Source organism: Serinicoccus marinus DSM 15273, from assembly GCF_008386315.1.
GTDB classification, from domain to species: Bacteria; Actinomycetota; Actinomycetes; order Actinomycetales; family Dermatophilaceae; genus Ornithinicoccus; species Ornithinicoccus marinus.
Map to the genome: position 1 here is coordinate 2,786,345 of NZ_CP043808.1, position 56,150 is coordinate 2,842,494.

A 56,150-nucleotide genomic window follows, 5' to 3' on the forward strand; every position below is an offset into this window, starting at 1 on the left:
AGTGCCGGCGTCCCTGCTCCTCGCTCATCGGGTCGTCACCACCACGCTGTCCGGGCCCAGCCGCAGCACACCGCCGTCGCCGGGGTCCCCGGGCGGGAAGGTGGCGAGCACCTCACCGGCCGGGACGTCGCGCTCCACGGTGCCCTCGCCCCCGAGCCGCGCCACGACCACGACACCCGGCCGCTCGACCGTGAGGATCTCGCCGCCCCGGCCGTCATCCTCACGGACGACGCTCGCGGTGGTGCCCCGGGCGGCGGCGGGCGTCGCGGCCCGCCACCGCAGCAGGGTGCGGTAGAGGTCGAGCATCCGGGCGTGCTCGTCGTCCCCGACCTCGGACCAGTCGAGGGTGGAGGCGGCCACCGTGCCGGCGTCCTGCGGGTCCGGCACCTGACCGGCCCAGCCGTGCTCGGCGAACTCCGCCTGCCGGCCCTCCCGGATGGACTGCGCCAGCCACTCCTCCTCGTGGTCGGTGAAGTACTGCCACGGGGTGCTCGCCGCCCACTCCTCGCCCATGAAGAGCATCGGGGTCCACGGTGCGGTGAGCAGCAGCGCCGCCCCCACGGCGTGCCGTCCCGCAGGGAGGCCGTGGTGGATGCGGTCGCCGACCGCCCGGTTGCCGATCTGGTCGTGCGTCTGCAGCGAGGCGACGAAGCGCCACGGCTCGGTCACCTCCAGGTCGACCGGGCGGCCGTGCGCCCGCTCGCGGAAGCTGGAGAACGTGCCGTCGTGGAAGAACGGCGTGCGGCCCAGCACCGCGGGGATCGCTCCCGGGTCGGCGAAGTCGGCGTAGTAGCCCTGCGCCTCGCCGGTGAGCAGCACGTGCAGCGCGTGGTGCACGTCGTCGGCCCACTGGCCGTGCAGCCCGAGCCCGCCGGCACCCCCGGGACCGCGGCGGGAGACGGTGGCCGGGTCGTTGCGATCGGACTCGGCGACCAGGCTGCGGGGTATGCCGGTGCGCGCCGCGATCTCGTCCGCGAGCGCGGCCAGCTCCTCCAGGAGGTGCACGGCGCGCTCGTCGTGCAGGGCGTGCACGGCATCCAGCCGGAGCCCGTCGAGGTGGTAGTCCTGCAGCCACATCGCGGTGTTGTCGAGCAGGTAGGCCCGCACCTCGTCGCTGCCCGGCCCGTCGAGGTTGACCGCGTCGCCCCACGGCGTGTGGTGCCGGTCGGTGAAGTAGGGCCCGGCCTGCGAGAGGTAGTTGCCGCTCGGGCCGAGGTGGTTGTAGACGACGTCGAGCCACACCGCGAGGCCCGCGGCGTGGGCGGCGTCGACGAAGGCGGCGAGGCCCGTCGGCCCGCCGTAGGCGTCGTGCACGGCATACGGCGCGACCCCGTCGTAGCCCCACCCGTGGCGGCCGGGGAAGGCGGCCACGGGCATGAGCTCGACCACGGTGATCCCGAGGTCCACGAGGTGGTCCAGGCGCTCGGCGGCGGCCGCGAAGGTGCCCTCCGGGGTGAAGGTCCCGACGTGCAGCTCGTAGACCGCGGCGCGCTCCATCGGCACCCCGGTCCAGGCGTCGTCGGACCAGGCGAAGGCGTCGGGGTCCACCAGCCTGCTGGGCGCGTGCACCCCGTCCGGCTGGTGCCGCGACCGCGGGTCCGGGACGGCGGTCCCGCCGTCCACGGCGAAGGCATACCGGCCGTCGTGCGGCGCCGGGTCCGCGGTGGCGGCCCACCAGCCGCCCTCCCCGCGCTCCATCGGCACCCGAGCGGCGTCCGCCTCCTCGGGTCGGGCGCCGAGCAGCAGGTCGACCCGGTCGGCGTCGGGTGCCCAGAGCGTGAACTCGTGCGTCATCGGGCTCCCTCCCGCAGGTGGTCGGCGCGGACCAGTAGCGCGGCCGGCCCCTGGGCGAAGACCTCGGCGGCGAGCAGGCCCTCCGCGCCGACCTCGTGCTCAGTGCCGGTGAGCGCGTCGACCCACAGGTCCGGCGGCAGGGGTATGCGGGTGTCGCCGAGTCCGCCCTCGGCGCCGAGGCTGCGTGGGGCCCGGATGGTGAGGGTCGCGGCGACGTCGCCGCGCAGGAAGCCCAGGACGTGCGGGCCCGCCTCGACCGGGCGGTAGCCGGCACCGGGACCGTAGGCCTGCGGCAACCAGGCGCGCAGCCGCAGCACCCGTGAGGTGACCCAGAGCACCTCGTCGGAGAGGTCGCCGGTCCAGCCGGTCGCGTCCAGCCGCTCCAGCCGGGCGATCCGCTCGTCGTAGTCGACGGGGCGGCGGTTGTCGGGGTCGACGAGGGACAGGTCGACGACGCCGGAGCCTTGGTAGGTGTCCGGGATGCCGGGGAGGGTGAGCTGCAGGATCTTCTGGGCGAGCGTCAGGGTGCGCGTCGTCAGCACGTTGTCCGCGAGGGTGTCGCCGATGGCCCCGGTGACCTCCCCGCCGTCGAGCATCTCCCGGGCCAGGGCCAGGACCCGGGCCTCGTAGTCCTCGTCCTGGTCGGTCCAGGTGGTGTGCTCCTTGCCCTCGCGCATCGCCTTGGTGAGGTAGGCCTCGAGGCGGTCCGCGTCGACCGGCCCGGCACCGACGAGGGTCTGCCAGATGAGGTGCGCGGTCGGGGCGTCCACGCCGTGCCGGTCGGCGGCCGCCCGGGCGGCGGCCGAGACCCGTGACCATCCCTCGGCGTCGCCGGAGACCGCGAGGATGCGGGCCCGGACGTCCTCGCTGCGCTTGGTGTCGTGCGTGGACAGCGTGGTCATGCCCAGGGGCCAGTGCTCGGCCTGGTGCTCGGCCCACGCGTGCAGCGTCGCGACACCGCGCCCGGCGTCGAGCCCCACGGAGGGGTCGGCGCCGACCTCGTTGAGCGCGACCAGCCGGTGCCAGCGGTAGAAGGCGGTGTCCTCGATCCCCTTGGCCATGACCGGGCCGGTGGTCTGCTGGAAGCGGATGCACAGGTCCGCCGCGGCGGCCGGGTCGGCGGCGCACCCCTGCGGGTCGGCGAGCACGGCGACGAGGGCGTCGATCTCCGGTCGCAGGTCGGGGCGGGTGGCCAGCGCCCGCTCCTGGCCCGTGAACAGCGGCGCGACCATCGCCTCGTCGTGCTCGCCCGGAGGCGCGCCGGGGCGGACGTAGGCGCGGTAGACGTGGACGGACACGAGCAGCTCGAGCAGCGCCTCGCGCAGCCGCTGCGGGTCGTGCCCGGGCAGCGCCTCGGTCGCGCGCCGCAGCAGCCGGGCCATCTCGGGCCGCAGCAGCTCGGTGGCGGCCAGCCGCTTGCACCGCTCGATCTCCACGTGGACGTCGGGCTCACCGCCGGTCGCCTCCCACGCGCGGCTGACGACCTCGGTCGTGGTCGGGTCGACCAGGGCCGCCGACAGTGCGGCGTTGGCGTCGTAGCCGGTGGTCCCGGTGCACTGCCAGCCGGCGGGCAGCCGCTCGTCCCCCTCGAGGATCTTCTCCACCCAGATCGGGGTGCCCGGCCGGACCGCCGCGCTCAGCTGCTCGAGGTAGGCCGTGGGGTCGGCCAGCCCGTCCGGGTGGTCGATGCGGAAGCCGTCGACCACGCCGCCGTGGTGCAGCTCGAGGAGCAGCTCATGCGTCGCCGCGAAGATGTCCGGCTCCTCGACCCGGACCCCGATGAGCCCGTCGACCTCGAAGAACCGGCGGTAGTTGAGGACGTCCGCGGCGTCCCGCCACGAGGCGAGCAGCCAGCGCTGGGCGTCCAGCACGGCGCGCAGCGCCGCCTGCGACGTCGATCCGTGCGGGTGCTCCGCGGCGAGCCGGTCGGTGCCCGGCGCGAGCGGGAGCACCTGCTCGTAGTAGCGGGCCACGGGCATACCCGCCGCCGGTCCCTCGTCGTCACGGCCGGTGCCGAGGGTGATCTCGCCCCGACCGAGCACCGCGTCGAGGTCGTCGCCGAGGACGGGCAGCCCGAGGCGTCCGCCGAGGTGGTCCCAGTCGACGTCGAACCAGGCGGCGCGGGCCGCGGTCGGCCCGTCACGCAGGACCTCCCAGAGCGGGGCGTTGCGCCACAGCGGGGCGACCATCGCCATGTGGTTGGGCACGACGTCGACCACGACGCCCAGGCCGAGGTCGTGACAGGCGCGGGCGAGCGACTCCAGCCCGGCCCGACCGCCGATCTCCGGGTTCACCTCGGTGTGGTCCAGCACGTCGTAGCCGTGCTCGGACCCCGGGACCGCGGTGAGCACCGGGGAGAGGTAGACGTGGCTGACCCCGAGGGCGTGCAGGTAGGGCACGACCTCCTCGGCGTCGGCGCAGGTGAAGCCCGCGTGCAACTGCAGGCGGTAGGTGGCGGTCAGGGGGCGGGTGCTGGTCGCTGTCATGACGCGCCCAGTCTCTCACCGGTATGCCTGCCCCGGTCCCGGTCGACCCGTCCTGTCAGCCGGACCCGTGCCAGCGGGCATACCAGCCGAGCACGGCGAGCACCGCGACCACCGCCACCGCGGTGGCGAGCACGGCGGCGAGCCGCCAGCGGCGGGTCTGCACCCGGTCGTGCACGGCCAGGCTCTGCGCGCCGGGCTCGATCTCGTGACCGGGTGCGCGGAGCACCCGCCGCAGCAGGTCTTCCAGCGCACGCAGCGTGGACTCGCGCATCAGCCGTTCGCCCTCTCGGGGTCGAGCCAGGCGAGGTTGTCGGCCGTCTTCTGCGCGATCTCGGCGGCGGCCTCGACGGCCTCGTCGAGCGTCTGGATCCCACCGTCGCCGGGAGCCGCGGTGACGGTGACGCCGACGAGGTAGTCGCCCTGCCGGACGAGCGCACCGGCCATGTGGTGCGGGGCGCTACCTCCGTACGTCTCCTCGCGCCCGACCAGCAGGTGGTCGGCGTCGTCGTGGCCGGGCCACGGCAGCGGCTCCGGCACGCTTGGCATGTTGTCGTGGTCGACCCAGACGATGCCGAGCCCGGTACCCCCGTCCCGGATGGCCGCCAGCGCGGCGGAGCTGTCGTCCCAGGCCGTGACCTGGATGTCGACCGAGTCCTGGTCGATCTCGTTGCCGCGGGCGAAGTACATCCAGCTCCGGCCGCTGTGCGGCTCGACGCCCCCGGAGCCGCTGCCCGCGGCCATGAACCGCTGGAGCGGCATGAGGAGTGGACTCGACAGTTCGGACTGCGGTGCTCCGAGCCGGTCGAGAAGGCCGATGTCCACCGGCCGCGGGTCGGGGATGTCGACGAGGTTCGGCGTGCCGGCGAAGTCGTCCGGCTCGACCGGCTCCGGCGGTGGCGTCGGCTGCCAGGGCGGGGTGTCGGCCGCCTCGGTCTGCTGCTCGCTGCTGTCCTCGCTGCCCGTCTCCTCCTCGGGGACCTCCGTCGCCGCCGACGAGTCGTCAGGTCCGGGCGCGGGAGTGGCCTCCGCGGTCTGCGTGGCGACGCTGACGTCGACGTGGGCACCGTCGCCGAGCATCCGGTTGCCCAGGACCCACCCGGAGGCCGCCAGCGCGGGCACGACGACCACGGCGGCCACGGTCGCCGTGGCGGCGCGGCGCCGGTAGATGCGCGCGGCACGCTGCTTGACCCCCGCGACGAGCGCGTCGTGGTCGAAGGCCTCGTGCGGGTCGCCGCCGAGGGCGTGGCGCAGCTGCTCGTCCATCGCGCGCGGCTGCCCGTCCCGGTCGTCCTGCGAGGTCATCGCTGGGCCTCCTCGCCGTCGGTCTCCGGCACCAGCTGCCGAAGGTTGTTCAGCGCCGCGTGCGCGGCGCTGCGCACCGCCTGCTCGGAGCACCCGAGCGCCGCGGCGACCTCCCGGTCGGGGAGGTCCTCGTAGTAGCGCAGCGCGATCACCGCGCGCTGCCGGTCCGGGAGCCGGCGGATCAGGCCCAGGACGGCCTCCCGCTCGGCGATCCCGCCGGCCGGCGACGGAGCCGCGGCCACCGACCAGTCGGCGGTCACCGCCTCGTGCGAGACCACCTCGGTGGCGGCCTTGCGCCGCTTGACCGAGCTCAGCCGGTTGACCATCGTGCGGCGCACGTAGGCGTCGACGTTCTGCGCCTCCCGCACCCGCGACCACGTGGTCACGACCAGCGCGAGGGTGTCCTGCACCAGGTCCTCGGCGTCCGCCTTGTGCCCGGTCATGGCATACGCCAGCCCGACCAGGCGCGGCATCGCCTGCTCGACGTAGGCCTCGGCCTCGGCGCGCTGCGCGCTGCCGCCGCCGAAGAGCCTCACGGGCCGGTCCTGACTGTCATACCTCTCCTGACGCGGTGGGGCACCGCTGACGTTGCTCCGCACGGTATGCGGCGCGCGCCGGGCGGACCCGCACGTCCTGCGGAGGTGCGCCCGCGCCCGCCTACCGGCGTTGCATCCTTCGGGCGAATGGGTGAGGCGGCGGTCGCGACCGTAGAATCTTCCGGGTGCCCTCCCCGTCCCGTCCCGACCTGCGCGACCTCGCCCGCGAGCGCATCCTCGTGCTCGACGGCGGCTACGGCACCCTGCTGCAGCAGGAGGGCCTGGTCGAGGAGGACTTCCACGGCGTGGGCGAGCCGTGGGAGTCGCTGCGCGAGGTCACGCTCAAGGGCAACTTCGACCTCCTGGCACTGACCCGCCCGGACGTGCTGGCGCAGGTGCACCGCGCCTACCTCGACGCCGGCGCCGACCTGCTCACGACCAACACCTTCACCTCGACCACCATCGCCCAGGCCGACTACGAGGCCGGCCACCTGGCCCACGCGATGAACGTCGCATCCGCGCAGGTCGCCCGCCAGGTCGCCGACGAGGTCGAGGCCAGCACCGGCCGCCCGCGGTGGGTCGTCGGCACGCTCGGGCCGACCAACCGCACCGCCTCCCTCTCCCCCGACGTCGAGCGCCCGGAGTTCCGCGCGATCACCTACGACCAGCTGCGCGAGGCCTATGCCGAGCAGGCCGGCGGGCTCCTCCAGGGCGGGGCCGACGTGCTCATGGTCGAGACCGTCTTCGACACCCTCAACGCCAAGGCCGCGCTGCATGCGGTCGCCGACGTCCTCGCGGACCGGGCGGGGCGAGGTATGCCGCGGGTCCCGGTCATGCTCTCCGGCACCATCACCGACGCCTCGGGCCGCACCCTCTCCGGCCAGACCCCGGAGGCCTTCGCCGTCTCCACCGAGCACGTCGACCTCATCTCCGTGGGCCTCAACTGCGCGCTCGGGGCCGAGGAGATGCGGCCGCACCTGCGCGAGCTCGGCGGCGCGAGCGTGGCGCTCACCTCGGTGCACCCCAACGCGGGTCTGCCCAACGCCTTCGGTGGCTACGACGACACCCCCGAGGACATGGCGCAGGTGCTCGGGGACATGGCGCGCGACGGGCTCATCAACATCGTCGGCGGCTGCTGCGGCACGACGCCCGAGCACATCCGGGCCATCGCCGAGGCGGTCGACGGGGTGGCGCCGCGCAGCGCGCCCGAGCCGTCGGCATACCTGCGCACCTCCGGGCTCGAGGCGTTCACGCTCACCCCGGACGTCAACTTCGTCAACGTCGGCGAGCGCACCAACATCACCGGCTCCCCTAAGTTCGCGCGACATGTCACGGAGGGCGACTGGGACGCCGCGGTCGCCATCGCGCGGCAGCAGGTCGAGGCCGGGGCCCAGATCGTCGACGTCAACGTCGACGAGGGCATGCTCGAGGGCCCGGAGACGATGACCCACTTCCTCAACCTGCTCGCCGGCGAGCCCGACGTCGCCCGGGTGCCGGTGATGATCGACTCCTCCCGCTGGGAGGTGCTCGAGGCCGGGCTGCGCTGCGTCCAGGGCAAGGGCGTGGTCAACAGCCTCTCGCTCAAGGACGGCGAGGCGGAGTTCCTGCGCCGGGCTGCCGTGGTGCGCCGCTACGGCGCCGCCGTGGTCATCATGGCCTTCGACGAGACCGGGCAGGCCGACACCTACCAGCGCCGCATCCAGGTGTGCGAGCGGGCCTACCGGCTGCTCACCACGCCGAGCGAGGCGCTGCCGGACCCCTTCCCGCCGCACGACGTCATCTTCGACCCCAACATCCTCACCGTCGCGACGGGCATGAGCGAGCACGACCGGTATGCCCTGGACTTCATCGAGGCGACCCGGTGGATCAAGGCCAACCTGCCGGGGGCGCTGGTGTCCGGCGGCGTCTCCAACGTCTCCTTCTCCTTCCGCGGCAACAACACCGTCCGCGAGGCGATGCACGCGGTCTTCCTCTTCCACGCCATCAAGGCCGGCCTGGACATGGGGATCGTCAACGCCGGCATGCTCGGGGTGTATGCCGAGCTCGACCCCGAGTTGCGCGACACCGTCGAGGACGTCGTGCTCGCCCGGCGCGAGGACGCCACCGAGCGGCTCATCGAGCTCGCCGAGCGGATCAAGGCGCAGGGCGAGGGGGCGGCACCCGGCGAGCGCAGCGCCGCGGCGGCCGCCAAGCTGGCCTGGCGCGAGGAGCCGGTCGCCGAGCGGCTGCGGCACGCGCTGGTCCAGGGCATCGACACGTATGCCGTCGAGGACGCCGAGGAGGCCTACCAGGAGCTCGGGTCGCCGCTGGCGGTGATCGAGGGCCCGCTCATGGCGGGCATGGACGTCGTCGGCGACCTCTTCGGCGCCGGCAAGATGTTCCTCCCCCAGGTGGTGAAGTCGGCCCGGGTGATGAAGAAGGCGGTCGCGCACCTCACGCCCTACCTCGAGGCCGCGGCCGCGGAGACCGGCGGCCACAGCAAGGGCAAGGTCGTCATGGCGACGGTCAAGGGCGACGTGCACGACATCGGCAAGAACATCGTCGGCGTCGTCCTCGGCTGCAACGGCTACGACGTCGTCGACCTCGGCGTCATGGTGCCGGCGGAGAAGATTCTGGCCACCGCTGACGAGCTCGGCGCCGAGGTCATCGGCGTCTCCGGCCTCATCACGCCCAGCCTGGACGAGATGGTCTCGCTGGCGACCGAGATGCAGCGCCGCGGTCTCACCACCCCGTTGCTCATCGGCGGCGCCACCACGTCGGCGGCCCACACCGCGGTGAAGATCGACCCGGCCTACGAGGGCACGGTGGTCCACGTCGTAGACGCCTCCCGGGCCGTCGGCGTCGTCGCCGACGCGATCCACCACCCGGACCGCCTCCGCGAGCGGGTCGCCGGGACCTACCAGGAGCTGCGCGAGCGGCACGGCAGCAAGGAGGTCCGCCTGACGCCGCTCGCCGACGCCCGCGCCAGCACCCGCGCGGTGGCCGAGCCGGTGCCGGTGGCGCCGTCGCTGACCGGCACCCGGGTGGTGGAGCCGACGCTGGCCGAGCTGGTGGAGATCGTCGACTGGACCCCCTTCTTCACCGCCTGGGAGCTGCGCGGCTCCTACCCCCGCATCCTGGAGGACCCCAAGGTCGGCGAGCAGGCCCGCGCCACCTGGGAGGACGGGCAGCGGTGGCTGCGCCGCATCCTCGAGGAGGACCTGCTCCGACCCCGGGGGGTCGTCAGCCTCTGGCCGGCCGCGCGCGCCGAGAACGGCGACGACATCGTGCTGGACGTGCCAGGTGACCCGGTCACCCTGCATACCCTCCGGCAGCAGAAGGAGCGGCGCCAGGGCGGGTATGCAGCGCTCGCCGACTTCGTCGCGCCCGAGGGTGACCACGTGGGCGCCTTCGCGGTCTCGATCCACGGTGCCGACACCCTCGCCGCGCGGCTGCGCGACGAGGAGCAGGACGACTACGGCGCGATCATGGTCCAGGTCCTCGCCGACCGGCTCGCCGAGGCCTTCGCCGAGTGGGTGCACCGGGAGGTGCGCACCACGCTGTGGGGCTACGCGCCGGAGGAGGACCTGCCGGTGGACGATCTCCTCAAGGAGCGCTATGACGGGATCCGCCCGGCACCGGGCTATCCGGCGCAGCCGGACCACACCGAGAAGTTCACCCTCTGGGACCTGCTCGACGCCCGGGAGACCGCCGGGATGACGCTCACCGAGCACGGCGCGATGAGCCCCAACAGCGCGGTGTCCGGGCTCATCCTGGGCCACCCCGAGGCGCGCTACTTCGCGGTCGGACGGATCGACGAGGACCAGGTCGCGGACTACGCGGAGCGCAAGGGCTGGGACCTCGAGACCGCGCAGCGGTGGCTCGGGCCGTTGCTGCGCTGAGCGCAGGTCGCTGACCAGCGGCTTCGCCCGCCTGAGGAGCGCGGATTCCCGATCGAGAGATATCGTGACCCAACCGTTGTCTTCGTCACGATCGCGTCACGATGCCCGCTCAGCACCTCTCTGGCGCCACCTGCGACACCCCGTCGTTGCTACGTTCGAAGGGTCATTTGTGCCCTCCGGCACGTCCCGACACCCCTCAGGAGTCCCGTGGCCTCCATCTCCGCCGAGAAGCTCTACAAGGTCTTCGGTCGCCGCCCCCAGCGTGGGGTGGACGCGCTCGAGAACGGCGCGACCCGCGCCGACCTGCGCAAGCAGGGTCTCACCCCGGCAGTCATCGACGCCTCCTTCGACGTGACGGACGGCGAGATCTTCGTCGTCATGGGCCTGTCCGGCTCGGGGAAGTCCACCCTCATCCGCATGGTCAACGGCCTGCTCGAGCCGACCAGCGGGAGCGTCTCCATCGACGGCGACGACGTCACCCGGCTGGGCGGAGAGAAGTTGCGCGCGGTGCGGCGCGACAAGGTCAGCATGGTCTTCCAGCACTTCGCGCTGCTGCCGCACCGCACCGTCGGCGAGAACGCCGCGTATGCCCTCGTGATCAGCGGGGTGAACCGCTCCGAGCGGGAGCAGCGGGCCTCGCGCGCGCTGGAGATGGTCGGCCTGGGCGGCTGGGGCGGGTCCATGCCCGGCGAGCTCTCCGGCGGGATGCGGCAGCGGGTGGGCCTGGCCCGCGCGCTCGCCTCCGGCACCGACATCATGCTCATGGACGAGGCCTTCAGCGCCCTGGACCCGCTCATCCGGCGGGACATGCAGGACCAGCTGATCGAGCTGCAGCAGGAGCTCGGCAAGACCATCCTGTTCATCACCCACGACCTCAACGAGGCGATGCGGCTCGGTGACCGGATCGCGATGATGCGCGACGGCCGGATCGAGCAGATCGGCACCGCCGAGGAGATCCTCAACGACCCGGTCAACAACTACGTCGCCGAGTTCGTGCAGGACGTCGACCGCACCCGTGTGCTCACCGCGGCCAACATCATGGAGCCGCCGGTGGCCGTGCTGGGCGCCGAGCAGGGGCCGCAGACGGCCCACAAGCTCATGCGCGAGCACCAGACGAGCGTGCTCCCGGTCCTGCGGCGCGACCGCACGCTGGCCGGTCTCGTGCACGAGCACGACGTGGCCGGGGCGGTGCGCGACAGCAGCGAGATGAGGGTCCAGCCGGCCGACCAGGTCGGGACGGTGCCGCAGGACGCCCACCTCGTGGACCTCTTCGCCAGCGCGACCGAGCACCCGCTGCTCGTCGTCCTCGACGAGCGCGACCGGGTCGTCGGGGTGATCCCCCGCGTCACCCTGCTGGCCGCGTTGCACACCGGGCCCAGCGAGGTCGGTGGCCCGGGAGCGACGAGCGAGACGACCACGACCGGTGACCTGCAGCCGACCGGAGGTGCGGCATGAACGACAACGACTCCATCGTCCCGCGGATCCCGATCGGTGAGTGGGGCGGCGCGGCCATCGCCTGGATCAACGACAACTTCGAGTGGTTGCTGGACTTCATCTCGCTCGTCCTCGACTGGTCCATCACGACGCTCATCGACGCGCTGCTCGTCGTGCCCGCGCTGGTCATGATCGCGCTCTTCGCGCTCCTGGGGCTGCTGGTGCGCTCCTGGGAGTTCGCGGTGGGGACCGTCCTGACGTTCCTGCTCATCATCGCGATGGACCAGTGGACCTTCGCCATGCAGACCCTGGCACTGGTGCTCATCGCCACCGTCGTGGCCGTCGTCATCGCCGTGCCCATCGGCATCGTGGCCGCCCGCAGCGACCGGGTCAGCGCCGTGGTCCGCCCGGTATTGGACTTCATGCAGACGATGCCCGCCTTCGTCTACCTGCTGCCCGCAGTCGTCTTCTTCGGCATCGGCTTCGTCCCCGGGCTCTTCGCGACCGTGATCTTCGCGCTGCCCCCCGGCGTCCGGCTCACCGAGCTCGGCATCCGCGGCGTCGACGCCGAGACGGTCGAGGCCGGCCAGGCCTTCGGCGCCACCCCCGGCCAGATCCTGCGCGGCATCCAGATCCCGCTCGCCACGCCGACGATCATGGCCGGCGTCAACCAGGTCATCATGCTCGCCCTGTCGATGGCGGTCATCGCCGGCATCGCGGGGGCGGACGGCCTCGGCAAGGAGGTCGTCCAGTCCATCGCGACGCTGGACCGCCCGCAGGGCATCGAGGCCGGGCTGGGCGTCGTCATCATCGCGATCTACCTGGACCGCCTCACGGCGTCGCTGGGACGTCCCGGCGACTACCCGCACTCGCTGCTCGGGCGGCTGCGCAGCCGCTCCGGCAGCGGCCCCGACCAGGACGACGACGCCGGCGCGCAGGACGAGGAGGACAACCTCGTCGCCGCCGGTCACCGCACGCCCATGTGAGCCGCCGACCACCATTCCCGACCACCCACCGATCGGACCGCCCCGTGGCGGTCGCACGAGAAGAAGGGACGAACATGACTGTTCGACGCAACACCACCACCACCAAGGCACTCGCCCTCGCCATGGCGGCCGGCCTGACCCTCGCCGCCTGCGGTGACGGAGGTTCCGAGGACTCCGCCGGCGGGGACTCCGGCGGCTCCGAGACCGGCGGCGCCGAGGGCACCATCACCCTGGGCTTCATCCCGTCGTGGACGGACGGCCTGTCCACCGCCTACCTGCTGGAGGACCAGCTCACCAAGCTCGGCTACACCGTCGAGATGGAGGAGCTGACCGAGGCGGCCCTGCTCTACACCGGGCTGGCCGAGGGCGACGTCGACATGTATCCGTCGGCCTGGCCCGAGGTGACCCACGCGCAGTACATGGAGGAGTACGGCGACCAGATCGAGGACCTGGGTGCCTACTACGACAACGCCAAACTGACCTTCGCGGTCCCGACCTACACCGAGATCGACTCGATCGCCGAGCTCACCGGCAACGCCGACATGTTCGACGGTCAGATCATCGGGATCGAGCCCGGTGCCGGCCTCACCGCCGCCACCCAGGACTCGGTCATGCCGACCTACGAGCTGGACGGCGACTTCGAGCTGGTCACCTCCTCCACCTCGGCGATGCTCACCGAGCTGGAGAGCGCGATCAACGACGAGGAGGACATCGTCGTCACGCTGTGGCAGCCGTTCTGGGCCAACAGCGCCTTCGACGTCAAGACCCTGGAGGACCCGGAGGGTGCGCTCGGCGAGGCCGAGGCGCTGCACTTCCTGGGCACCGAGGGCTTCTCCGAGGAGTTCCCCGAGGCGGCCGAGCTCATCGCCGGCATCCAGCTGGACGACGAGCAGTACGGCGCGCTCGAGGACATGGTCGTCAACGAGTACGGCGAGGGCCAGGAGGCCGAGGCGATCGACGCCTTCCTGGAGGAGTACCCCGACGCCTTCGACACGATCGTCACCGAGGAGGGCTGAGCCCTACCGCACGATCCGACGGCCCTGCGGCACCCTGCCGCAGGGCCGTCGGCGTCCTCGCCACCCGCCAGTGCTTCACTGGAGCGACAAACGCGCTCGCAACTTCTGGCGCCAGTCGGATCGGCACTTTCATGTAACACATGCCTTGCTGTCAACGTGTACAGATACCCTGGCCGGGCGAACCCCTGGTAGTGGAAATGCCAGCAAGGAGGGCAGCATATGGAATTCGTGCTAGCACTGCTGAGCGGGCTTGCTCTGACGCTGATCTTTAGGCACTTGAGTCAGGCCTTGCGCGGAATTCTTCTCCTGATCTTGGGAGCGGCATCGTTCCTGGCGATCGGCGCGGTCTTGTGGTTGGTCGACGTCGATCCCACGGCCTATCTCGGGCTAGCACTCGGCGCCTCGACGGGTTCTATAGCGTTGACGAAGGACAGGAGACCGGGTCGAGGCGGTCCTATGCCCACCACGTAAGCCTTCGACTCCGTTGTCACCGACGAGAGCTGAGCCCCCCGCCACCAGATCTCCACCTCTCGTTCTCTTTGCCATGGCGAAGGAACGAGAGGTCGAATCTCGCTGGCGGCCCGTCAGACACCGTTGACCACAGATCCGTCCTCGACGAGGTGCTGGACCTGCTGCGGACCTGACCCACCTCCGCCGCAGGTGGTGCGGCGGCCGAGGTGATTTCTCGAGCCGGAGGCGCTGCTGGAAGACTGGACGACCATGTCGTCCCGCATCTCGGTCGAGCTGGTCCCCCGCAGCGCGGAGTCGGTGCGCAGCGAGATGGCCCAGGTCGCGGACCGGCTGCGCGGTGTCGACACCGTCAACATCCCCGACCTGCTGAAGTTCGACCTGCGCAGCTGGCAGGCCACCGAGGTCGCGCGCGACGCCGCCCGGCGGGCGGACGGCACGGCATACCGGACGATCCCGCACATCCGTTCCGCCGACGTCGACCCGGACGCACCCCTGCCGATGGCCGACGAGGCCCGCCGCACCGGGGAGCTGCTGGTCGTCTCCGGCGACGACGCCGACTACTTCCACTCGGCCACCTACCCGGTCGACGCGGTCGACGTCATCCGTCGGGTGCGCGCCGAGCTGCCCGAGGTCACCGTCTACGCCGGGCTGGACCCCTACCGGCAGGCGATGACGACCGAGATGCGCTACCTCGACCGCAAGCTCGCGGCCGGGGCGAACGGCATCTTCACCCAGCCCTTCTTCGATACCCATCTCATGGCGGCCTGGGCCTCGGTGCTGCCCGAGGGGATCGACGTGTGGTGGGGGGCGACCTCGGTCACGACGAGCGGGGCGATGGGCTACTGGCGGCGCCGCAACCGGGTCGTCTTCCCGGCCGGCTTCGACTCCTCGATGCCGTGGCAGCGCGACTTCGCCCGCCGGGTGGTGGACTTCGCCCGCGAGCGCGGCCACCACGCCTACCTCATGCCGGTGCGGGCGCCGCTCCTGGACTACCTCGGCGGGGTCCTCGACGGCTGACCGGCGCGCTGTCGGTGCCCGCTGCCAGGATGACGGGTATGACGACCTGGGGGACGACTCCGACGGAGCCGCCGCGGCCGGTCGCCGGTGAGGGCGACGGGCGGGTGCGGCGCGCCGTGGTGCTCATCCACGGGATCGGCGAGCAGGAGCCGACCGGCACGCTGCGGGGCTTCGTCGACGGGCTCGGGCTGGGCGAGGACGCCTGGAGCAAGCCGGACCGGATCAGCGACAACCTCGAGCTGCGCCGGATGTCGGTCTACGGGCGCTCCGGCCGTGGCTCCTCGGTGCCGACCGACCTCTACGAGCTCTACTGGGCGCACCACGCCCCGGAGTCCACGGTGCCGCAGGTGCTGCGGTGGCTGGCCCGGCTGCTGCGCCGCCGCTCGGCCTGGTCCGGCAGCCCGTCCGCGCCGGTGCTCAACGTCCTCACCCTGCTCCTCGTGCTCACCCTCGCCGCCGCGGCGGCCATCGCCGTAGTCATGGTGTGGCGGGAGGGCGTCCGCGCCTGGCTGACCGAGCCGCCCTTCTGGGTGGTCCTGGGGCTGGCCGTGGTGCAGTCGGGCCTGCGCCAGGTGCTGACCCGCCGGCTCGCCGACGCCGAGCGCTACCTCACACCCGACCCGGCGGGGGTCGCGGCCCGCACCGCGATCCGCAACGAGGGCCTGGAGCTCATGCGCCGGCTGCACGCGGCGGAGGTCTACGACGCGGTCGTGGTCGTCGGTCACTCGCTCGGCTCGGTCATCGGCTACGACATCCTGCGGCTCTACTGGGACGAGGCCCGGCACCCGGCCTTCGAGAAGGTGGGGCCGCAGCCCGAGGCGGAGCGGCTGGTCCTCGACTACAGCGACCCTCTCGGGCTGGAACGCGGCGAGGTCGACGTCTTCCAGGACGTGCAGCGCCGGCTCTGGCGGGAGTGCCGCCAGCGGGGCGTCCCGTGGCTGGTCACCGACTTCGTCACCCTGGGCTCGCCGCTCGCGCACGGCCGGCTGCTGCTGGACACGCGGGCCTCCTCGCTGCAGCGTCGCCAGGACGACCTGGAGCTGCCGATGTGCCCACCGATGCCGTCGCTGGCACCCACCGAGGAGGCCGACGACCGCTCCGGCGCGTTCTACCCCACCGTGCTGCGCAAGGGCGAGCTGGAGCGCACCGCGCTGGTCGGCAACCACGGGGCACCCTTCGGGCCGACCCGGTGGACCAACCTCTACTTCACGCGCCGGGCCTGGCTCTACGGCGATCCGGTCGCCGGGCCCCTGCGGCCGACCTTCGGGACCGGCATCCGCGACCTGGCGGTGCACCACTCAGGTCCGCACCGACGCTGGTGGCACCGGCTGCTGCCGATGCACGCGCACCTGCGTTACTGGGCCCCGCTGCAGGGTCCGCCGCGGGAGCGCGCGGGTACGGTGGAGAGCGTGCCGGCGCTGCGGGCCGTCCTCGGTCTGCAGCAGGAGGACCAGCCCGGCGACGAGGAGCAGGACCACCATCGTGCGGGAGGGAGCCCATGACCGAGCCGACCACCTACCCCGGCCCACGGATCGTCGTCGCGCAGGACCTGCCCGTGCCCGCCGATCCCGTCTTCGAGGCGTGGACCGACGAGGCGGTCCTGGCGACGTGGTGGTGGGCCGGTCTGCCTGACACGCAGCACCAGGTGCGCGCCGAGGTCGGCGGCGACTTCGCGGTGAGCTCGCAGGTGGCCGGGCTCGCGGGACGCGGGCGCTTCACCCGGCTCGACCGCCCCTCGCTGCTGCAGATGGCGTGGCGCTGGGAGACCGGTGAGGGTCAGGCGCAGGACGACCTGGTGACCGTCGAGCTGCGGGAGCACTCCCACGGGACCCTCGTGGTCCTCACCCACGAGATCGCCGACGCCGACTCCGACACGTCCATGCGCGACGGCTGGCTCGGCGCGCTCACCGCCCTCGCCGCACACTTCCCGGCCTCGTCCGAGCGCGGCAGCGGCCACTGAGCGCCGGCTCGTCACTCCTGAGCCGGGTCGAGGAGGCTCTCGGCTGACGAACCATCTCCCAGACGCGAGGATGGGAGTCGGGTCCGGCCTCAGAGCCGACGGAAGGCCGTCGCCAGCAGCACCGGCTCCCCCACGGCGTCCGAGGCATCCAGGTCGCACTCGGCCTCGATGACCCAGTCCAGGTCACCCTCGGGGTCGCTCACCGTCTGGCTGACCCGCCAGACCCGCGCGGCCCGCCCGTCGGAGATCTGCGCCTGCCCGGCCGGGGCCGGCTCGACGCGCAGGTGCTGGGGCCCGCGGGCGTCGGCGTCGAGGACGACCTGGTCGTGCTCGTCGTAGAAGGCGCCGACCGCCGCGTCCCAGTCCTCCCGGCCCAGCAACGGCTCGACGGTCTCCTCGGGCAGCGCGGCGACCTGCGCCTCGAGGTCGCCCAGCGCCTCCCAGGCGTCGTCGGCGACCAGCTCCACCCGGCGCCACATGGCGTTGCGCACCATCACCCGGAAGGCCCGCTCGTTGCCGGTGATCGGCCGGGCCGGGACGGCGGGTGCACCCGCGGCCTCCCGGGCCGCGGCCTCCGCCACCCGCTCGGGGTCGGTCAGGGCCTCCCACTCCTCCAGCAGCGAGGAGTCGGTCTGCCGGATCGTCTCGCCGAGCCAGTGCACCAGGTCGTGCAGCCCGTCGGTGTAGGCGGACTCCGGGACGGTCTGCCGCAGCGTGCGGTAGGCGTCGGTGAGGTAGCGCAGCACCACGCCCTCCGACCGCGCCAGCTGGTAGTAGCCGACGAACTCGGTGAAGCTCATCGCCCGCTCCCACATGTCGCGGACGACGGCCTTGGGCGACAGCGCGTCCTCGCGCACCCAGGGGTGGGACTGGCGGTATACCGCAAGGGTCCCCTGCAGCAGCTCGGCGAGCGGCTGCGGCCATGTGACCTCCTCCAGCAGGGCCATCCGCTCGTCGTAGTCGACACCGTCGGCCTTCAGCTGCGCGACCGCCTCCCCGCGAGCGCGGTAGCGCTGTGCCAGCAGGATCGGCATGGGGTCGTCGAGCACGGACTCCACCACCGAGACGACGTCGAGGGCATACGTCGGCGCCTCGGGGTCGAAGAGCTCCAGGGCCGCGAGGGCGAAGGGCGCCAGCGGCTGGTTGAGCGCGAAGTTCTCCGCGACCCCGGGCGCGAGGTCGATGCTGCGGCCCTCCCGCTGCCCCGGGTCGACCCGCACGAGCACGCCGGTGTCCAGCAGCGAGCGGCCCAGGGCGATCGCGCGCCGCGCCAGCCGGTTCTGCGCCGCGGGGGTCTCGTGGTTGTCCCGCAGCAGCGCCGACAGGTGCTCGACCGGGTCCCCACGACGGGCGACGGTGTTGAGGATGACGGCGTGGTCGACCTTCATCTTCGACTGCAGCGGCTCCGGCTCGGCACCGACGAGCTTGGCGTAGGTCTGCTCGCTCCAGGAGACCGAGCCCTCCGGCGGTTTCTTCCGCTGCACCCGCTTCTGCTTCTTGGGGTCGTCCCCCGCCTTGGCCAGGGCGCGCGCGTTCTCGATGGCGTGCTCCGGCGCCTGCACCACGACATACCCAGAGGTGTCGAAGCCGGCCCGGCCGGCCCGACCGGCGATCTGGTGGAACTCGCGGGCGCGCAGGACCCGCTGCCGGGTCCCGTCGAACTTCGCGAGCCCAGTGAAGAGGACGGTGCGGATGGGCACGTTGATGCCGACCCCGAGGGTGTCGGTGCCGCAGATGACCTTGAGCAGACCGTCCTGCGCGAGCTGCTCGACGAGCCGGCGGTAGCGCGGGAGCATGCCGGCGTGGTGCACGCCGATGCCCTGCCGGACGAGCTGGGACAGGGTCCGCCCGAAGCCCGCGGTGAACCGGAAGGCGCCGATCCGGGTGCGGATCGCCTCCTTCTCGGCGGCGTCGACGAGCCGGGGCACCGAGAGCAGCGACTGCGCGCGCTCCAGCGCCTCTCGCTGGGTGAAGTGGACGACGTAGACCGGCGCCTGGCGCTCCTCCAGCAGCTCGGTGATCGTGTCCGGCACCGGGGTCATCGCCAGCTCCGGGGCGAAGTGGAGGGGTACCGGGCGCTCCGCCCCGGCCACCAGAGCGGTCTGCCGTCCAGTGCGGTGGGTGAGGTCCTCACGGAAGCGCGTCGTGTCGCCGAGGGTGGCGGACATGAGCACGAACTGCGCCTGCGGGAGCGTGAGCAGGGGGACCTGCCAGGCCCAGCCGCGCTGCCCGTCGCCGTAGTAGTGGAACTCGTCCATGACGACGACGCCGAGGTCGGCGCCCTCCCCCTCGCGCAGCGCGATGTTGGCCAGCACCTCGGCGGTGCACACGACGATCGGGGCGTCGGCGTTGACCGCGGCGTCGCCGGTGAGCATCCCGACGTTCTCGGCGCCGAAGACGCGGCAGGCGTCGAAGAACTTCTCGCTGACGAGGGCCTTGATCGGCGCCGTGAGGAAGGCCACCTCGTCGCGCGCCAGCGCGAGGAAGCAGGCTGCGGTGGCGACCAGGGACTTGCCGCTCCCCGTGGGGGTGGCGAGCACGACGTTGCTGCCCTCGAGCAGGTGCAGCAGCGCCTCCTCCTGGTGCGGGTAGAGCTCGGTCCCGCGCTCCCGCGCCCAGTCGGCGAAGGTGGTGAAGAGCGCGTCAGGGTCGAGATCGGCGGCGCCGTCGCGGGGCAGGCTCGCGGTGAGGGTCTGGTCGGTGGGCATCACCGCCCATTGTGGGCGATCAGCCTGCCGTGCGCGGCACCCGCACCACCTGACCGACGGAGATCACGTCGGGGTCGGTGATCGTCCCCGGGTTGGCCGTGACCAGCCGGTGGTAGAGGCTGCCGTCGCCGTAGTAGTGGTCGGCGATCCCCCACAGGGTGTCGCCGGCGACGACCGTGTGCTCCTGGTAGACGGCATACCCGGGCACCACCTGCGGACCGTGGACCACCTGGACGGTCTGGGTGTGCATCTCCCCGTCGCCGTCCCGGGGCGAGGGCCAGAAGACCTCCACCGTCAGCAGCGGCCGCGTGAAGGCCGCGCCGGAGAGGTCGACCTCGACCTGGAACTGCCCGTGCCCCCCGACACCGTCACCGGCGCTGAAGTGGCCGACGACCTCGTCGTGGCCCTCGCTGACGCGGTAGTTGAAGGTCGCCTCGAAGGCACCGCCCGCCGTTCCGGCGACGAGGAGGGTGTCGGACACGAGGTCGTACTGCTGCGGTTGCTGGATCCGGATGCTCACGGGCACCACCTCTTTCCGTCACGTCAGGATACTCCCGCGGGCCGACGCGCGGCAGGGACCGCCCGTCGGGCACGATGGGCGCATGCTCAGCGTCGACCTCGCCCGCCGCCTGCACGACGCCGGTCTCATCTGGTCGCCGCTGGCCGGCGACCGCTTCGTCGTGGACCGGCCCGGGCTCTCGCACGACGTCTTCTATCTCGCCGACATGACGGTGGAGGTGCACGAGTTCGTCGGCGGTTCGGTGATCGGCTTCAACGGCGTCGCCGAGTGGGCGCTCGACTCGGTCGCGCTGGACGACACGGTCTGGCTGCCGCGGGAGGACCAGCTGCGGGCCGTGCTCGGGCACGACTTCGTGGGGCTCGGCAAGCGTGGGACCGAGCCGGACGACGTGTATGCCGTCGTCGCGCTCGTCGAGGGCGCTCCCCAGACCTTCACCCACCGGGACGCCGAGGAGGCCTACGGCCTGGCGACCCTCGCCGTGCTCGCGCACCGGCACTGAGGGAGGAGGCCGGCGCTAGCCTGGGGCATGGCGCCCGACGAGACAGAGTTCTTCCACAGCGACCGGGGTCACTACGAGGACCTGAGACGGCAGCGGGAGGCGGCCGAGGACGCCGCCACCCAGGAGCGCTCGCGCAACGCCGGTTGCGGGCTGCTGTGGCTCCTGCCGGCCCTCATGGCGCTCGGCTCGATCCTGGCGCTGGACGACCTTCTGGCGGCCTGGCCGGCGTGGAGCGAGGGCGTCGCGGAGCTGCTGCCGCCGAGCTGGGCCGAGGGAGCGCGGGAGCGCTGGTGGGGTGCCCTGCTGCTCGGGATCGGGGTGCTCACGCCGCTGTGGTTGCTGGCCTGGGCGTTGGCCGCGGTGCGCCGGTCGGTGGCGGTGCGCATGCCACGCGGCTGGGTCGCGGGGCCGGTGCGCTGGGTCTGGCTCACCGCGCTGACGGGGGTGCGGGCCGTGATCACCCTCGCGGGGCTCGTCACCGCCTGGCAGGTGGTGCGCCTCGTGCGGGGGATCCCGCTGCAGCAGGTCGACGACGTCCGGACCCCTGCCCTGGTCGTCCTGGCACTGGTGGGGGCCGCCTCCGCCCTGCGCGGGGTCGCCCTGCACCGGCAGCTCCCGTCCCGAGGGTGACTCAGCGGCGGATGGTGACCTGCGGGGCATACAGCTCCATGGCTGCCAGGGCGCGCTCGTGGGCCTCGTCGGTCGACCCGGCGCAGGCGGCCGCGACGACCTCGACCGTGCACCCGGCGTCGGCGGCGGCCAGCGCCGTTGAGAGGACGCAGCAGTCCGTGGCCACGCCGGCCAGGACGAGGTGCGCGTCGGCGCCGACGACCTCGCGCAGGCCCTCCCCCCACTTGCCGAAGGTCGGTTCGGAGACGGTGTAGGGCAGGTTGAGCTCGGCGATGTCGTCGACGAGGTCGAAGAGCGGGTCGAACTGCTCCCGGTCGGCGAACGGGAAGCGCTCGAAGTAGGGCACCCAGGAGCCGTGCTTGACGTGCGGCGGGATCCACCGGGTCTGCACCACGCGTTCGCCGGCGCCGTGCTCGGCCACGAGCTCGCGGATCGGCCCCACCGTCTCCGCGAAGCGCGGGGCGCACCACTCCGAGGAGGGGTCGGCGAAGATGCGTTGCGCGTCGACGACGACGAGCCAGGGTGCGGTGCTCATGGCGCTAGGGTACGTCCGGGTCCGCCAGCGGCCAGCCCCCCGCGGCCAGGTGAGCGGACACCCGGGCGACGTCCTTGTCGGTGGCCTCCTGCAGGGCATACGACCGGATGAGCTCGCGGATATGCTCCCGGGTGACCGCCCCGTCGCTGTCGGCGAGGAGCTCGGCGACGATCGCCTCGATGTCGTCCTCGGTCAGCTTGCGGCGCAGCACCCCCAGGAGGGCGACGTAGTCGCCGTCGGGCACGCCCTCGGGATAGCCGGCCCGCAGCCACTCCACGACCCGGCGGAGTATGCCTGCCCGCTCCACCTCAGGCTCCCTTCTGCAGCGTCGGGAGCACGCCCTCGAAGACGAGCTCGTAGCCGAAGCCCGAGGACACGATGACGGCGAGGCCGAGCAGGACCCCGACCACCACCAGCACGAAGCAGAGCCAGGCGACCGGTCGCAGCCAGGGCCGCGGGTCGGATCGGTCGGCCTCGGCGTCGCCGCCCTCGGCGAGCGCCAGGGCGCGGATGCCCAGCGCGAAGACCAGCGGGAGGCCGGCCCCCAGCAGCAGCCCGGCGAGGAGCAGCTGCCCGCCGCCCGTGAGCCAGAGCCCGAGCAGGTCACCCATCAGCGACCCCCTTCCCTCGGGGCGCGGCCGTGGCTCTCGACCCACTCCTCGTTGACGTTGGTGTGGTCCACCGGCGCCTGCCGGGAGCGGCGCCACATGACCCCGACCGCGACGAGGAGCAGCAGCGTCATGACCACGGCCGCCAGCGCGCCGCCGCCGAGCAGGTGCCCGAGGAACCAGGTCGCGGCACCCGCGATGCCCGCCATCGGCAGCGTGATGAGCCACGCCGTCACCATCCGGACCGCCACGCTCCAGCGCACCTCCGCCCCGGGCTTGCCCACCCCGGAGCCGAGGATCGACCCGGTCGCGACGTGCGTCGTGGAGACGGCGAACCCGAGGTGGCTGGCGGCCAGGATCACCGCGGCGGAGGCCGACTCGGCCGCCATCCCCTGCGGCGAGGAGATCTTCACCAGCCCCTGCCCCAGGGTGCGGATGATGCGCCACCCTCCGAGGTAGGTGCCCACGGCGATGGCGAGCGCGCATGAGGCCTTGACCCAGAAGGGCACGCTGCCGGTGTCGGTCCAGTGCCCGGTCGCCAGCAGCGCGAGCGTGATGATGCCCATGGTCTTCTGCGCGTCGTTGGTGCCGTGCGCCAGGGACACCAGGGAGGCGGACCCGATCTGCCCCCATCGGAAGCCGGCCGCGCGGTACTTCTTCGCGACGCCCTCGGTGACCCGGAACACGAGCCACGTCCCCACGGTCGCCACGACGAGCGCGATGACCGGGGACATGAGCGCCGGCAGGATCACCTTGCCGACGACACCGTCCAGCTCGGACCCGTCGCCGACCCACTTCACCCCGGACCAGCCCAGCGCCGCCACGGTGGCGCCGATCATCCCGCCGAAGAGCGCGTGCGAGGAGGACGACGGCAGGCCGAAGAGCCAGGTCAGGACGTTCCAGACGATCGCCCCCACGAGCCCGGCGAGCAGGATGAGCAGCAGCGCCACTCCCCCGTCGCCGATGAGCTCGGGTCGGGGCGAGCCGTCGGTGTCCTGGATGTTGATGACGGCGTTGGTGACCGTGAGGGCCACCTCGATCGACAGGAACGCACCGACGAGGTTGAGCACCGCCGACAGCAGCACCGCCGTCCGGGGGCGCAGGGCCTGCGTCGCGATGGAGGTTGCCATCGCGTTGGCGGTGTCGTGGAAGCCGTTGGTGAAGTCGAAGGCCAGGGCGACCACGACCACCAGCACCAGGATGAGCAGGTCGGCGGGCACGAGGGACATTGTGCACGTCGCGAGCGGCATTCACCCACCGTTCACCGGGAGCGGGTTGACCCGGTCGCGTCCGGTATGCCGGCCGCCGGGTCGGGCACGCGCGCGCCGCGGCTCAGGCGGACTCCTGCCGGCGCACGATCGCGCGCCCGAGGGTGAGCCAGCCGACGAAGCCGATCCCGAGGGCGACCAGGACCCCCAGGTTGGCCCAGGCCCAGGTGCCCTCCTTGCCGCCCAGCCCGAGCGGGCCGAGGAGGTATCCCTGCCAGTTGTTCCAGGCGGCGGCGTCGGCGAAGAGGTTGATGACCAGGCCCCAGCCGATGACCGAGCCCACGACCATGAGGCCGATCGCGGTCCAGTTCCAGTCGCCGTAGCGGCCGCGCGGGTCGAAGAGCGCCCGCTCGTCGTAGTCCTTGCGGCGCAGCGCCACGTCGGCCATGAGGATGCCCGCCCAGGCCGCGATGGGACACCGAGGGTGATGAGGAAGCTCTGGAACGGCGCCAGGAAGCTCTGCGCGAAGAAGACGACCCAGATCGTGCCCAGGGTGAGGATCGTCCCGTCGATGAGCGCCGCGGCGGGGCGCGGGATGTCGATGCCGAGCGAGAGCAGCGTCAGCCCGGAGGAGTAGATGCCCAGCACGGCACCGCTGACGAGCGCGAGCACGGCCGCGAGCAGGAAGGGGACGAGGAACCAGATCGGCAGGATCGTGGCGAGAGTGCCGATCGGGTCGTTGACGATGCCCTCCTCGAGCTCGGGCTGGGAGCCGATGAGCAGCAGACCGTAGATGACGAGCAGGGTCGGTGCGAGCGCGCCGCCCAGGGTGTTCCAGAAGACGATGGCGCCGCCGCTGGCGTCGCGCCGCTGGTAGCGGGACCAGTCGGCGGCGATGTTGATCCAGCCCAGCCCGAAACCGGTCATGAGCATCACCAGGGCCCCGATGACGGACTCGGTCGAGCCGGCCTCGCGGGAGGTGACGGCGGCCAGGTCGATCCGGTCCAGCGTCATGAGGATGTAGGCGATGGTGGCGGCCCCGGTGAGCCACGTCAGGATCGACTGCAGCCGCATGATCGCGTGGTAGCCGGCGACCGACGCGGCCACGATGAGGGCGGCGATGACGGCGCAGGCGAGCACCTTCGTCGTCGTGCCGCCGCCCCAGCCGATCTGGGTGAAGACGGTCGCCGTGGCCAGCACCGCCATGATCGCGAGGAACGTCTCCCAGCCCATGGAGATCAGCCAGGAGAAGACGCCGGGCACCTTCTGACCCTTGACGCCGAAGGCCGCGCGGGAGAGCACCATGGTCGGTGCGGACCCCCGCTTGCCGGCGATCGCGATGATGCCGCAGGCGAGGAAGGAGGCGACGACACCGAGGACGGTGACGAGCAGCGCCTGGGTGAAGTTGATGCCGAAGCCGAAGACGTAGCTGCCGTAGCTGATCCCGAAGACGGACACGTTGGCGGCGAACCACGGCCAGAAGAGGTCGGCCGGGCGCGCGGTGCGCTCGGCCTCCTCGATGATCTCGATCCCGTTGGTCTCGACGAGGCGGCGCTCGGTCTCGCTGAGCCGCGCCGTCGCGGTGCTCTCGCTCATGGGGTGAACTCTCGCACAGACGTCCCCCTGCCCCCACCGTGTCCGGTATGACGACGCGCACGGCATACCTCTCCGTCCTGACCGTGACCGCTCTCGTGGTTGCCCTGGCCGCCGCTCCGGCGAACGCCCACGACCGTCCCGGGCGTGACCGCGGTGCCGTGGACCGGGACGTCCGGATCGCGACCTTCGACGCCTCGCTGAACCGCTCGGCCGAGGGCGACCTCGCGGCAGACCTGAGCAGCGATGACGACGAGCAGGCGCGCAGCGTGGCGCCGGCCCGGTGAGCTACCCCTGCGTCTACCTCGCGCCGTCCAACACCGGCGTGCCGAGCGGGTACGACCCCAACAACGACGGGAGCGTCGGGGGACCGGACGCCGCCGACCTTCGACGGCGAGGAGGACCGCAACGGGCGGCGCAACCACGACGAGATCCGCTTCTGGTCCGACTACGTGGCTGGCGAGCGCGCCTCGTCCTACATCGACGACGACCAGGGACGCTCCGGCGGCCTGGGCCGGGGTGAGCGCTTCGTCATCGTCGGCGACTACAACGCCGACCCGGTCGACGGGGACTCGCGGGACGGCGCGATCAACCAGCTCCTGGACAGCCGCTCGATCCGGACCAGGGTCAGCCCCGGCAGCGAGGGTGGTGTGGAGCAGGCCCGGTTGCAGGGTGGGGCCAACGAGGAGCACCGCGCCGACCCTGCCCTCGACACCGCCGACTTCAACGACACCCCGGCGCCGGGCAACCTGCGGGTGGACTACGTGCTGCCGAGCCGTCAGCTCCCGGTGCTCGACGCCGGGGTCTTCTGGCCCACCGAGGACGACCCGCTGTTCCGGCTGGTCGGCACGTACCCGTTCCCCACCAGTGACCACCGGCTGGTCTGGGCGGACCTGCGGCTGGTGCATCGGGACCGGGACTGACCGGGAGGGGATCCGACCGGACCGCCCACGGGCGGCCGGCGCCCCGGCATACCCTGGGTGCATGACGGGGACTCCGGAGGAGCAGGGACCGCACGCACGGGACGAGGGACAGCCGGGCGCCGAGCGACCGCCGCTGCCCGGTCCCAGCGAGGCGACGGACCGGCCGATGACGATCATCGGTGGCCCGGCGGCGCAGGACTCGCCGGACTGGCGCCCGGAGCAGGGTGGTGCTGGTGCGGGCAGCGACGTGCCCGCTCAGCGCCGGGCCGATGTGCCCGCGCTGGCGACCCCGGCGCGGATCACGACCTTCTTCAGCTCGACCAAACGGCTGGGCCGCTGGCAGGTGCCTGAGGTGCTGACCCTGTCGGGCGGGTTCTCCGAGTCGGTGCTCGACCTGCGCGAGGCGGTCGTCAGCTCCCCCGTCGTCGAGCTGCGGCTCAACGACGTCTTCTCCAGCTGCAAGGTGATCGTCCCGCGCGGCGTCGGGGTGGACGTCCCGGGCGGCAGCGCGCTGTTTAGCGACCTCAGCGGCGACTACGAGGGGGTGTCCGACCCGGGTATGTGGCGGCTCACCATCGTGCACAGCGGCGCCTTCAGCAGCGTCAAGGTCATCTCGCTGAACCCCGGCGAGCCCGAGCCGAAGTGGTGGCAGAAGCTCTTCTGAGGGGGCGCGCCCGCGGTGCATCTAGGCTCAGACATCCCCACGACTCGCCCTTGACATCGAACGTGTGTTCGATTACCCTGGTGGGATCAGGACGAGGTGCTTCATCTGAGGGGGTGAGGGGCGTGGCGGTCGCGGCCATCGAGTCGGAGGGGTCGGCGGAGGAGGCGGCGCTGGGTGCGCTCGGGGCTGTGGCGGCGGCCCGTTCGGGTCTGGAGGCGCGGCTGGTCGAGGCGGCGCGGTTGGTGGTGGCGGTGACCGGTGCTGCGGTGCTGGCGCAGAAGGGGTTCGTCTCGGTGGAGGAGCTGACCGAGGGTCAGCGGGCGAGGTGGCGGGTGGAGACGAAGCGGGCGGCGTGCGCCGAGGTGCAGGCGCGGCTGGGGATGGGAGTGACGCAGGCGCGGCACCTGGTGGGTCTGGCGTGCGCGCCGGTCGGGGTGCGGGCGGCGGTGCTGGGTGCTTTGGACCGGGGCGAGGTGTCGTGGGACATGGCGAGGGCGTTCTGGCGGCGGTGCGGCTCGTTGGAGGTCGACGGGGCGTTGCTGGTCGCCGAGGGACTGTTCGGCACGGACCCGCACGTCGTCGTGGCCGAGCGGCTGACACCCGAGGGTGAGCTGCGTCAGGGGCCGTGGCACGAGGCGGACTACTCCGCCGCGCTGGCACGGGAGGCGACCCGGGCCGAGGGGAGCGATGTGGTGGCCGAGCGGGAACGGCGTAGCAGGGCCTACCGGGAGCGTCGCGCGAGGATCACGGTCCACGACGACGGGACGGCGACCCTGGAGGCGACCGGGCCCGCGATCTCGTTGATCGCGGCGCACGCCCGGGTCGAGCGCGCTGCCCGGCTGCTGCGCAAGCAGGGCGACCCCCGCACCCTGGACCAGCTCCGCTCCGACGTGCTCACCGCCTTCCTCGTCCACGGACGGCTCCCGGTGCCGGACCACCTCGTCAGTCCGCCCGAGCCGGCGATGGCGACCGACGCCCGAGACTCCGAGACCCAGGCAGCGAGCAGCACCCGCCAACCTGAGTCCGGGAGGGCGACCGGTGCGCATGCCCTGGAGCCCGGGACATCTAGCGGCACCTGCGCCCCCGAGCGCGGCACGATGGGGGGCACCCCTGACCCCAAGTCCGGGAGGGGGAATGGAGTCGATGACCCCGAGCTCCAGAGGGGTTGCGGCACCCGGGCCCCCTTGGCGGAAGACGTCTTGGGTGATGAGCGTGCCGCGTCCGCCTCGACTGTTGCCTCTGCGGCGGCAGACGACGGGGCCGCGCCGGAGGGCTGGGCCGATCTGGTCACGCCTGACCTGGAGGCCATCGCGCGGGTCGCGACCGGCATGCCGACCGTCGAGCTGCAGGTCGTCGTCCCCTGGGACGCGCTGGCCGGCCGAGCCGCCTGCTCCACCTGCGCCGCAGGGACGGGTGGCGTTCACGACGCCGCGGTGCGCGATACCTCAGGCCCAATCCAGCGGGAGGACTCTGCGCACCGGCCCGCCCGGGTGACCCAGGCAGGTATCCGGTGGACCCCCCTCGCCGGGAGGACTCTGCCCATCCGGGCGCGGTGGACAGCCCTGTCGGTCTGGTGCTCGGTCGGCATCCGGCCTACCTCTGGCCGGGGCAGGTCCGCGAGCTCGCGCTGATGCCTGGCACGACGCTGGCCAGGCTGCTGACCGATCCCGCGGACGGTCGGTTGGTCGAGCGGTCTGTGACCACCTACCGCCCGGACGCGGCGATGCGTCGCCAGGTCCTGGCCGCCGACGTCTTCTCCCGGGCACCTGGCACCCGTCAACCGGGGACGGTGTGCGAGCTGGACCACGTCACCCCCTGGGGACCGGAGGGATCCGGTGGGCCGACCGCGGAGACCAACCTCGTCGCGCTGGGCAAGTCCGCCCACCAGCTCAAGACGCTCGGACGTGCTCTCGCCGAGGTCAACGACCTGCGTGACCTGACCTGGACCACGCTGCTCGGCCAGACCGAGACGACCCGGGCACACGACTACCGGCAGTACGGCCACGGACTCCGCAAGGCTGCCGCCGGTGACCGCGCCGAACCAGGCGCAGACGCAGCACCAGACCTGCAGGCCCTCCTGGACCGGGCCGCGCCGGTGGACGCTGCCCGCGGTGACGAGCACCCGGCGCTGCGGCAGGACCTGCACACCCGGCGCGACCTGCTCAACCGCGCCTTCTACGCCGCCCTCGCCCACCGGGGCCCCGGCGCCTTCCTCACCGACGCCGACGACCACCCCGGCACCGGTGAGCACGGCGGGCCGCTGTCGGGGTGGATGTGGGTCACCCGCACAGAGACCGGCCGCCGCCGCGACGGCGCCGACCCCACCACCCCGACCCCCCAAGCAGTCCTCGGCGGAGAAGAGAGCACTGCCGAGCCCGCCCCCCGACGCCGCACCGCTGACCCGGATCCGACCGACTGGCGCACCCCGCCCGGCGACGAGCCTCCCTTCTGAGCAGGGGCTCACCCTCCGCACCGTTCTGGCCGTGCGAGCGGCGCCCGGCCTTCGCCGTGTCAGCAGCGGCTAGCCTGGGACGCCGGAGCCGAGACGGCGTTGCCGTGGTCGGGCTCCGGGCCTCTAGCTCAATTGGCAGAGCTGCGGACTTTTAATCCGTAGGTTCCGGGTTCGAGCCCCGGGGGGCCCACCTCGGGAGCGCGAGATCCAGGCGCTCACTCCCGGACGGCCGGGGAGGTCGCGACGTCGTCGACGGTGTCGATGACCACCCGGCTCATCTCGATCAGGGCGCCGTAGAGCGGCCAGCGCTGGTCCGGGAGATCGGCCGAGGACAGCCGCGACGCCAGGTCGTCGACGTCCTCGTGCAGCGCGATGACGTCACCCTGCGGGTCCGCCACCCGGCGTCCCAGCTCCTCGAGCAGGTCCGACCAGGTGGTGCGGAACACCGCGTCCCAGTCCTCGGCCTGCACCGCCGACTGGTGGATGAGCCGCGCCATACCCCGCACCTGGGCGATGCCCTCCTCGAGCCGCCCGAGGACCCGCGACAGCTCGTCAGCATCCCCGCCACGCCGACGCGGGTTGCCCCACCGGCTCTCGCGCGCCTCGTAGACCAACCGCCAGGCACTCTCCAGCCGGCCGTCCAGGGTCCGCGTCCGCTCCACCCAGTCCCCCGTCCGCTCCTCGTCCGCGCCGGCCCGCACGCCGTCCGCCATGTCGGAGAGCAGCTCGCCGAGCCCGCGGTCGATCTCGGCGATTTGCCGTCGCGCGCTCGCGTCGCGCAGCGGCGCCGCGACCACCACGTTGACCACGAGCGCGACCACCACACCGATCGCGGTCGCCCCGAGCCGATCGAGCAGGCTCCCCGGAACGGTGCTCGACGACGTCGTGATGACGAAGAGCACCGTCGTGGCGACGGTGACCCCCTCGTCCCGCAGCACACCGACCCTGGCCAGCAGCATCGCGACGAGCAACGCCAGCCCGAGGGTGAGGACACCCCTGCCGCCCAGCAGCACCGCCACGAACGCCAGGGTCACGCCGGCGGTGGTCGCCAGCACCGCCTGGGTGCCGCGCGACACGGTGCGGTAGACCGTGGCGTGCACGGTGAGCAGGGCGGTCCACGGCGCCAGGAAGGCCTGCTCGAGGCCGAGCACCCGGTCCGCCAGCACCCACGCCGCCACCGCCGCGACGACGCTCTTGAGCACCTGCACCAGGTCGCTTGTGACATCCGGGCGGCGCAGCCACGCCCCGAGGTCGTGCGCACGTGAAGCCATCACCCCAGTCTGGCATCGCTGGCACGGCGCGCCCTCCGCCCAGAGCGCGGCCCGGGACTCAGGACGTGCGCTCGACCACGCGGCGCAGGAAGGAGCTCAGCACCTCCCGCTCCGCCTCCCCCATGCCGTCGAAGAACAGCCGCCGGACAGTCCTCACGTGATCGGGCCGCCCCCTCCAGCGCCTCACGTCCGGCGTCGGTCAGCACGACGAAGGCCCCGCGGCCGTCCTCGGCGCACTCGACCTTCTCGACGAGACCCCGTCCGCCCATGCGACGCAGGTGGTGCGAGAGCCGGGACCGCTCCCAGTGCATCTGCTCGGCCAGCGCCGAGACGCGCAGCCGCCCCTCCTCCGCCTCGGACAGCCGCACCAGGGTCTCGAAGTCCTGCAGCGACAGCTCGCTGTCGGCGTGCAACGCCCGCCCCATCGCCGCCGGCAGGCCGGTCTGCACCCGCAGCCAGGCGCGCCAGAGCTCCATCTCGGACTCCTCGAGCCAGGGCACGGCGGGTGTGGACGACATCCCGCCAGAATACCAGTTGCGTGACACGTCACGGACATCTAGGATGCTGGTTGAAACGTCAACCACTCCCGAGAGGACCCACCATGACCGAGACCACCGCCACCGCCACCGCCCTGCGCGACCTGGACGGCACCTACGCCATCGACGCCTCGCACAGCCGGGTCGGCTTCTCCACCCGCCACGCGATGGTGACCAAGGTCCGCGGCGCCTTCAACGAGATCGAGGGCACCGCCACCACCGGCACCGACCTGGAGGGCGCCTCGATCCAGTTGACGATGCAGGTCGCCTCGGTCGACACCCGCTCGGCCGACCGCGACGGCCATCTGAAGTCGGCCGACTTCTTCGACGCCGAGACCTACCCGACCATCACCTTCACCTCCACCGAGGTGTCCGCGATCGACGCCGAGACCCTTCGCGTGACCGGCGACCTCACCATCAAGGACGTGACCCGCCCGGTGACCGTGGACTTCGAGTACGCCGGTGCCGCCACCGACCCCTTCGGCAACGAGCGCATTGGCTTCGAGGGCTCCACCGTGGTGAACCGTAAGGACTTCGGCCTCACCTGGAACGCCGCGCTGGAGACCGGCGGCGTGCTGGTGGCGGACAAGGTTACGCTGGAGTTCGAGATCTCGGCGATCAAGTCCGCCTGATCTCGAGCACTCCCCGGGTCCCTGCCCCCAGCCCGGGTGAGCGACGGCCCCGCCGGCCCTGTGACCCGGCGGGGCCGTTGTCGTGATCGAGAGGTATGCCTCAGCTCCGGAACTGCGTGAAGTCGGCGGTCTGCGGGTCAGGGAACATCCGCTCGGGGGTGTCGAGCCCGCTGATCGCCCTCATCTGGGCGTCGTCCAGCTCGAAGCCGAAGACGTCGGCGTTGGAGCGGATGCGCTCCGGGGTGGCGGACTTCGGGATGACGATGCGCCCCTCCTGCAGGTGCCAGCGGATGACCACCTGAGCCGGGCTCACGCCGTGCCCCTGCGCCGCCTCCGTCACCGGGGCGAGCTCGAGGTCGGCACCCTGCCCGATCGGGGCATAGGCCTCGACCGCCAGCCCCGCGTCGCGCGAGGCCTGCTGGGTGTCCGGCTGCTGGAAGGTGGGGTGCACCTCGATCTGGTTCACCGCCGGGGTGACATCGGCGCCGCCCAGCAGGTCGGCGAGGTGGTCCGGCAGGAAGTTGGAGACGCCGATCGCGCGGACCGCGCCCTCGGCATACAGCTCCTGGAAGACCTCCCACGTCTCCCCCGCGAGGCCGTTGCCGGGCACCGGCCAGTGGATGAGGTAGAGGTCGACCGCGTCCACCCCCAGCGCCTCACGCGAGGCCTCGAAGGCGTCTCGGGCGCGGTCGCGGCCCTGGTCGCCGTTGCGCAGCTTCGTCGTGAGGAAGACCTCCTCGCGCGGGAGGCCGCTGGCGCGCAGCGCCGCACCCACGCCGGCCTCGTTGTAGTAGCCCGCGGCGGTGTCGATGTGGCGGTAGCCGGCCTCCAGCGCGGCCTCGACGACCCGCTGGGTCTCCTTCTCGTCGACCTGGAAGGTGCCGAAGCCCAGCTGCGGGATCCGGACGTCGTTGTTGAGGGTGAGAGTCGGCTGGTTCGTCATGCGTCCCAGCCTAGGTCGGGCAGACTGGGGCGTATGTCGTGGGACCCCTTCCCGGACGACCCCGGCGGCGAGCCGCCGCCGTGGGAGCCTCCGGGCGCGCCGACGGAGCCGGCGCGCAGGTCGCACCTCGAGGTGCAGCTGCCCCGGCTGGTCGCACGGCGGGTCCCGGTGCGCGGGATCACCCCCGGCCCGCTCGGCGGGGTCGGCCGGCTCCGACTGGCAGACTCGACCACCTTCCTCGTGAGCCCGACCGAGCCGGGGGACCTCGGCAAGGTGCTGCGGGCGCTGCACAACAAGCACGCCATCGTCCTCGCGCGCTGGGAGCACCACGAGGACCGGCTGCTGCTCACCCTGAGCGGGGTGCCGGGCCGGTTCCCGGTGCAGCTCTGGCTGATCGGCCCGGACCAGCCGGACTGACCGCTGCCCGTGCGACGGCCTCCAGCATCGCCCGGGCCTTGGCCCGCACCTCGGCATACTCCTCCGCGGGGTCGGACAGCGCCGTGACAGCCCCACCCACCCCGAACGCGAGCGTGCCGTCGGGGTCGCGGGTGAGGGTACGGATGATGATCGAGGTGTCCATCGACCCGTCCAGCCCGATCCAGCCGATCGCGCCGGAGTAGACGCCGCGCGCAGCACCCTCGAGCCGGTCCAGGATCTCCATGGTGCGCACCTTGGGCGCCCCGGTCATGGAACCCCCGGGGAAGCACGCGCGCAGCACGTCGGTCGCGCGCATCCCCGGCGCCAGCTCCCCCCGGATCGTGGACACCAGCTGGTGCACGGTCGCGTAGCTCTCGACGGCGAAGAGCTCCGGCACGTGCACGCTGCTGGACCGGCACACGCGGTGCAGGTCGTTGCGGAGCAGGTCGACGATCATGAGGTTCTCCGCCCGGTCCTTCACCGAGGCGACGAGCGCGGCCGCGAGCTCGGCGTCGTCCTGCGGGCTGCTCCCGCGGGGCCGCGTCCCCTTGATCGGGCGGGCCTCGACCATCCCTCGGGTGACGGAGACGAAGCGCTCCGGGGAGCCGCTCAGGACGCTGCCGGACGGCGTCCGCAGCCACGCCCCGTGCGGGACCGGCGACACCCGACGCAGCTCCCGGTAGAGCTGCGCCTCGTCCACCTCCGGCGCCTGCGCCCGGTAGGCGGTCGTCAGGCAGACCTCGTAGGACTCGCCGCGCGCGATCTGGGCCTGGGCCGAGCGCACCAGGTCCAGGTATGCCTCCTCCTCGTCCCGGGCGACCCACGCCACCGTGCCGCCCGGAGACCCCTCGGACCCGGCGGACGCGGGCGACGCGCCGACCGCCGACGCCCCGACCGCCTCGGCTCCCCTCACCGCCTCGCGGACCTGGCGGACCCAGCGCTCCTGCTCGTCGGCGACCTCCCGGTCCTCGATCCAGGCGGCCCAGACCTCGCCCGAGCCGTGGTCCACCACCACGCCCCGGTCGACGAGCACGAACCACGCGTCCGGCCAGCCGGACCGGTGGGCGGCCGACCCCCCGGTCTCGACCTTGAGCTCGTAGCCCCAGTAGCCGACCGGACCCGGGCGCCAGGGGAGGTGGCCCGGGAGGTCGTGACCGGCGTCGTCCAGCTCCCACCGGTCGAGCTCGCCGTCCAGCCGGTCCAGCAGCAACGGCCGCCGCCCCACCCGGTGGGTGAGCTCGCCGGCCAGCGGCCCCCTCGCGTCAGCGACGAGCGACCACCCGCTGCCGTCGGAGGAGTCCAGCCACACGGAGGTCGGGGCGTCCCCCACCAACCTGTCCCGGAGCGCGGGGACGTCCACCGGCCCGTCGTGGTCGACCCGCTCGGTCCGCAGCCGGACCACGCGACCGGTGCCGCGGTGCGGCTGCGGGGTCATGGCGTCGCCGACGGCGACCGCGGCGGCCGGGCCCGGCGCAGCGCGGTCCTCGCCGTCGCTGGCGCCCGTCGCGACGCCGGCCAGCGCGAAGAAGTTGGCCACGATCCGGTCACCGTGCTCGGACAGCACCGACTCGGGGTGGAACTGCACCCCCCAGAAGCTGCCACCCGGGTCGGCCAGCCCCATGACGCAGCCGTCGTCGGTCGCGCGTGCGCTCACCCGCAGCCCGGACCGCAGCGGCTCGCGCACCTCCAGCGAGTGGTAGCGCACGACCCGGACCGGCGAGGGGACCCCGGCGAAGACCCCGGTGCCGTCGTGCTCGACCGGGCTGACGATGCCGTGCCGGGTGAGCGCCATCTCAACCACCTCCTCCCCGGCCACGTGCGCCAGGCCCTGGTGGCCCAGGCACACCCCGAGGACGGGCACCTCACGCTGCGCGAGCGCCAGCGCGGAGAGCCCGAGGTCGGCCGGCACCTGCGGCCGCCCGGGCCCGGGGCCGATGACGATCGCCGCGAACCGCCGCAGGTCCTCCGCTGCCGCCGGGTGGTCGTGCCGCCACAGCACCGGGGGACGGCCCAGCACCCGGTGGAGCAGGTCGGCGAGGTTGTAGGTGAAGCTGTCGAGGTGGTCGACCAGCAGGACCTCGCTCGGCATACCTCTGCCTCAGCCTCGCGGTCGCAGCCGGACCTGTGGCAGCGCGGGGGCGGGCAGCGACTCCCCGTCGGGGTAGTCCACCGCCCCGAACCGTCCGTCGGCCCGGTGCCCGAGCTCGTCCTGCCACTGCTCGCGGGCGGCGACGACCTCCTCGTGCGACCGGCCGATGAAGTTCCACCACATGACGATCTGCTCACCGAAGGGTGGCCCGCCGCAGCAGCGCGCGCACCGGCTCACCGCCCGCCACCAGCTCCAGCTCCTCGCGTCCCGGCGCGAGGTAGGCCAGCTCGCTGCGCCGCACGCCCTGCCCCGCCACGGTGACCTCGCCCTGGTCCACCAGGAGGCCGTGCTCGTGCTCGACGTCGACGCCCAGACGCAGCCGTGCCCCGGGCTCGAGCACCACCTCCGCCCCGAGCAACGGGGTATGCGTGGTCACCGGCGAGCCCACCCGCTGCTCCCCCACCCGCAGGTCGCCCAGGAAGACGCTCACCCCCGCGTCCCCGTGGCGGACCGGCTCCGGCACGAAGTGCTCGAAGGAGGGCTCGACGTCGGTGCGGCCCGCGGGCAGCGCGACCCACAGCTGGGCCCCGTGCAGCACCCCACTGTCGACACTGCCCGAGGCACCGTCCGCCGGGACCACCGAGACCTCCGAGTGGCACACTCCGTTCCCGGCCGTCATGAGGTTGAGCTCCCCGGGTCGCACCAGCGCCCGCACCCCGGTCGAGTCGCGGTGCTCCACCAGCCCGCTGAACAGCCAGGACACGGTCTGCAGCGCGGTGTGCGGGTGCGGCGGCACGACCATGCCCCCGGTCTCGGCGACGTCGTCCGGGCCGTAGTGGTCGACGAAGCACCAGGCCCCGATCATCGTCCGCCGCCGGGAGGGCAGCGTGCGCCGCACGGTCATCGCCCGCGGCCCGCCGAGCGGGACCTCCCGCGGCTCGAGCACGGTCACCGTCCCGTCGGTCGCCGCCTGCTCCCCGCCGGTCACCTCGTCCGGTCGCGTCTCCAGCGAGCTCATCGGCACAGTCTCGCACCGTGACCAACGTCTCGTCGTCGTAGGGCCTCCCGGTGGCTCCACGGGAAGTTCCGGACCCCGATCTGCTGTTCACTAGGTATATGAGCACCGCCCAGCCCCGCACGTCCCCCACCCACCGCGTCCTCGTCATCGGCTCCGGCTTCGGCGGGCTGTTCGCCACCAAGGCGCTCGACGACCCGGCCGTGTCCGTGCTCGTGGTCGCCCGCACCGGCCACCACCTCTTCCAGCCGCTGCTCTACCAGGTCGCCACGGGCATCCTGTCCGAAGGTGTCATCGCCCCGCCGACGCGTGACGTGCTGGCCCACCAGGACAACGCGACGGTCATGCTGGGCGACGTCACGGACATCGACCTCGCCGAGCGCACGGTGACCGCCGTGACCGCGGGCGAGGACATGACCTACGACTACGACACCCTGGTCCTCGCGGCGGGCGCCAACCAGTCCTGGTTCGGCAGCCCGCACTTCGCGGAGTACGCCCCCGGCATGAAGTCGATCGACGACGCGCTGGAGCTGCGCGGCCGCATCTACGGCGCCTTCGAGCTCGCCGAGCTGGCCGCGGCGGCCGGCCGGGAGGACGACGTGCGCCGGCTGCTCACCTTCGTCGTCATCGGCGCCGGCCCGACCGGTGTCGAGATGGCCGGCCAGCTCGCCGAGCTGAGCAAGCGCACGCTGCGCAAGGAGTTCCGCCACATCGACCCCACGACGGCGCGGATCATCCTCGTCGACGCCGTCGACCAGGTCCTCGCACCCTTCGGCGAGAGCCTCGGCGCGCGCACCGAGAAGAGCCTCACCAACATCGGGATCGAGATGAAGCTGGGCCGCAAGGTCGTCGACGTCGACGAGGGCGGGGTCGTGCTGGAGTCGACCGAGGACGGCAGCCAGGAGCGGATCGAGGCCCAGACCAAGGTGTGGGCCGCCGGCGTCCAGGGCAACCCGCTGGGCCGCAAGGTCGCCGAGCAGGCCGGCGCCGAGCTGGACAAGGCCGGCCGGGTCAAGGTGCTGCCCGACCTGAGCCTGCCCGGCCACCCCGAGGTCTTCGTCGTCGGAGACCTCGCGGCCGTCGACGGGGTCCCGGGGGTGGCGCAGGGCGCCATCCAGGGGGCCCGTCACGTCGCCGACCAGATCCTGCGGCGGCTGCGCGGCGAGGAGACCGGACAGGAGTTCCGCTACTTCGACAAGGGCTCGATGGCCACGATCTCCCGCTTCCGCGCGGTGATGAAACGCGGCCGGATCGAGCTCACCGGCTACCCGGCGTGGGTGGCCTGGCTCGCCGTACACCTCTTCTACCTCATCGGCTTCAAGAACCAGCTCGCGACGCTCATGCACTGGGCCGTGAGCTTCGTCGGCCGCGACCACCGCGGCGAGCGCACGGTCACCGAGCAGCAGGTGTATGCCCGGCTCGCGCTGGAGTACCTCGGCGAGGACTTCCGGCGGCAGCCGCGGCGGTAGTCGGGGGCGCTCAGTCCCGCACCATCGGCAGGTGCGGGATCCCGTCTTCCAGGTAGTCGGGGCCGCTGCGGCGGAAACCCAGCCGGGCGTACCACTGCTCCAGGTGCGCCTGGGCGCCGAGGTGGACCGGCCCGGGACCGAGCCGGTCCAGCCCCTCGCGCAGCAGCGCGGCGGCATACCCCTGACCCCGGTGGTCGCGGTGCGTCGCGACACGGCCGAGGTGCCGGGTGCCGTCGTCGTCCACGAGTATCCGCACGGTCGCGGCGACCCCTCCGTGGACGTCGGTCCACAGGTGCACCGTGGTCTCCTCCACGTCGCGGCCGTCGATCTCGGGGTAGGCGCACTCCTGCTCGACGACGAAGACGTCGACGCGCAGCCGGAGCAGGTCGTGCAGGACCCGGTTGTCGAGGTCGGCGAAGCGGGCAGCGCGGATCCTGGACATGCCCGCAGCGTATGTCGTCGGTCGGTCGTAGAGTCACCGTCATGAGCAGCGCACCGGACCTCGAGCCGGTCGACGCCCTGCGCCGGATCGCCTTCCTGCTGGAGCGCTCGCGCGAGGAGACCCGGCGGGTCGAGGCCTACCGCAAGGCAGCGGCGACCATCCTGCCCCTCGGCGAGGACGAGGTGCGGCGCCGCGTCGCGGCAGGCACCCTGCGCGACCTGCCCGGGATCGGCCCGTCGACCTCGGCGGTCATCGAGGCGGTGGTCCACGGGGACGTCCCTGACAAGCTGGCCGACCTGGAGGCCGCGGCCGGTGAGCCGCTGGCCCAGGGCGGGGCGCCGGTGCGGGAGCTGCTGCGCGGCGACCTGCACAGCCACTCGGACTGGTCCGACGGCGGCAGCCCGATCGAGGAGATGGTCGCCAGCGCGATCGAGCTGGGCCACGACTACCTCGCGCTGACCGATCACTCCCCCCGGCTGACCGTCGCGGGCGGTCTCACCGCCGCGCGGCTGCGCCGGCAGCTCGCGGTCGTGGACGCCGTCAACGCACAGACCAACGCCTCCGGCTTCACCCTGCTCAAGGCGATCGAGGTCGACATCCTGGACGACGGTGCGTTGGACCAGGAGACCGAGCTGCTCGGTGAGCTCGACGTCCGGGTCGCCTCGGTGCACTCCAAGCTGACGATGGAGAAGGCGGCGATGACCCGCCGGATGGTCGCCGCGGTCCGCAACCCGCTCACCAGCGTCCTGGGCCACTGCACCGGGCGACGGGTCATGCCCCGCCGGGGGGACAAGGGAGGCCGCAGCGGCTCCCGCCTCCGTCCGCCCAGCGAGTTCGACGCCGCGGCGGTCTTCGCGGCGTGCGCGGAGACGGGGACGGCGGTGGAGATCAACTCGCGCCCCGAGCGGCAGGACCCGCCCGGGGAGCTGCTCACCCTCGCGGTCGAGACCGGCTGCGTCTTTGCCATCTCGACCGACGCCCACGCCCCCGGCCAGCTGGACTTCCTCGACTACGGCTGCGAGCGCGCCGTCCGCTACGACGTGCCCCCCGAGCGGGTCGTCAACACGTGGCCGCTGGAGCGGCTCCTGGCGTGGTCACAGTCCCCGGAGAGCATCGTCTGAGGCGTTTTGGTCCGCGCCCCGGCGATCACGTATGCTCATCGTCGTCCTCAACGGATAGGTCCCCATCGTCTAGTGGCCTAGGACCCCGCCCTTTCACGGCGGTAACACGGGTTCGAATCCCGTTGGGGATGCACCAGGTCTCGACCTGAAACATCGAGGCCCCGTGGCGCAGTTGGTTAGCGCGCCGCCCTGTCACGGCGGAGGTCGCGGGTTCGAGTCCCGTCGGGGTCGCAGAGTAGGAGCGGCGTGGTCACCGGAGCGATCCGGGGCCACGCCGGACCACTACTCCCGGCCAGGTAGCTCAGTTGGTACGAGCGTTCGACTGAAAATCGAAAGGTCGGCGGTTCGACCCCGCCCCTGGCCACGCGACGAGCCGCGGGTCTGCCCCTGAGACACCCGCGGCTCCCGCATGTGGGGGGCTTGGGACTGCACAGCAAGGTCACAGCAGTGGCAGCCCCTCGGCACAGCCGCGACGCGTGGACTCGTGCCATGAGACGACACCACCGCCCGACCACGACCCTCGCGCTCGTCGCCGCGCTCGCACTCGCCGGCTGCGCCGCACCCCTCGCCACGGGCGAGAGCGCCGTCTCGTCGGCGCCGGAGGACTCGGCGAGCACGACCGTCTCGGCGCCGGAGGTGACCAGCGCGCTGTTCACCGCGACCGAGGTCCACACCATCGACGTCACGGTCGACGAGGACACCCTCACCGGGATGATCCAGACCTACCTCGACACCGGCGAGAAGGAGTGGATCAGGGGCACCGTCACCATCGACGGCCAGACCTTCGAGGACGTCGGCCTGAAACTCAAGGGCAACTCGTCCTTGCGCGGGATCTCGACCGACACCCCGGCGCAGCAACTCCCGTTGCGGATCCGTCTGGACAAGTTCGTCGACGACCAGACCCTGGAGGGCTACAGCGACGTCACGGTCCGGTCCAACACCACGGAGACGTCGCTCAACGAGGCGGTCTCCCTCGACGTGCTGTCCGCCGCAGGTCTCGCCTCGACAGAGGCGGTCGCGACCCGCTTCTCGGTCAACGGCAGTGAGGAGGAGCTCCGGCTCACCGTCCAGAACCTCGATGACGCCTGGGTGACGGACGCCTTCCCGGAGGCTGGTGAGGACAGCGTCCTCTACAAGTCCGAGGCGGAGGGTGACTGGTCGTGGCGGGGCGAGGACGGCGACTACTCGACCGCCTTCGACATCGAGGCCGGCGAGGACGACTACCGGCCGCTCATCGAGCTGCTCGACCTGCTGCACCACGGCACGGAGGAGGAGATCGCGCAGCGCCTGCCGGAGCTGGTCGACCTCGAGTCCTTCGCGACCTACCTCGCGGTGCAGGAGATCATCCAGAACACGGACGACATCGACGGGCCGGGCAACAACTCCTACCTCTTCTGGGACTCCTCGACCGAGCAGTTCACCGTCGTGGCCTGGGACCACAACCTGTCCTTCGGGGCGATGAAGGCCGGAGGTGGCCCCGGCGGGGGCGGCGCGGGCGGCGGAATGCCCACCTTCGAGGACGGCCAGGTGCCCGAGGGCCTGGAGCCGCCGGCCGTCGAGGAGGGCGAGATGCCTGAGGGCGTGCAGCCACCCGGCGTGGAAGGCGACGAGCTGCCCGGCGGCCGGAGCGGCACGATGAGCCGCTCCCACCCGCTCGTCGAGACCTTCCTGGCCGACGAGGAGTGGGCTGCGGCCTACGAGGCGGAGCTCACCCGCCTGCGGACCGCGCTGGTCGAGGGCGGTGTCCTCGAGCAGGCGGTCAGCACCTGGACCACCACCCTCGAGGACGGGGCCGGTGATCTGCTGACCGCTGACCAGATCGAGGACGACGCCGACGCCGTCCTCACCGTCGCCGAGTGAGTCGGCACGGTGGTCCCGCGCATACAGTGGCGCGGTGACCTCCTCTCCCCGCACGCGGCCCGACCAGCGCGTGTCCCGGCTCAAGGCCCTCGCCGGATCGGCACGGGCGCTGCGGCACGGGATGAACGCCTGGCCGCCGTTCCTCTTCTCCGGGATCCGGATCCAGGCGATGTCGGCCGACTTCCGGCACGTCCGCGTCCGGCTCGCGCACACCCCGCTCACGACGAACTACGTCGGCACCCTCTTCGGCGGCTCCCTGGTGGCGATGGTCGACCCGTTCTGGATGCTCATGGTGCTGCGCAACCTCGGTCCGGGGTATGTCGTGTGGGACAAGGCCGCAGAGATCGAGTTCGTCTCTCCCGGCCGTAGCGCGGTGAGCGTCACCTTCGACCTCAGCGAGGAGGTGCTCGACGAGCTGCGGGCCGAGGCGGCGGGCGGCGCCAAGGTGCTGCGCTGGTTCGACAACGACGTCGTCACCGAGGACGGCACGGTCGTCGCCCGCGTCCGCAAGCAGCTCTACGTCCGCCGCACGCGCTAGGCCAGGGCCTGCCGGATGAGCCCGTGGAGCGTCACGAGGCCGTCCCGGGAGAGCACCGACTCGGCGTGACCCTGGATGCTGGCCACCCGGTGGCCCCGCAGGCCCACCACCGCGTCGTCCGGTTGGTGCACGGCCTGCTCGAGCGCCACCTCGCCGACCACCGGGGTGCCCGGTCGCGCGACGAAGGTGTTGTAGAACCCGATGCGGCGCACCTCGCCCCACAGGTCGACCGGCAGTTGCACCCCCTGGTTGGGGGCGGGGAGCTTGGTGACCGCCAGCCCGGCGATCGTGGCCAGGACCTGGTGCGACAGGCAGACCGCCAGCACCGGGGCGCCGGTCCGCAACCGGGCCGCGAGCAGCGCGTGCAGCGCTGCGATCCGCGGGTCCGACAGGTCGGTGGGATCCCCCGGGCCGGGGCCGTAGAGCACCAGGTCGAAGGGTGTTCCGGGACCGGCCACATCCGCCTCGGTGACCTGCTCCCAGCGGCGGACCTCCGGCACCAGGCCCAGGTGTCGGAGCATGTGGGCCAGCATCTGGGTCCAGGTGTCCTCGGCGTCGATGACCAGGACGCGGGTGCCGAGCAGCTCGGCGTCCGGACGGGAGCCCTGCGGGCTGAGCCAGAAGGGCGACAGCGACTCGTTACGCGTCTCCAGGTCGGCGGCGACCCCGGGCAGCGCCTGCAGGTCGAGGGCGTGGCCCGGCGCCCGGCGCGGGCGCAGCCCGAGCGCCGAGAGGACCCCACGGGCCTTGGCGGTGGTCTCGGCGCACTCCGAGGCCGGGTCGCTGTGCCGCACCAGGGTGGCGCCGGCGCTCACCCGGACCGTGCCGTCGTCGGTGAGGTGGGCGGTGCGGATGAGGATGGGGGCGTCCAGCCGCTCGCCCCCCTGCTCGTCCTGCTCCAGCAGCGCCAGCACACCAGAGTAGTAGCCGCGGCCGTCCGGCTCGTGCCGGGCGATGACGCTGCAGGCGTTCTCCATCGGCGACCCGGTGACGGTGGGGGCGAACATCGTCGTGCGGAGCACGTCGCGGACGTCGGCGTCGCTGCGGCCGTCGAGGAGGTACTCCGTGTGCGTCAGGTGCGCCATCTGTGCCAGGTAGGGCCCGGTGATCCGGCCGCCGTCGTGGCAGATCTGGGCCATCATCTTCATCTCCTCGTCGACCACCATGAAGAGCTCCTCGGTCTCCTTGGTGTCCTTGACGAAGGCCCTGAACTCAAGCTCCACCTCGGCCTCGTCGGCAGGGTGGCGGAAGGTGCCGGAGATCGGGTTCATCCACACCCGGCCGTCGCGCACGCTGACGTGCCGCTCCGGGGTCGCGCCGACGAGGGTGTGCCCGGGGGTGTGCACGGCGAAGGTCCAGTAGGCCCCGCGCTCGTCGACGAGCAGCCGGCGCAGCCAGGTGAGCGCCGCGACCGCCTGGTCGCTGCGGCAATGGGCCAGGACGTCGCGGCGGATGACGAAGTTGGCGCCCTCGCCCTCGCCGATCTCCTCCTCGATAACCTGCTCCACGGTGCGGGCGTAGGCGCCGTCCTCCACGCTGAAGCGCTCGGCGGCAACCTCGATCTCCCCGGTCGGGAGCGCCTCGAGGAGGTCGTCGACCGAGATCCGCTGGGTCTGCGCGGCCCGCAGCACCCGCAGCGGGGTGCCGTCGTCGTGCGCGGCGAAGCCTCGCTCGGCGATCTGCCGGAAGGGCACCATCGCGAGCACCGGCGCGCCCTCGCCCGGGCGGGGGATCTGGGCCAGCAGGTCCAGGTCCTCGACCTCCCCGAGGAGCACCTCGGCCTCGCCCTCCGCGGCGCGCCAGAGGATCGCCCAGGACTGGCCCGAGAGGTCGGCGAGGATCTGGTCCAGCGGGCGCGAGGGCATACCGGGAAGTCTGTCATGGTGCAGCACGCGCTCCACCGGCCCACACCCACCCCGGCTGACGTGCCCTAAATCGGGTGAGGATACCCTTGTCTCTTCCCTGACATCCCTCGAAGGAGATCCATGTACGGCACGGTCGTGAGCACCGAACGGCTCACCCCTCACCTGGTGCGGGTGGTCCTCGGCGGGGAGGGGCTCGCGGACTTCCAGGACCCGCAGTTCGCCGACTCCTACGTCAACGCCTTCTTCCTGCCCGAGGGCGCGCCTTACCAGCCGCCCTTCGAGGACGAGGCGACCCGTGACCTGCCGCGGGACCAGCGGCCCTACCCCCGGCGCTACACCGTCCGCGCCTGGGACCCGGAGCGCCGCGAGCTCACCATCGACTTCGTCGTGCACGGCGAGGTGGGGTATGCCGGCCGCTGGGCCCTGCACGCCCGCCCGGGGGACCGGCTGCAGCTGCGCGGGCCCGCCGGTGACTACTCCCCTCCCCCGGACGTCGACGCGGTGCTGCTGGTCGGCGACGAGTCCGCCCTCCCGGCCATCGCGGCGTGCGCCGAGCACGTCGGTGACGGCATGCCAGTCCGGGCGGTAATCGAGGTCGAGGACGCCGACGAGGAGGTGGAGCTGACCTCGCCCGGTGCGCTCGAGGTGCACTTCGTGCACCGCGACGGAGCGCAGGACGAGGAGTCGCTCACCCGGCTGCTCGCGGACGCGGTTGCCGCGCTCCCCCGGCTGGAGGGCGTGGTCACCGCCTTCGTCCACGGCGAGGCCGAGTCGATCCGGGCCGTCGGTCACGCGCTGCGGGACGGCGGGCTGGCCTCGCGCGAGCACGTCTCGCTGTCGCCCTACTGGCGCCGCGGTCTGACGGACGAGGAGTGGCGCTCGGTCAAGCGCGACTGGGTGCGCCGGCTCCAGGGCGAGATGGCCTGACCCCCCGGACGTCGCACGACGTGCCCCGACACGTCACCGCAGCGACATCTCGGCGTCACCGCCCGGGCGTTGGATGAGGGCATGACCGCGATGGCGCCGGACCTGCTGGCCTCCATCGCCGCCGAGCTGGCCGCCCACTTCCACGGGCTCTTCACCGAGGCCGAGGTCACCTTCGTCGTCGAGGACAGCTACCGCGAGCTCGAGCTGCGCTGCCGGACCCCGCACTACCTGGAGATCCTGCTGCGCAAAGACGCCTGCGACCGGCTGAGGCAGATGGCCCGCTACCGCGGCGCCGGCTGACCGCAGACGTCATCGGGCTGCCGCTCGTCGGTCACCTATGGTCCTCACCTCCGACGTCGTGGTGACCATGGGCCTGACCGAGGAGGAGAAGGTGCAGATGCCGACGCACGGGCTCCAGCAGATCGACTGGGACGACCTGACCTCGCTCGAGGGCCGCACCGACCTCGACGCGGCCTACGAGCGGATCGCGGCGAAGGTCGGCGAACTGGTCGACGCCCTGCTCGAGCGCGACGTCGCCGCCCGCGAGGTCGACCCCGAGGTGGAGCGCGAGGTCGAGCAGGTCATCGACGACCTGCACGCGGGAGACGGCTGACGGGCGCCGGCGCCCCCTCAGTGCGTGACGGCGCCCTCGGAGGCCGAGCGGACGAGCGCGACGTACTTCGCCAGGACGCCGCGGCGGGCGCGCTCGGGCGGCTCGGGGGCCGACCAGGACGCCCGGCGGCGCTCCAGCTCGGCCTCGTCCACGCCCAGGTCGAGGCGACCGTTCGCCACGTCGAGGGTGATCGGGTCCCCGTCCTGCACCAGCGCGATGGGACCGCCCTCGGTGGCCTCGGGCGCGATGTGCCCGACGCACAGCCCGGTGGTCCCGCCGGAGAAGCGGCCGTCGGTGATGAGCAGCACGTCCTTGCCGAGCCCGGCGCCCTTGATCGCGCCGGTGATGGCGAGCATCTCCCGCATACCGGGCCCACCCTTGGGGCCCTCGTAGCGGATGACGACGACGTCACCGGCGGCGACGGTGCCGTCCTCGAGGGCGTCCATGGCGGCCCGCTCGCCGTCGAAGACGCGCGCGGTCCCGTCGAAGACGTCGGAGTCGAAGCCCGCCGACTTGACCACCGCTCCCCCGGGCGCGAGCGTGCCCTCGAGGATCGTCAGCCCGCCGGTCGCGTGGATCGGGTCGTCCATCTGCCGCAGCACCGTGCCGTCCAGCGGCGGGGCCTGCAGGTCGGCGAGGTTCTCGGCCATGGTCCGCCCGGTGACGGTCAGCACGTCCCCGTGCAGCAGCCCGGCGTCGAGCAGCGCCTGCATGACCACCGGTATGCCGCCGATCCGGTCCACGTCGACCATCACGTGCTGCCCGAACGGCTTGACGTCGGCCAGGTGCGGGACGCGGCTGCCGATCCGGCGGAAGTCGTCGAGCGAGAGCTCCACCTCCGCCTCGTGGGCGATCGCCAGCAGGTGCAGCACCGCGTTGGTGGATCCGCCGAAGGCCATCGTCACCGCGATGGCGTTCTCGAAGGCCTCGCGGGTGAGGATCTGCCGCGCGGTGATGCCGTGCCGCAGCATCCCGACGACCGCCTCGCCGCTGCGCCGCGCGAAGCCGTCGCGCCGACGGTCGGTGGCCGGCGGGGCCGCGGAGCCGGGCAGCGACATCCCGAGCGCCTCCGCGGCGGCCGCCATCGTGTTGGCGGTGTACATCCCGCCGCACGCCCCCTCGCCGGGGCAGATCGCCCGCTCGATCGCGTCGACGTCCTCGCGCTTCATCAGACCGCGCGAGCAGGCGCCGACCGCCTCGAAGGCGTCGATGATCGTCACCTGCTTCTCCGAGCCGTCGGAGAGCTTGGCGATGCCGGGCAGGATCGACCCGGCATACACGAAGACCGAGGCCAGGTCGAGGCGGGCCGCAGACATGAGCATGCCCGGGAGCGACTTGTCGCAGCCGGCGAGCAGCACCGAGCCGTCCAGCCGCTCGGCCGACATGACGGTCTCGACCGAGTCCGCGATGACCTCGCGCGAGACGAGGGAGAAGTGCATCCCCTCGTGCCCCATGGAGATGCCGTCGGAGACCGAGATCGTGCCGAACTCCAGCGGGTAGCCGCCGGCCGCGTGCACGCCGTCCTTGACCGCCCCCGCCAGCCGCTCCAGCGAGAGGTTGCAGGGGGTGATCTCGTTCCAGCTGCTGGCGACGCCGACCTGCGGCTTGGCCCAGTCGTCGTCACCCATCCCGACCGCCCGCAGCATCCCGCGGGCGGCGGTCTTCTCCAGGCCGTCGGTGACGTCCCGGGAGCGCGGCTTGACGTCGACCTCAGCCACGCGCGGCCGACCCCTCGACGTAGTCGCCGTCGGCCTCGTGCCCCTTGACCCACGCCATCATGCCGCGCAGGTCCTTGCCGACCTCCTCGATGGGGTGGGCGGCGCCCTTGGCCCGCAGCTCCTCGAACTCGCGCCGCCCGTTGTCCTGGTCGGAGATGAAGCGGTCCGCGAAGGCGCCGTTGCGCACGTCCTCGAGCACCGCCTGCATGTTCTCCTTCACCGAGGGGTCGATGACCCGCGGACCGGAGACGTAGTCGCCGTACTCCGCGGTGTCGGAGACCGACCAGCGCTGCTTGGCGATGCCGCCCTCGTACATCAGGTCGACGATGAGCTTGAGCTCGTGCAGGCACTCGAAGTAGGCCACCTCCGGCTGATAGCCGGCCTCGGTGAGCGTCTCGAAGCCGTACTGCACCAGCTGGCTCATGCCGCCGCACAGCACCGCCTGCTCGCCGAAGAGGTCGGTCTCGGTCTCTTCGGTGAAGGTCGTCTCGATGCCGCCGGCCCGCAGCCCGCCGATCGCGGAGGCGTACGACAGCGCCAGCTCCTTGGCCTGGCCGGACGCGTCCTGCTCGACCGCGACGAGCACCGGCACGCCACGCCCGTCGACGTACTCGCGGCGGACGAGGTGCCCCGGGCCCTTCGGCGCCACCATGCAGACGTCGACCCCGGCCGGCGGCTCGATGTAGCCGAACCGGATGTTGAAGCCGTGGCTGAAGAAGAGCGCGTCGCCCTCCTGCAGGTTGGGCTCGATCGCGTCGCGGTAGACCAGGCGCTGCACGTGGTCCGGGACGAGCACCATGACGAGGTCGGCCTCGGCGCACGCCTCCGCGGGCGTGACGACGCGCAGGCCCTCGGCCTCCGCCTTGGCCCGGCTGCTGCTGCCCTCGGCGAGCCCGACGCGCACGTCGACCCCGGAGTCGCGCAGCGACAGCGCGTGGGCGTGGCCCTGGCTGCCGTAGCCGAGGACGGCGACCGTGCGGTTCTGGATCAGCGAGAGGTCGGCGTCGTCGTCGTAGTACATCGTGGCCATGAGCTGGAGTTCTCCTGTGGGGTAGGTGGTGAGTCGGGCGGTGGGTGGAGGGGCGGAGCCCCGGTGAACCGCGAGCGCAGCGAGCCTGGTTCGCCGGAACAGACAGTGCGTCCGAGCGAAGCGAGGTCTTCGCGGTTGGGGGGCATGCGGGGGGCGAAGCCCCCAGCACGTGCAATTGGGGGGCATGCGGGGGGCGAAGCCCCCAGCACGTGATCAGAAGGCGGCGGCGGCCATCGCGCCGACCGGGCGCGGACCGTTGTCGTTGATCTGCCAGAGCTTGGAGCGGATCGCGTCGGCGTCCTCGAGCTCCTCGATGTGGATGACCTCGACGAGCTTGTCGAGCTGGCTGGTGACCTTGTGCAGCTGCTCGGCGTTGACGTTGACGACGATCGTCATGCGGGAGACCTTGTTGTCCTCGGTCGGCCCGACGACCAGGTGGTCGATGTTGAAGTTGCGCCGGGCGAAGAGGACGGAGACCCGGGCGAGCACGCCGGGGTTGTTCTCGACCAGGACGGACAGCGCGTGACGGGTACGAGCAGCGTCGCTCATGGTGGTGCCTTTCGTCGGGTGGTGCTGGGTGGTGTGGGGTCGGTATGCGGGGGCCGGCGTCGGGACGTCGGCGTCGCGGGGCGGGTAGTCGGACAGCAGGGTCACTCGTCCTCCCCGAAGTCGGGACGCACGTCGCGGGCGTGCTGGATGTCGTCGTTGCTCGTGCCGGCGGCCACCATCGGCCAGACCATGGCGTCCTGGCTGACCCGGAAGTCCACCACGACCGGCTGGTCGTCGACCGCCATGGCCGCCTCGATCGTGGCGTCGACGTCCTCGGCGCGGTCGCACCGCAGCCCGACGCAGCCGTAGGCCGTGGCGAGCGTGGCGAAGTCCGGCACCTGCATGGAGGGGCAGCTGGCTGTGGCTGAACCGCTCGGAGTAGAACAGCGCCTGCCACTGCTTGACCATGCCGAGCGCGGCGTTGTTGATGATCGCGACCTTGATCGGGATCCCCTCGACCGAGCAGGTCGCGAGCTCCTGGTTGGTCATCTGGAAGCAGCCGTCGCCGTCGATGGCCCAGACGGTGGCCTCGGGGCGGCCGACCTTCGCGCCCATGGCGGCGGGCACGGCATACCCCATCGTCCCGAGACCGCCGGAGTTGAGCCAGCGCCGCGGCTCGTCGTAGGAGATGAACTGGCTGGCCCACATCTGGTGCTGGCCGACGCCGGCGGAAGACGGTGTCCGGCCCGGACAGCGCCCCGAGCCGCTCGATGACCAGCTGCGGTGCGAGGGCGCCATCCGAGGGCGCGTCGTAGCCGAGCGGGTAGCGCTCCTTCCAGGAGCGGCAGCGCCGCACCCACGCTCGTGCTGCGGGGTCGCGCCGGCGGCGGTGCGCCGGGTCCACTCGGTCAGCAGCAGGTCGATGGTCTCGCGGGCGTCACCGACGAGACCGACCTCGGTGGGGAAGTTCTTGCCGATCTCGGCCGGGTCGATGTCGGCGTGGACGATGGTCGCGTCCGGGGCGAAGGTGTGCTTGGCGCCGGTCACCCGGTCGTCGAAGCGCGCGCCCAGGCTGACGATGAGGTCGGACTTCTGCAGCGTCGCGACCCCCGAGACGCTGCCGTGCATCCCGGGCATCCCCATGTGCTGGGGGTGGCTGTCGGGAAGACGCCGCGGGCCATGAGCGTCGTGACGACGGGTATGCCGGTCAGCTCGGCCAGGTCGCGGACCTGCTGGGAGGCGCCCGCGCGCAGGCAGCCGCCGCCGACGTAGAGGACCGGCCGGCGCGCGGTGAGCATGAGCTCCACGGCGTCGCGGACCGCCTCGGGGGCGGGGCTGCTGGGGGTGCGGTAGCCCGGCATAGGCAGCTGCAGCATCGACTCGTCGGCCGCGGCGACGAGGGCGTCCTTGGTCACGTCGACGAGCACCGGGCCGGGGCGTCCGGTGGAGGCGATGTGGAAGGCCGAGGCGACGGTGGCCGCGATCTCGTCCGGGTCGGTGACGAGGAAGGAGTGCTTGGTGACCGGCATGGAGATCGACCGGATGTCCGCCTCCTGGAAGGCGTCCGACCCGATGGCGGTGCTGGCGACGTTGCCGGTGATCGCGACCATCGGCACCGAGTCCATGTTGGCGTCGGCGAGCGCGGTGACCAGGTTGGTCGCCCCCGGCCCGGAGGTCGCCAGGCAGACGCCGACCTTACCGGTGGCGGCAGCATACCCCTGCGCGGCGTGGCCGGCGCCCTGCTCGTGCCGCACCAGGATGTGGCGGACCTTCGCGCCGTAGAGCGCGTCGTAGAGCGGGAGCACCGCGCCCCCCGGCAGCCCGAAGACGTGCTCGACGCCGAGCCGCTCCAGCGTGCCCACGAGCGCCTCGGCGCCGGTCCTGCGCTCGGCGGCGGTCGAGGTGCCGCCGGTATCGCCGGGAGCGGTCGTGGTGGCCCCGTCGGGGATGTGGGTGGCGGTCATGGGGTGGGTCCTGACGTCCGGTGGTGTGGGCAGTGGCAACAAAAAACCCCTCGGCCCGGTGGGCTGGCGAGGGGAGGACGCGTCGATGGCGAGGATCGGCCGACGGCGCGTCCCTAGGTAATGAGTACGAGAACGAAGCACTGCATGGAGGACATACAACCTCCTCGGATGCCGCCGCGTCAACCCCGTGCATAGGTATGTGACCGGACGCACACTCATACAGATAACGATATGTCGTTGCCATGACGAGACACATCTTGTTAGTCTTTCCGTATGACGCGCGGGGCCTCCGCGCCAGCGACGAGAGAGGGGACGCACATGACGTCTCGACAGAACTTCGGTGGCTTCGGCAACCTCGACGACCAGATCTTCGGACCCCACGGCCTGCTCGGCCAGGTCTTCGGCCAGCAGGGCGGGCCCTTCGGTCCGCACGGTTCCGGCGGCCGCGGCCGGCGCGGCGGCCCCTTCGGTCCGCAGGGCTTCGGCCCCCAGGGCGGCCCGCGTCGGGCGCGCCGCGGCGACGTCCGCAACGCGGTGCTGCACCTGCTGCAGCGGGAGCCGATGAACGGCTACCAGCTCATGCAGGAGATCGAGCAGAGCTCCGGCGGCGCGTGGCGGCCGAGCTCCGGTGCGATCTATCCCGCGCTCGCCCAGCTCGAGGACGAGGGCCTGGTCTCCCAGACCGAGGTCGACGGGCGCCGCGCCTACGAGCTCACCGAGGCCGGTCGCGCCGCCGCGGAGGACCTGCCCCCGCAGGGCTGGGCCGGCGGCGAGGAGCCGGACGACCCCTGGGCGGACCAGCGCGGGCGGGGCGAGCGGCACGGCCACCGGGATCGCGGCCACGGGCGGGGTGGACACGGCGGTCACGGAAGCCGGGAGCAGCGCAGCAGCGCCGGGACGCTGTGGAAGGCCCTGGGCAGCGTGGCGATGGCCACCCAGGCGGTGGGCCAGTCCGGCCAGGTCGAGCTCAACCAGGAGGCGGCCGACCTGCTCGACCGCACCCGGCGCGACCTCTACCGCCTGCTCGCCGAGGCCGAGGTCGCCCGCGACGAGTCGCAGGACGAGGGGCCCGAGGACCACGACGACCCCGAGGAGATCACCGAGGGCGAGATCGTCGAGGACTGACCCCGGGCGACCGCGAGCGCAGCGAGCCTGGTTGCCCGGAACGACGGGAACGAGCGAGCGAAGCGAGCCCCGGGCGGAGTGGGGGGACCCGGGGGCGGAGCCCCCGGGCGTGGGGGCGGAGCCCCCGGGCGTGGGGGAACCCGGGGGCGGCGCCCCCGGGCGTGGCATTAGTGTGAGCCCATGGCCGATCACTATGACGTTGTTGTCCTGGGCGCCGGCCCCGGCGGGTATGTCGCGGCGATCCGCGCGTCCCAGCTGGGCAAGAAGGTGGCCGTCGTCGAGAAGCAGTACTGGGGCGGGGTCTGTCTCAACGTCGGGTGCATCCCGAGCAAGGCGCTGCTGAAGAACGCCGCGCTGGCGCACACGCTCCACCACGAGAAGGACCTCTACGGCATCGAGGGCGAGGCGACCATGTCCTACGCCCCGGCCCACCAGCGCAGCCGCAAGGTCAGCGCGGGCATCGTCAAGGGCGTCCACTTCCTCATGAAGAAGAACAAGATCACCGAGGTGGACGGGTGGGGCACGCTGACCTCGGCGACCTCGATGGACGTCGAGGGCGAGGACGGCAACTCCACGCAGCTGACCTTCGACCACCTCATCCTGGCCACCGGCTCGGTGACCAAGATGCTGCCGGGCGTCGAGGTGAGCAAGAACGTCGTGACCTACGAGGAGCAGATCCTCGACGAGGAGCTGCCCGGCTCGATCGTCATCGCCGGCTCCGGCGCGATCGGTGTCGAGTTCGCCTACGTCATGGCCAACTACGGCGTCGACGTGACCATCGTCGAGTTCCTCGACCGGATCGTCCCGCTCGAGGAGCCGGAGATCTCCAAGACCCTGGCCAAGGAGTACAAGAAGCTCGGCGTGAAGATCATGACGAGCACCAAGGTCGACAACGTCGAGGACACCGGCGACGGGGTCAAGGTCACCGTGACGCCCGCCGACGGCGGCGACTCGCAGACGCTGGAGGCCGACAAGCTGCTCTCCGCGATCGGCTTCGCCCCGCGGGTCGAGGGCTTCGGCCTCGAGACGACCGGCGTGGAGCTCACCGACCGCGGCGCCATCGCGGTCGACGACTACCTGCGCACCAACGTCGACAACGTGTATGCCATCGGTGACGTCACCGCGAAGCTCATGCTCGCGCACACCGCCGAGTCCCAGGGCATCATCGCCGCCGAGACGCTGGCCGGCGCCGAGACGATGCCGCTGGACTACACCTTCATCCCGCGCGCGACCTACTGCCACCCGCAGATCGCCTCCATGGGGATGACCGAGCAGGCGGCCAAGGACGCCGGGCACGACGTCAAGACCGCGCAGTTCCCCTTCTCGGCCAACGGCAAGGCGATGGGCCAGGGCGAGAGCGTCGGCTTCGTCAAGGTGGTCGCGGACGCGAAGTACAACGAGATCCTCGGCGCGCACATGATCGGCCCGGACGTCACCGAGCTGCTGCCGGTGCTCAACCTGGCGCAGACCTGGGACCTCACCGCCGACGAGATGTCGCGCGTCGTCTTCGCCCACCCGACGCTGGGCGAGGCGGTCAAGGAGGCCGTCCACGGCATCGCCGGGCACATGATCAACCTCTGAGCCGACGGCGCGGGGCGGCCGGGTGGTGACCCGACCGAGCATCGGCCGTGCCGCGCTGCTCGTCTCCGGCCTGACCGGCGTCTCCACACTGCTCGGCTTCGTCCGGGACGCGGTCATCGCCGCGGTCTACGGCGCCGGTCCGCAGCTCGACGCCTACTTCGTCGCGCTCGGCCTGGCCAACATCGTGCTGGGGCTGCTCGGCACCTCGCTGACCCGCGCCAGCACGCCGGTGCTGGCCCGGGAGGCCGACGGTGAGGAGGTATGCCGCGGCCACCGCACCTTCGACGTCGTCCTGACCCCGCGCTGGTCGGCATCGGGGCCCTGAGCGTGGCCCTCGGCATCGCCGCGGCGCCGGTGTCGCGCCTGCTGGCGCCCGGCCTGACCGGCGAGGCGGCGGACCTGCTGGTGCTGCTGACCCGGATCGTCCTGGTCACCACGGTCGTCGTCGCGGCCACCGACCTGCTGGTCGCTCAGGCGCAGGCGCACGGCGTCTTCCGGTGGGGCGCGCTGCAGGGCGTCCCCTTCAACCTGGTGATGATCGGCTGCGCGGGGCTACTCGGCCCCCGCATCGGGGTCGTCGCGCTCGCGGTGGGCTTCCTCGTCGGCTCCCTGGCCCGGCTCGCGCTGCAGCTCGTGCCCCTCGTCCGGCACCGCTGGCCGGTCCGGCCACGGCTGCGCGGCGACTCCCCCGGCGTGCGCGAGATCACGGCGCTGCTGCCGCCCCTCGTGCTCGGTCAGGCGATGCTCAACGTCAACACCCTCGTCGACCGGGCGGTGGCCTCCACGGTGGGCGAGGGCGCCGTCTCGGCGGTCTTCCTCGGCTGGCGGCTGGTCAACCTGCCGGAGATGCTCGTCGTGGCCGCGCTGGTGGCACCGCTCTACCCCGCGATGGCGGCGGCCGCCGCGCAGGACGACGGTCGCGCCCGGCTGCGCCGGCTGGTGCACCGCGGGCTGGCCGTGTCGCTCACCCTGCTCGGGCCGGTCGCGGTCGTGCTGCTCGTCGCGCCCGTCCCGGTGGTGACCCTCGCCTTCGGCCGCGGCGCGTTCGACGCCGACGCGGTGCGGCTGACCGCCGTGGCCGTGCTGTGGTTCGTGCCGGGACTGCTGGCCCTCGCGTGCCGGCAGGTGCTCGTCAGCGCCTGCTACACCGTGGGTGACACCCGCGGCCCCGTCGCGATCGGGGCGGTCGTGATGGTCGTCAACGTGGTGGGCGACCTCGTGCTCGCTCCCGTCCTCGGGGTCGCCGGCATCGTCATCGCCACCTCGGCCTCGCTGCTCGTGGCGGCCACCCTCACCGGGTGGTGGGCGGCCTCCCGGCACCACCTCGTGCCGGTCCGCGCCAGTGCGCTGCTGCTAGGCCGCGCCGCTCTCGCGCTGCTGGCCGCGACGCTGCTGGCCCGCCTCGCCGTCGGCGCCATAGACCCCGAACCTGTCTGGGCCACGGCCCTGCTGGTCCTGGTGACCGCCGCCCTCGGCTACCAGCTCGCCCTGGCGGTCCTGCGGGCGCCGGAGCGCTTCGTGGCGCTGGAGGTCGCGCGACAGCTCGTGCGCCGCTGACGGCGCGGTGACCACCTCCGTCGGCTCCGCCAGCAGCCGGCCGGCGAGGAGCCGCAGCACCGGCCCGGGGTCGCGTGGGTCGGCGACGCTGTGGCGCGCACCCAGACCCCACCGCAGGCTGCCGAGGACGTCCGCGACGACCCCGCCCCGACGCTCCTGGACAGCCCGTCGCAGATCACCCGGCAGCCACTGGTAACGCATCCCGGGTCGCCCGGCCGCGAGCTCGGGCACGGGCATACCGGCGCCCGCGCGCAGACCCGCGTCCACCAGCCCGGGCCGCGCGGCCTCAGCCAGGGCGAGCGACCCGAAGAAGCGCCCGTTGAGGTCGATGAGCCGGTGGACGCCGTCTCGCCCCACCAGGAACTGCAGCTCCACCAGGCCGCTCCACCCCAGCCGGCCGAGCAGCAGCTCGCAGCGCTCGGCGAGCACCGGGTCGACCGGCACGGTGCGGGCCCGGGCCGAGGCGCCGGAGGGGGTCGGGAAGACGCACGGGGAGACCTGCTGGACCCGACCCGTCAGCCTGCCCTCGTGCACGACCCCGATGAGGGCCGACAGGACGCCGTCCACGGGCTCCTGCAGGACCGGCTCGTCGTGCTCCGAGGCGAAGGCCAGCAGGTGCCGCTCGAGCTCGGCCGACGTGCGGCACACCGCTGTCTCGATCCGGTGCCGCCGGTCGTGGTGGGGCGTCCAGTGGCGGCGGTTCTTGACCACCACCGGCAGCGCGACCTCCTGCCAGGGCTCGGGTGCCAGCGTGCGGGTCGCCGGGGTCGCCAGCCCGGCGTCCTGCGCCATCCGGTGCAGGGTGAGCTTGTCCATGCCGGCGGCGACCACCGCGGCGGCAGGGTGCGCGACCGTCGCGGCCAGTCGCTCGCGGTGGTGCGCGAGGGCCGCCATCCAGTCGTCTCCCGAGCCGACCACCACGTCGTAGCGGCCCTCGGCCAGAGCCGCCCCCAGACCCCGGAGGAAGGCGCCCTGCTCGCCGCTCGGACGGGGCACCGGGTGCAGGGCGTGGACCGCGTCGGAGGCGCCGGCCAGCCCGCCGTCGGCCCGGCTCGAGCCGAGCCCGACGCGCCACCCCGCCCGACGCAGCGCCCGGGCCGCCGTCACGGCCCCCCGGTCCCGTGCGTGCGCAAGGATCAGCACCGCACGCGGGGTGCGGCTGCGTCGCGCGACAGGCATGCGCCCCACCGTAGGCGCCGGTGATGGGATGCCGGTGAGAATCGCCGGGCGACCCGCGATCTGCTCGCGCTCCGAGGGGGGATAACCCCCGACCAGGTCCGGTGGTCCACCGGCTCCACCGGACCGGCGCCGCGCGGCAACCTTGATGTCATGAACGAGAACCCCAGCTCCGCACCCACCTCCGACCTCCCCCCGATCCTGCCGCAGCCCGCCGCGCAGCAGGAGCGCTCCGGCTCCCTGGACGGCACGTATGCCGCCCTGCGCCGCCTCCCCGCCCGCCGCACCGACCAGGCCGTCCTCGGCGGTGTCTGCGCCACCGTCGCCGACCGGCTCGGGGTCGCCCCGGTCGCCGTCCGCGCCGCCGCCGTGCTCGTGGCGCTGCTCGGCGGCGTGGGGATCGGGATCTACCTCATCGCCTGGACCGTGCTGCCGGACCGCACCGGCAGCACCCACGTCGAGCAGGGCCTGCGCCACGGCCGCGGCCGCTCGCTCATCGTCCTGGCCCTCGGCGGGTTCGCCATGCTCGGCGTGCTCGGCGGCGGCCTG

General features: G+C 72.6%; 48 protein-coding genes, 4 tRNA genes and 5 pseudogenes (2 of these 57 running past the window's edge). 32 read left to right on the forward strand and 25 right to left on the reverse strand.

Annotated features, from left to right (window positions below):
- The 6 genes in view from FU792_RS13370 to FU792_RS13395 are tightly spaced (at most 55 nt apart) and all read right to left on the reverse strand, a layout consistent with a single transcriptional unit that may run on beyond the window.
- Positions 1-28, reverse strand: partial view of a hypothetical protein gene (locus tag FU792_RS13370; RefSeq protein ID WP_022925952.1) — the start only. Its footprint begins 602 nt before the window's first position; only the first 28 of its 630 coding nucleotides appear in the window; the start codon lies at positions 26-28; its stop codon lies off the left edge, out of view.
- The gene (gene treZ, locus FU792_RS13375) at positions 25-1,794 is read right to left on the reverse strand and encodes a malto-oligosyltrehalose trehalohydrolase (RefSeq protein WP_022925951.1); all 1,770 of its coding nucleotides are present in this window, start codon (positions 1,792-1,794) and stop codon (positions 25-27) included. The genes FU792_RS13370 and treZ overlap by 4 nt, the downstream gene beginning before the upstream one ends.
- Complete coding sequence (treY, locus tag FU792_RS13380) at positions 1,791-4,280, reverse strand: malto-oligosyltrehalose synthase (RefSeq protein WP_022925950.1); 2,490 nt, start codon at positions 4,278-4,280, stop codon at positions 1,791-1,793. The genes treZ and treY overlap by 4 nt, the downstream gene beginning before the upstream one ends.
- Before the next feature lie 55 nt (positions 4,281-4,335).
- On the reverse strand, positions 4,336-4,551 hold the full coding sequence (locus tag FU792_RS13385) for a hypothetical protein (RefSeq protein WP_149814824.1): 216 nt from the start codon (positions 4,549-4,551) through the stop codon (positions 4,336-4,338).
- Positions 4,551-5,582: a hypothetical protein gene (locus tag FU792_RS13390; protein ID WP_022925948.1), complete on the reverse strand. Its 1,032-nt coding sequence runs from the start codon at positions 5,580-5,582 to the stop codon at positions 4,551-4,553. Before FU792_RS13390 ends, FU792_RS13385 begins: the two co-directional genes overlap by 1 nt.
- A complete protein-coding gene (locus FU792_RS13395; RefSeq protein WP_022925947.1) occupies positions 5,579-6,118 on the reverse strand; it encodes a SigE family RNA polymerase sigma factor in 540 nt (179 codons plus the stop codon). The genes FU792_RS13390 and FU792_RS13395 overlap by 4 nt, the downstream gene beginning before the upstream one ends.
- Positions 6,119-6,303: 185 nt before the next feature.
- On the opposite strand from FU792_RS13395, the gene metH reads away from it, so the two are divergent.
- The 7 genes from metH (at position 6,304) to FU792_RS13430 (ending at position 16,883) form a co-directional block, all read left to right on the forward strand.
- Positions 6,304-9,999, forward strand: coding sequence for a methionine synthase (metH, locus tag FU792_RS13400; RefSeq protein ID WP_022925946.1), 3,696 nt, complete (start codon positions 6,304-6,306; stop codon positions 9,997-9,999).
- Positions 10,000-10,206: 207 nt separating this feature from the next.
- Positions 10,207-11,454, forward strand: coding sequence for a quaternary amine ABC transporter ATP-binding protein (locus tag FU792_RS13405; protein ID WP_022925945.1), 1,248 nt, complete (start codon positions 10,207-10,209; stop codon positions 11,452-11,454).
- A complete protein-coding gene (locus FU792_RS13410) occupies positions 11,451-12,419 on the forward strand; it encodes an ABC transporter permease (protein WP_022925944.1) in 969 nt (322 codons plus the stop codon). Before FU792_RS13405 ends, FU792_RS13410 begins: the two co-directional genes overlap by 4 nt.
- Before the next feature lie 74 nt (positions 12,420-12,493).
- Positions 12,494-13,435: a glycine betaine ABC transporter substrate-binding protein gene (locus tag FU792_RS13415; RefSeq protein ID WP_022925943.1), complete on the forward strand. Its 942-nt coding sequence runs from the start codon at positions 12,494-12,496 to the stop codon at positions 13,433-13,435.
- Positions 13,436-14,155: 720 nt separating this feature from the next.
- Complete coding sequence (locus FU792_RS13420; protein ID WP_022925941.1) at positions 14,156-14,923, forward strand: methylenetetrahydrofolate reductase; 768 nt, start codon at positions 14,156-14,158, stop codon at positions 14,921-14,923.
- Positions 14,924-14,961: 38 nt separating this feature from the next.
- A complete protein-coding gene (locus tag FU792_RS13425; protein WP_022925940.1) occupies positions 14,962-16,425 on the forward strand; it encodes a hypothetical protein in 1,464 nt (487 codons plus the stop codon).
- Positions 16,422-16,883, forward strand: a complete 462-nt coding sequence (locus tag FU792_RS13430; protein WP_022925939.1) for an SRPBCC family protein — start codon at positions 16,422-16,424, stop codon at positions 16,881-16,883. The genes FU792_RS13425 and FU792_RS13430 overlap by 4 nt, the downstream gene beginning before the upstream one ends.
- Before the next feature lie 89 nt (positions 16,884-16,972).
- Here the strand turns inward: FU792_RS13430 and FU792_RS13435 are convergent, their stop codons facing one another.
- A complete protein-coding gene (locus FU792_RS13435; RefSeq protein WP_022925938.1) occupies positions 16,973-19,591 on the reverse strand; it encodes a DEAD/DEAH box helicase in 2,619 nt (872 codons plus the stop codon).
- A gap of 19 nt (positions 19,592-19,610) precedes the next feature.
- The gene (locus tag FU792_RS13440) at positions 19,611-20,111 is read right to left on the reverse strand and encodes a LysM peptidoglycan-binding domain-containing protein (protein WP_022925937.1); all 501 of its coding nucleotides are present in this window, start codon (positions 20,109-20,111) and stop codon (positions 19,611-19,613) included.
- Positions 20,112-20,193: 82 nt separating this feature from the next.
- Between FU792_RS13440 and FU792_RS13445 the strand changes: the two genes are divergently transcribed.
- Both FU792_RS13445 and FU792_RS13450 read left to right on the forward strand, forming a co-directional pair.
- Entirely contained in the window at positions 20,194-20,610 is a 417-nt protein-coding gene (locus FU792_RS13445) for a hypothetical protein (RefSeq protein WP_022925936.1), read from the forward strand.
- A gap of 27 nt (positions 20,611-20,637) precedes the next feature.
- Entirely contained in the window at positions 20,638-21,240 is a 603-nt protein-coding gene (locus tag FU792_RS13450; RefSeq protein ID WP_022925935.1) for a hypothetical protein, read from the forward strand.
- Position 21,241: 1 nt separating this feature from the next.
- Here the strand turns inward: FU792_RS13450 and FU792_RS13455 are convergent, their stop codons facing one another.
- From FU792_RS13455 to FU792_RS13475, 5 genes and pseudogenes are all read right to left on the reverse strand, one after another.
- Positions 21,242-21,775, reverse strand: a complete 534-nt coding sequence (locus tag FU792_RS13455; protein ID WP_022925934.1) for a cysteine hydrolase family protein — start codon at positions 21,773-21,775, stop codon at positions 21,242-21,244.
- 4 nt (positions 21,776-21,779) lie between these two features.
- A complete protein-coding gene (locus FU792_RS13460) occupies positions 21,780-22,052 on the reverse strand; it encodes a DUF3349 domain-containing protein (RefSeq protein WP_202980381.1) in 273 nt (90 codons plus the stop codon).
- A gap of 31 nt (positions 22,053-22,083) precedes the next feature.
- Positions 22,084-22,386, reverse strand: a complete 303-nt coding sequence (locus FU792_RS13465) for a hypothetical protein (protein ID WP_022925932.1) — start codon at positions 22,384-22,386, stop codon at positions 22,084-22,086.
- Positions 22,386-23,612 carry an inorganic phosphate transporter gene (locus FU792_RS13470; RefSeq protein WP_022925931.1) on the reverse strand — a complete coding sequence of 409 codons (1,227 nt, stop codon included), beginning with the start codon at positions 23,610-23,612 and terminating at the stop codon, positions 22,386-22,388. The genes FU792_RS13465 and FU792_RS13470 overlap by 1 nt, the downstream gene beginning before the upstream one ends.
- Before the next feature lie 103 nt (positions 23,613-23,715).
- Positions 23,716-25,187 (reverse strand): annotated as a pseudogene (locus FU792_RS13475) (purine-cytosine permease family protein).
- Positions 25,188-25,234: 47 nt separating this feature from the next.
- On the opposite strand from FU792_RS13475, the gene FU792_RS18960 reads away from it, so the two are divergent.
- The 6 genes and pseudogenes from FU792_RS18960 to FU792_RS13500 all read left to right on the forward strand — a co-directional run bounded on the left by FU792_RS18960 (position 25,235) and on the right by FU792_RS13500 (position 29,413).
- On the forward strand, positions 25,235-25,471 hold the full coding sequence (locus FU792_RS18960) for a hypothetical protein (RefSeq protein WP_052327889.1): 237 nt from the start codon (positions 25,235-25,237) through the stop codon (positions 25,469-25,471).
- Positions 25,472-25,549: 78 nt separating this feature from the next.
- Positions 25,550-26,107: pseudogene (locus FU792_RS18965) on the forward strand (endonuclease/exonuclease/phosphatase family protein); the annotation flags it as partial.
- Positions 26,108-26,168: 61 nt separating this feature from the next.
- Positions 26,169-26,771, forward strand: a complete 603-nt coding sequence (locus FU792_RS13485; RefSeq protein ID WP_022925929.1) for a hypothetical protein — start codon at positions 26,169-26,171, stop codon at positions 26,769-26,771.
- A gap of 113 nt (positions 26,772-26,884) precedes the next feature.
- The gene (locus FU792_RS13490) at positions 26,885-28,402 is read left to right on the forward strand and encodes a hypothetical protein (protein ID WP_161600259.1); all 1,518 of its coding nucleotides are present in this window, start codon (positions 26,885-26,887) and stop codon (positions 28,400-28,402) included.
- Complete coding sequence (locus FU792_RS13495; protein WP_149814826.1) at positions 28,402-29,223, forward strand: HNH endonuclease; 822 nt, start codon at positions 28,402-28,404, stop codon at positions 29,221-29,223. Before FU792_RS13490 ends, FU792_RS13495 begins: the two co-directional genes overlap by 1 nt.
- Before the next feature lie 117 nt (positions 29,224-29,340).
- Positions 29,341-29,413, forward strand: a tRNA-Lys gene (locus FU792_RS13500).
- A 25-nt stretch (positions 29,414-29,438) separates the two neighbouring features.
- Here the strand turns inward: FU792_RS13500 and FU792_RS13505 are convergent.
- Together FU792_RS13505 and FU792_RS13510 are read right to left on the reverse strand one after the other, a co-directional pair.
- Positions 29,439-30,494, reverse strand: coding sequence for an aromatic acid exporter family protein (locus tag FU792_RS13505; RefSeq protein ID WP_022925927.1), 1,056 nt, complete (start codon positions 30,492-30,494; stop codon positions 29,439-29,441).
- Entirely contained in the window at positions 30,494-31,012 is a 519-nt protein-coding gene (locus FU792_RS13510) for a MarR family winged helix-turn-helix transcriptional regulator (RefSeq protein WP_149814827.1), read from the reverse strand. The genes FU792_RS13505 and FU792_RS13510 overlap by 1 nt, the downstream gene beginning before the upstream one ends.
- Before the next feature lie 83 nt (positions 31,013-31,095).
- Here FU792_RS13510 and FU792_RS13515 point away from each other — a divergent pair, with 83 nt between their 5' ends.
- Entirely contained in the window at positions 31,096-31,662 is a 567-nt protein-coding gene (locus tag FU792_RS13515) for a YceI family protein (RefSeq protein ID WP_022925925.1), read from the forward strand.
- A 100-nt stretch (positions 31,663-31,762) separates the two neighbouring features.
- Here FU792_RS13515 and FU792_RS13520 read toward each other — a convergent pair whose 3' ends face one another.
- Entirely contained in the window at positions 31,763-32,605 is an 843-nt protein-coding gene (locus FU792_RS13520; RefSeq protein WP_022925924.1) for an aldo/keto reductase, read from the reverse strand.
- 33 nt (positions 32,606-32,638) lie between these two features.
- On the opposite strand from FU792_RS13520, the gene FU792_RS13525 reads away from it, so the two are divergent.
- Positions 32,639-33,022: a hypothetical protein gene (locus tag FU792_RS13525; RefSeq protein ID WP_022925923.1), complete on the forward strand. Its 384-nt coding sequence runs from the start codon at positions 32,639-32,641 to the stop codon at positions 33,020-33,022.
- On the opposite strand, the gene pabB is transcribed toward FU792_RS13525, so the two are convergent.
- Both pabB and FU792_RS13535 read right to left on the reverse strand, forming a co-directional pair.
- Complete coding sequence (pabB, locus tag FU792_RS13530; RefSeq protein WP_022925922.1) at positions 32,952-35,111, reverse strand: aminodeoxychorismate synthase component I; 2,160 nt, start codon at positions 35,109-35,111, stop codon at positions 32,952-32,954. The two genes, FU792_RS13525 and pabB, sit on opposite strands and share 71 nt — an antisense overlap.
- A 9-nt stretch (positions 35,112-35,120) precedes the next feature.
- Positions 35,121-36,129, reverse strand: a pseudogene (locus tag FU792_RS13535) (pirin family protein).
- A gap of 98 nt (positions 36,130-36,227) precedes the next feature.
- Here FU792_RS13535 and FU792_RS13540 point away from each other — a divergent pair.
- A complete protein-coding gene (locus tag FU792_RS13540; protein ID WP_022925920.1) occupies positions 36,228-37,595 on the forward strand; it encodes an NAD(P)/FAD-dependent oxidoreductase in 1,368 nt (455 codons plus the stop codon).
- 10 nt (positions 37,596-37,605) lie between these two features.
- Here FU792_RS13540 and FU792_RS13545 read toward each other — a convergent pair whose 3' ends face one another.
- Positions 37,606-38,037, reverse strand: coding sequence for a GNAT family N-acetyltransferase (locus tag FU792_RS13545; protein WP_022925919.1), 432 nt, complete (start codon positions 38,035-38,037; stop codon positions 37,606-37,608).
- A gap of 41 nt (positions 38,038-38,078) precedes the next feature.
- Here FU792_RS13545 and FU792_RS13550 point away from each other — a divergent pair, with 41 nt between their 5' ends.
- From FU792_RS13550 to FU792_RS13575, 6 genes are all read left to right on the forward strand, one after another.
- The gene (locus FU792_RS13550) at positions 38,079-39,158 is read left to right on the forward strand and encodes a PHP domain-containing protein (protein ID WP_022925918.1); all 1,080 of its coding nucleotides are present in this window, start codon (positions 38,079-38,081) and stop codon (positions 39,156-39,158) included.
- Positions 39,159-39,216: 58 nt separating this feature from the next.
- Positions 39,217-39,289 (forward strand) — tRNA-Glu (locus FU792_RS13555).
- A 26-nt stretch (positions 39,290-39,315) separates the two neighbouring features.
- Positions 39,316-39,389, forward strand: a tRNA-Asp gene (locus tag FU792_RS13560).
- Positions 39,390-39,448: 59 nt separating this feature from the next.
- Positions 39,449-39,522 (forward strand) — tRNA-Phe (locus tag FU792_RS13565).
- Positions 39,523-39,647: 125 nt separating this feature from the next.
- Positions 39,648-41,018, forward strand: a complete 1,371-nt coding sequence (locus FU792_RS13570; protein WP_022925917.1) for a CotH kinase family protein — start codon at positions 39,648-39,650, stop codon at positions 41,016-41,018.
- Between the two features lie 34 nt (positions 41,019-41,052).
- Entirely contained in the window at positions 41,053-41,556 is a 504-nt protein-coding gene (locus tag FU792_RS13575) for a DUF4442 domain-containing protein (protein ID WP_022925916.1), read from the forward strand.
- On the opposite strand, the gene FU792_RS13580 is transcribed toward FU792_RS13575, so the two are convergent.
- Positions 41,553-43,421, reverse strand: a complete 1,869-nt coding sequence (locus FU792_RS13580) for an anthranilate synthase family protein (RefSeq protein ID WP_022925915.1) — start codon at positions 43,419-43,421, stop codon at positions 41,553-41,555. The genes FU792_RS13575 and FU792_RS13580 overlap by 4 nt on opposite strands.
- 120 nt (positions 43,422-43,541) lie before the next feature.
- On the opposite strand from FU792_RS13580, the gene FU792_RS13585 reads away from it, so the two are divergent.
- From FU792_RS13585 to FU792_RS13595, 3 genes are all read left to right on the forward strand, one after another.
- Positions 43,542-44,348, forward strand: a complete 807-nt coding sequence (locus tag FU792_RS13585) for a siderophore-interacting protein (protein ID WP_022925914.1) — start codon at positions 43,542-43,544, stop codon at positions 44,346-44,348.
- An 81-nt stretch (positions 44,349-44,429) separates the two neighbouring features.
- Positions 44,430-44,648 (forward strand): hypothetical protein, encoded by a 219-nt coding sequence (locus tag FU792_RS13590; protein WP_022925913.1) that lies wholly within the window; start codon positions 44,430-44,432, stop codon positions 44,646-44,648.
- Positions 44,649-44,685: 37 nt separating this feature from the next.
- Positions 44,686-44,961, forward strand: coding sequence for a hypothetical protein (locus FU792_RS13595; RefSeq protein WP_022925912.1), 276 nt, complete (start codon positions 44,686-44,688; stop codon positions 44,959-44,961).
- Positions 44,962-44,978: 17 nt separating this feature from the next.
- On the opposite strand, the gene ilvD is transcribed toward FU792_RS13595, so the two are convergent.
- The 4 genes and pseudogenes from ilvD to FU792_RS13615 form a co-directional block, all read right to left on the reverse strand.
- On the reverse strand, positions 44,979-46,679 hold the full coding sequence (gene ilvD / locus FU792_RS13600; protein WP_022925911.1) for a dihydroxy-acid dehydratase: 1,701 nt from the start codon (positions 46,677-46,679) through the stop codon (positions 44,979-44,981).
- Positions 46,672-47,709 (reverse strand): ketol-acid reductoisomerase, encoded by a 1,038-nt coding sequence (gene ilvC, locus FU792_RS13605; RefSeq protein ID WP_022925910.1) that lies wholly within the window; start codon positions 47,707-47,709, stop codon positions 46,672-46,674. The genes ilvD and ilvC overlap by 8 nt, the downstream gene beginning before the upstream one ends.
- A 213-nt stretch (positions 47,710-47,922) precedes the next feature.
- A complete protein-coding gene (ilvN, locus tag FU792_RS13610) occupies positions 47,923-48,258 on the reverse strand; it encodes an acetolactate synthase small subunit (protein WP_081480635.1) in 336 nt (111 codons plus the stop codon).
- 104 nt (positions 48,259-48,362) lie between these two features.
- Positions 48,363-50,381: pseudogene (locus FU792_RS13615) on the reverse strand (thiamine pyrophosphate-dependent enzyme); the annotation flags it as partial.
- Between the two features lie 99 nt (positions 50,382-50,480).
- On the opposite strand from FU792_RS13615, the gene FU792_RS13620 reads away from it, so the two are divergent.
- From FU792_RS13620 to FU792_RS13630, 4 genes and pseudogenes are all read left to right on the forward strand, one after another.
- Positions 50,481-51,287, forward strand: a complete 807-nt coding sequence (locus FU792_RS13620; protein WP_022925907.1) for a PadR family transcriptional regulator — start codon at positions 50,481-50,483, stop codon at positions 51,285-51,287.
- Between the two features lie 180 nt (positions 51,288-51,467).
- The gene (lpdA, locus tag FU792_RS13625) at positions 51,468-52,868 is read left to right on the forward strand and encodes a dihydrolipoyl dehydrogenase (protein WP_022925906.1); all 1,401 of its coding nucleotides are present in this window, start codon (positions 51,468-51,470) and stop codon (positions 52,866-52,868) included.
- A gap of 25 nt (positions 52,869-52,893) precedes the next feature.
- Entirely contained in the window at positions 52,894-53,193 is a 300-nt protein-coding gene (locus FU792_RS18115; RefSeq protein ID WP_238705994.1) for a hypothetical protein, read from the forward strand.
- Positions 53,130-54,200 (forward strand): annotated as a pseudogene (locus tag FU792_RS13630) (lipid II flippase MurJ); the annotation flags it as partial. The gene FU792_RS18115 and the pseudogene FU792_RS13630, both read left to right, overlap by 64 nt.
- Positions 54,201-54,221: 21 nt before the next feature.
- Here the strand turns inward: FU792_RS13630 and FU792_RS19330 are convergent.
- Positions 54,222-55,604, reverse strand: coding sequence for an ATP-grasp domain-containing protein (locus FU792_RS19330; protein WP_028131185.1), 1,383 nt, complete (start codon positions 55,602-55,604; stop codon positions 54,222-54,224).
- A 150-nt stretch (positions 55,605-55,754) separates the two neighbouring features.
- Between FU792_RS19330 and FU792_RS13640 the strand changes: the two genes are divergently transcribed.
- Positions 55,755-56,150, forward strand: the 5' portion of a protein-coding gene (locus tag FU792_RS13640; RefSeq protein WP_022925905.1) for a PspC domain-containing protein. Its footprint extends 111 nt past the window's final position; the window shows 396 of its 507 coding nt (coding positions 1-396); its start codon is at positions 55,755-55,757; the stop codon falls past the right edge of the window.

Excerpts from the sequence above, each read along its gene's own strand:
- treZ (WP_022925951.1), bottom strand. The coding sequence starts at position 1,794 with ATGACGCACGAGTTCACGCTCTGGGCACCCGACGCCGACCGGGTCGAC.
- treY (WP_022925950.1), bottom strand. The coding sequence starts at position 4,280 with ATGACAGCGACCAGCACCCGCCCCCTGACCGCCACCTACCGCCTGCAG.
- FU792_RS13385 (WP_149814824.1), bottom strand. The coding sequence starts at position 4,551 with ATGCGCGAGTCCACGCTGCGTGCGCTGGAAGACCTGCTGCGGCGGGTG.
- FU792_RS13390 (WP_022925948.1), bottom strand. The coding sequence starts at position 5,582 with ATGACCTCGCAGGACGACCGGGACGGGCAGCCGCGCGCGATGGACGAG.
- FU792_RS13410 (WP_022925944.1), top strand. The coding sequence starts at position 11,451 with ATGAACGACAACGACTCCATCGTCCCGCGGATCCCGATCGGTGAGTGG.
- FU792_RS13415 (WP_022925943.1), top strand. The coding sequence starts at position 12,494 with ATGACTGTTCGACGCAACACCACCACCACCAAGGCACTCGCCCTCGCC.
- FU792_RS13420 (WP_022925941.1), top strand. The coding sequence starts at position 14,156 with ATGTCGTCCCGCATCTCGGTCGAGCTGGTCCCCCGCAGCGCGGAGTCG.
- FU792_RS13425 (WP_022925940.1), top strand. The coding sequence starts at position 14,962 with ATGACGACCTGGGGGACGACTCCGACGGAGCCGCCGCGGCCGGTCGCC.
- FU792_RS13430 (WP_022925939.1), top strand. The coding sequence starts at position 16,422 with ATGACCGAGCCGACCACCTACCCCGGCCCACGGATCGTCGTCGCGCAG.
- FU792_RS13435 (WP_022925938.1), bottom strand. The coding sequence starts at position 19,591 with ATGCCCACCGACCAGACCCTCACCGCGAGCCTGCCCCGCGACGGCGCC.
- FU792_RS13445 (WP_022925936.1), top strand. The coding sequence starts at position 20,194 with ATGCTCAGCGTCGACCTCGCCCGCCGCCTGCACGACGCCGGTCTCATC.
- FU792_RS13450 (WP_022925935.1), top strand. The coding sequence starts at position 20,638 with ATGGCGCCCGACGAGACAGAGTTCTTCCACAGCGACCGGGGTCACTAC.
- FU792_RS13455 (WP_022925934.1), bottom strand. The coding sequence starts at position 21,775 with ATGAGCACCGCACCCTGGCTCGTCGTCGTCGACGCGCAACGCATCTTC.
- FU792_RS13465 (WP_022925932.1), bottom strand. The coding sequence starts at position 22,386 with ATGGGTGACCTGCTCGGGCTCTGGCTCACGGGCGGCGGGCAGCTGCTC.
- FU792_RS13470 (WP_022925931.1), bottom strand. The coding sequence starts at position 23,612 with ATGTCCCTCGTGCCCGCCGACCTGCTCATCCTGGTGCTGGTGGTCGTG.
- FU792_RS18960 (WP_052327889.1), top strand. The coding sequence starts at position 25,235 with ATGACGACGCGCACGGCATACCTCTCCGTCCTGACCGTGACCGCTCTC.
- FU792_RS13485 (WP_022925929.1), top strand. The coding sequence starts at position 26,169 with ATGACGGGGACTCCGGAGGAGCAGGGACCGCACGCACGGGACGAGGGA.
- FU792_RS13495 (WP_149814826.1), top strand. The coding sequence starts at position 28,402 with ATGCCTGGCACGACGCTGGCCAGGCTGCTGACCGATCCCGCGGACGGT.
- FU792_RS13505 (WP_022925927.1), bottom strand. The coding sequence starts at position 30,494 with ATGGCTTCACGTGCGCACGACCTCGGGGCGTGGCTGCGCCGCCCGGAT.
- FU792_RS13510 (WP_149814827.1), bottom strand. The coding sequence starts at position 31,012 with ATGTCGTCCACACCCGCCGTGCCCTGGCTCGAGGAGTCCGAGATGGAG.
- FU792_RS13515 (WP_022925925.1), top strand. The coding sequence starts at position 31,096 with ATGACCGAGACCACCGCCACCGCCACCGCCCTGCGCGACCTGGACGGC.
- FU792_RS13520 (WP_022925924.1), bottom strand. The coding sequence starts at position 32,605 with ATGACGAACCAGCCGACTCTCACCCTCAACAACGACGTCCGGATCCCG.
- FU792_RS13525 (WP_022925923.1), top strand. The coding sequence starts at position 32,639 with ATGTCGTGGGACCCCTTCCCGGACGACCCCGGCGGCGAGCCGCCGCCG.
- pabB (WP_022925922.1), bottom strand. The coding sequence starts at position 35,111 with ATGCCGAGCGAGGTCCTGCTGGTCGACCACCTCGACAGCTTCACCTAC.
- FU792_RS13540 (WP_022925920.1), top strand. The coding sequence starts at position 36,228 with ATGAGCACCGCCCAGCCCCGCACGTCCCCCACCCACCGCGTCCTCGTC.
- FU792_RS13545 (WP_022925919.1), bottom strand. The coding sequence starts at position 38,037 with ATGTCCAGGATCCGCGCTGCCCGCTTCGCCGACCTCGACAACCGGGTC.
- FU792_RS13550 (WP_022925918.1), top strand. The coding sequence starts at position 38,079 with ATGAGCAGCGCACCGGACCTCGAGCCGGTCGACGCCCTGCGCCGGATC.
- FU792_RS13570 (WP_022925917.1), top strand. The coding sequence starts at position 39,648 with ATGAGACGACACCACCGCCCGACCACGACCCTCGCGCTCGTCGCCGCG.
- FU792_RS13580 (WP_022925915.1), bottom strand. The coding sequence starts at position 43,421 with ATGCCCTCGCGCCCGCTGGACCAGATCCTCGCCGACCTCTCGGGCCAG.
- FU792_RS13585 (WP_022925914.1), top strand. The coding sequence starts at position 43,542 with ATGTACGGCACGGTCGTGAGCACCGAACGGCTCACCCCTCACCTGGTG.
- FU792_RS13590 (WP_022925913.1), top strand. The coding sequence starts at position 44,430 with ATGACCGCGATGGCGCCGGACCTGCTGGCCTCCATCGCCGCCGAGCTG.
- FU792_RS13595 (WP_022925912.1), top strand. The coding sequence starts at position 44,686 with ATGGTCCTCACCTCCGACGTCGTGGTGACCATGGGCCTGACCGAGGAG.
- ilvC (WP_022925910.1), bottom strand. The coding sequence starts at position 47,709 with ATGGCCACGATGTACTACGACGACGACGCCGACCTCTCGCTGATCCAG.
- ilvN (WP_081480635.1), bottom strand. The coding sequence starts at position 48,258 with ATGAGCGACGCTGCTCGTACCCGTCACGCGCTGTCCGTCCTGGTCGAG.
- FU792_RS13620 (WP_022925907.1), top strand. The coding sequence starts at position 50,481 with ATGACGTCTCGACAGAACTTCGGTGGCTTCGGCAACCTCGACGACCAG.
- lpdA (WP_022925906.1), top strand. The coding sequence starts at position 51,468 with ATGGCCGATCACTATGACGTTGTTGTCCTGGGCGCCGGCCCCGGCGGG.
- FU792_RS19330 (WP_028131185.1), bottom strand. The coding sequence starts at position 55,604 with ATGCCTGTCGCGCGACGCAGCCGCACCCCGCGTGCGGTGCTGATCCTT.